At 59.4% G+C, this 54,872-nt stretch carries 54 protein-coding genes and 6 tRNA genes (2 of these 60 running past the window's edge); 26 read left to right on the top strand and 34 right to left on the bottom strand.

Annotation, left to right across the window (positions count from 1 at the left end):
- The 3 genes from dnaX to nfo form a co-directional block, all read left to right on the top strand.
- Positions 1-2,505, top strand: partial view of a DNA polymerase III subunit gamma/tau gene (gene dnaX, locus G5380_RS03525; protein ID WP_421210156.1) — the 3' portion only. Its footprint begins 87 nt before the window's first position; only the last 2,505 of its 2,592 coding nucleotides appear in the window; the start codon falls outside the window, past its left edge; the stop codon is at positions 2,503-2,505.
- 114 nt (positions 2,506-2,619) lie between these two features.
- The gene (locus G5380_RS03520) at positions 2,620-2,949 is read left to right on the top strand and encodes a YbaB/EbfC family nucleoid-associated protein (RefSeq protein ID WP_005333445.1); all 330 of its coding nucleotides are present in this window, start codon (positions 2,620-2,622) and stop codon (positions 2,947-2,949) included.
- Between the two features lie 317 nt (positions 2,950-3,266).
- Positions 3,267-4,109 carry a deoxyribonuclease IV gene (gene nfo, locus G5380_RS03515; protein ID WP_421352376.1) on the top strand — a complete coding sequence of 281 codons (843 nt, stop codon included), beginning with the start codon at positions 3,267-3,269 and terminating at the stop codon, positions 4,107-4,109.
- 95 nt (positions 4,110-4,204) lie between these two features.
- Here nfo and G5380_RS03510 read toward each other — a convergent pair whose 3' ends face one another.
- Positions 4,205-5,110, bottom strand: coding sequence for a LysR substrate-binding domain-containing protein (locus G5380_RS03510; RefSeq protein ID WP_040068074.1), 906 nt, complete (start codon positions 5,108-5,110; stop codon positions 4,205-4,207).
- A gap of 102 nt (positions 5,111-5,212) precedes the next feature.
- Between G5380_RS03510 and G5380_RS03505 the strand changes: the two genes are divergently transcribed.
- The 4 genes from G5380_RS03505 to G5380_RS03490 all read left to right on the top strand — a co-directional run bounded on the left by G5380_RS03505 (position 5,213) and on the right by G5380_RS03490 (position 9,652).
- Positions 5,213-6,205 carry a TDT family transporter gene (locus tag G5380_RS03505; protein ID WP_158112510.1) on the top strand — a complete coding sequence of 331 codons (993 nt, stop codon included), beginning with the start codon at positions 5,213-5,215 and terminating at the stop codon, positions 6,203-6,205.
- A gap of 255 nt (positions 6,206-6,460) precedes the next feature.
- Positions 6,461-7,450 (top strand): lauroyl-Kdo(2)-lipid IV(A) myristoyltransferase, encoded by a 990-nt coding sequence (lpxM, locus tag G5380_RS03500; protein WP_216953494.1) that lies wholly within the window; start codon positions 6,461-6,463, stop codon positions 7,448-7,450.
- 150 nt (positions 7,451-7,600) lie between these two features.
- A complete protein-coding gene (locus G5380_RS03495) occupies positions 7,601-8,596 on the top strand; it encodes a lauroyl-Kdo(2)-lipid IV(A) myristoyltransferase (protein ID WP_216978871.1) in 996 nt (331 codons plus the stop codon).
- A 195-nt stretch (positions 8,597-8,791) separates the two neighbouring features.
- Positions 8,792-9,652, top strand: a complete 861-nt coding sequence (locus G5380_RS03490; RefSeq protein ID WP_216978870.1) for a PA4780 family RIO1-like protein kinase — start codon at positions 8,792-8,794, stop codon at positions 9,650-9,652.
- A 241-nt stretch (positions 9,653-9,893) separates the two neighbouring features.
- On the opposite strand, the gene G5380_RS03485 is transcribed toward G5380_RS03490, so the two are convergent.
- From G5380_RS03485 to G5380_RS03475, 3 genes are all read right to left on the bottom strand, one after another.
- Positions 9,894-10,238 carry a hypothetical protein gene (locus tag G5380_RS03485; RefSeq protein WP_421352375.1) on the bottom strand — a complete coding sequence of 115 codons (345 nt, stop codon included), beginning with the start codon at positions 10,236-10,238 and terminating at the stop codon, positions 9,894-9,896.
- Positions 10,238-11,476 (bottom strand): GGDEF domain-containing protein, encoded by a 1,239-nt coding sequence (locus G5380_RS03480; RefSeq protein WP_219296629.1) that lies wholly within the window; start codon positions 11,474-11,476, stop codon positions 10,238-10,240. Before G5380_RS03480 ends, G5380_RS03485 begins: the two co-directional genes overlap by 1 nt.
- A gap of 208 nt (positions 11,477-11,684) precedes the next feature.
- A complete protein-coding gene (locus G5380_RS03475) occupies positions 11,685-12,176 on the bottom strand; it encodes a prolyl-tRNA synthetase associated domain-containing protein (RefSeq protein ID WP_421352374.1) in 492 nt (163 codons plus the stop codon).
- A gap of 166 nt (positions 12,177-12,342) precedes the next feature.
- Between G5380_RS03475 and G5380_RS03470 the strand changes: the two genes are divergently transcribed.
- Complete coding sequence (locus G5380_RS03470; protein ID WP_421352373.1) at positions 12,343-14,769, top strand: DNA polymerase II; 2,427 nt, start codon at positions 12,343-12,345, stop codon at positions 14,767-14,769.
- A 74-nt stretch (positions 14,770-14,843) separates the two neighbouring features.
- Complete coding sequence (locus G5380_RS03465; RefSeq protein WP_227342753.1) at positions 14,844-15,095, top strand: DinI family protein; 252 nt, start codon at positions 14,844-14,846, stop codon at positions 15,093-15,095.
- A 177-nt stretch (positions 15,096-15,272) separates the two neighbouring features.
- Here G5380_RS03465 and G5380_RS03460 read toward each other — a convergent pair whose 3' ends face one another.
- The 5 genes from G5380_RS03460 to dcuC all read right to left on the bottom strand — a co-directional run bounded on the left by G5380_RS03460 (position 15,273) and on the right by dcuC (position 21,731).
- A complete protein-coding gene (locus tag G5380_RS03460; protein WP_421352372.1) occupies positions 15,273-16,136 on the bottom strand; it encodes a DUF2927 domain-containing protein in 864 nt (287 codons plus the stop codon).
- Positions 16,137-16,162: 26 nt separating this feature from the next.
- Positions 16,163-16,666: a M48 family metallopeptidase gene (locus tag G5380_RS03455; RefSeq protein ID WP_227342756.1), complete on the bottom strand. Its 504-nt coding sequence runs from the start codon at positions 16,664-16,666 to the stop codon at positions 16,163-16,165.
- Positions 16,667-16,810: 144 nt separating this feature from the next.
- Complete coding sequence (locus G5380_RS03450) at positions 16,811-18,454, bottom strand: hypothetical protein (protein WP_421352371.1); 1,644 nt, start codon at positions 18,452-18,454, stop codon at positions 16,811-16,813.
- A gap of 186 nt (positions 18,455-18,640) precedes the next feature.
- Positions 18,641-20,287: a bifunctional metallophosphatase/5'-nucleotidase gene (locus tag G5380_RS03445; RefSeq protein WP_421210165.1), complete on the bottom strand. Its 1,647-nt coding sequence runs from the start codon at positions 20,285-20,287 to the stop codon at positions 18,641-18,643.
- Between the two features lie 91 nt (positions 20,288-20,378).
- Positions 20,379-21,731, bottom strand: a complete 1,353-nt coding sequence (gene dcuC / locus G5380_RS03440) for an anaerobic C4-dicarboxylate transporter DcuC (protein ID WP_421210166.1) — start codon at positions 21,729-21,731, stop codon at positions 20,379-20,381.
- Between the two features lie 195 nt (positions 21,732-21,926).
- Between dcuC and G5380_RS03435 the strand changes: the two genes are divergently transcribed.
- Both G5380_RS03435 and G5380_RS03430 read left to right on the top strand, forming a co-directional pair.
- Positions 21,927-22,391, top strand: a complete 465-nt coding sequence (locus tag G5380_RS03435) for a hypothetical protein (protein WP_421210168.1) — start codon at positions 21,927-21,929, stop codon at positions 22,389-22,391.
- 183 nt (positions 22,392-22,574) lie between these two features.
- The gene (locus G5380_RS03430) at positions 22,575-23,171 is read left to right on the top strand and encodes a DUF922 domain-containing protein (RefSeq protein ID WP_216953506.1); all 597 of its coding nucleotides are present in this window, start codon (positions 22,575-22,577) and stop codon (positions 23,169-23,171) included.
- A 109-nt stretch (positions 23,172-23,280) separates the two neighbouring features.
- Here the strand turns inward: G5380_RS03430 and mnmC are convergent, their stop codons facing one another.
- Positions 23,281-25,299 carry a bifunctional tRNA (5-methylaminomethyl-2-thiouridine)(34)-methyltransferase MnmD/FAD-dependent 5-carboxymethylaminomethyl-2-thiouridine(34) oxidoreductase MnmC gene (mnmC, locus tag G5380_RS03425; protein ID WP_421352370.1) on the bottom strand — a complete coding sequence of 673 codons (2,019 nt, stop codon included), beginning with the start codon at positions 25,297-25,299 and terminating at the stop codon, positions 23,281-23,283.
- 90 nt (positions 25,300-25,389) lie between these two features.
- Here mnmC and fabB point away from each other — a divergent pair, with 90 nt between their 5' ends.
- Positions 25,390-26,601: a beta-ketoacyl-ACP synthase I gene (fabB, locus tag G5380_RS03420; RefSeq protein WP_216978860.1), complete on the top strand. Its 1,212-nt coding sequence runs from the start codon at positions 25,390-25,392 to the stop codon at positions 26,599-26,601.
- A gap of 304 nt (positions 26,602-26,905) precedes the next feature.
- Here fabB and G5380_RS03415 read toward each other — a convergent pair whose 3' ends face one another.
- Both G5380_RS03415 and G5380_RS03410 read right to left on the bottom strand, forming a co-directional pair.
- Positions 26,906-28,591, bottom strand: a complete 1,686-nt coding sequence (locus G5380_RS03415) for an aspartate:alanine antiporter (RefSeq protein WP_005345980.1) — start codon at positions 28,589-28,591, stop codon at positions 26,906-26,908.
- Positions 28,592-29,363: 772 nt separating this feature from the next.
- A tRNA-Asn gene (locus G5380_RS03410) sits at positions 29,364-29,439 on the bottom strand.
- A 133-nt stretch (positions 29,440-29,572) separates the two neighbouring features.
- Between G5380_RS03410 and uvrB the strand changes: the two genes are divergently transcribed.
- The 3 genes from uvrB (at position 29,573) to G5380_RS03395 (ending at position 32,665) form a co-directional block, all read left to right on the top strand.
- The gene (uvrB, locus tag G5380_RS03405; protein ID WP_421210173.1) at positions 29,573-31,585 is read left to right on the top strand and encodes an excinuclease ABC subunit UvrB; all 2,013 of its coding nucleotides are present in this window, start codon (positions 29,573-29,575) and stop codon (positions 31,583-31,585) included.
- Entirely contained in the window at positions 31,582-31,839 is a 258-nt protein-coding gene (locus G5380_RS03400; RefSeq protein ID WP_005360976.1) for a YkvA family protein, read from the top strand. The genes uvrB and G5380_RS03400 overlap by 4 nt, the downstream gene beginning before the upstream one ends.
- 178 nt (positions 31,840-32,017) lie before the next feature.
- Positions 32,018-32,665, top strand: coding sequence for a DedA family protein (locus tag G5380_RS03395; RefSeq protein ID WP_040069761.1), 648 nt, complete (start codon positions 32,018-32,020; stop codon positions 32,663-32,665).
- Between the two features lie 79 nt (positions 32,666-32,744).
- Here the strand turns inward: G5380_RS03395 and dsbB are convergent, their stop codons facing one another.
- Together dsbB and nhaB are read right to left on the bottom strand one after the other, a co-directional pair.
- The gene (gene dsbB / locus G5380_RS03390) at positions 32,745-33,266 is read right to left on the bottom strand and encodes a disulfide bond formation protein DsbB (RefSeq protein ID WP_005336895.1); all 522 of its coding nucleotides are present in this window, start codon (positions 33,264-33,266) and stop codon (positions 32,745-32,747) included.
- 98 nt (positions 33,267-33,364) lie between these two features.
- Complete coding sequence (gene nhaB / locus G5380_RS03385) at positions 33,365-34,945, bottom strand: Na(+)/H(+) antiporter NhaB (RefSeq protein WP_421207301.1); 1,581 nt, start codon at positions 34,943-34,945, stop codon at positions 33,365-33,367.
- A 333-nt stretch (positions 34,946-35,278) separates the two neighbouring features.
- On the opposite strand from nhaB, the gene fadR reads away from it, so the two are divergent.
- From fadR to G5380_RS03355, 6 genes are all read left to right on the top strand, one after another.
- Positions 35,279-35,992: a fatty acid metabolism transcriptional regulator FadR gene (gene fadR / locus G5380_RS03380; protein ID WP_026034983.1), complete on the top strand. Its 714-nt coding sequence runs from the start codon at positions 35,279-35,281 to the stop codon at positions 35,990-35,992.
- Positions 35,993-36,257: 265 nt separating this feature from the next.
- Complete coding sequence (locus tag G5380_RS03375) at positions 36,258-36,398, top strand: TIGR02808 family protein (RefSeq protein ID WP_005345965.1); 141 nt, start codon at positions 36,258-36,260, stop codon at positions 36,396-36,398.
- 187 nt (positions 36,399-36,585) lie between these two features.
- Entirely contained in the window at positions 36,586-37,143 is a 558-nt protein-coding gene (locus G5380_RS03370; protein WP_005336887.1) for a YaeQ family protein, read from the top strand.
- Positions 37,144-37,155: 12 nt separating this feature from the next.
- Positions 37,156-38,040 (top strand): AEC family transporter, encoded by an 885-nt coding sequence (locus G5380_RS03365; protein ID WP_421352369.1) that lies wholly within the window; start codon positions 37,156-37,158, stop codon positions 38,038-38,040.
- 230 nt (positions 38,041-38,270) lie between these two features.
- Positions 38,271-38,735, top strand: coding sequence for a hypothetical protein (locus tag G5380_RS03360; protein ID WP_076491525.1), 465 nt, complete (start codon positions 38,271-38,273; stop codon positions 38,733-38,735).
- Between the two features lie 283 nt (positions 38,736-39,018).
- Positions 39,019-40,854: a sigma 54-interacting transcriptional regulator gene (locus G5380_RS03355; RefSeq protein WP_421204961.1), complete on the top strand. Its 1,836-nt coding sequence runs from the start codon at positions 39,019-39,021 to the stop codon at positions 40,852-40,854.
- 170 nt (positions 40,855-41,024) lie between these two features.
- Here G5380_RS03355 and G5380_RS03350 read toward each other — a convergent pair.
- The 7 genes from G5380_RS03350 to G5380_RS03320 form a co-directional block, all read right to left on the bottom strand.
- Positions 41,025-41,101, bottom strand: a tRNA-Val gene (locus tag G5380_RS03350).
- 38 nt (positions 41,102-41,139) lie between these two features.
- Positions 41,140-41,216: transfer RNA gene (locus G5380_RS03345), tRNA-Val, on the bottom strand.
- A 26-nt stretch (positions 41,217-41,242) separates the two neighbouring features.
- Positions 41,243-41,319: transfer RNA gene (locus tag G5380_RS03340), tRNA-Val, on the bottom strand.
- 18 nt (positions 41,320-41,337) lie between these two features.
- A tRNA-Val gene (locus G5380_RS03335) sits at positions 41,338-41,414 on the bottom strand.
- Positions 41,415-41,426: 12 nt separating this feature from the next.
- Positions 41,427-41,503 (bottom strand) — tRNA-Val (locus G5380_RS03330).
- Between the two features lie 159 nt (positions 41,504-41,662).
- Complete coding sequence (locus G5380_RS03325; protein ID WP_040069252.1) at positions 41,663-43,042, bottom strand: MATE family efflux transporter; 1,380 nt, start codon at positions 43,040-43,042, stop codon at positions 41,663-41,665.
- Positions 43,043-43,191: 149 nt separating this feature from the next.
- On the bottom strand, positions 43,192-43,398 hold the full coding sequence (locus G5380_RS03320; protein ID WP_005345813.1) for a YaeP family protein: 207 nt from the start codon (positions 43,396-43,398) through the stop codon (positions 43,192-43,194).
- Positions 43,399-43,530: 132 nt separating this feature from the next.
- On the opposite strand from G5380_RS03320, the gene G5380_RS03315 reads away from it, so the two are divergent.
- Complete coding sequence (locus G5380_RS03315; RefSeq protein WP_216978855.1) at positions 43,531-44,148, top strand: riboflavin synthase subunit alpha; 618 nt, start codon at positions 43,531-43,533, stop codon at positions 44,146-44,148.
- Between the two features lie 174 nt (positions 44,149-44,322).
- Here the strand turns inward: G5380_RS03315 and G5380_RS03310 are convergent, their stop codons facing one another.
- The 4 genes from G5380_RS03310 to G5380_RS03295 all read right to left on the bottom strand — a co-directional run bounded on the left by G5380_RS03310 (position 44,323) and on the right by G5380_RS03295 (position 47,738).
- Positions 44,323-44,526: a CPXCG motif-containing cysteine-rich protein gene (locus G5380_RS03310; RefSeq protein WP_005336871.1), complete on the bottom strand. Its 204-nt coding sequence runs from the start codon at positions 44,524-44,526 to the stop codon at positions 44,323-44,325.
- Positions 44,527-44,797: 271 nt separating this feature from the next.
- A complete protein-coding gene (gene hxpB / locus G5380_RS03305) occupies positions 44,798-45,457 on the bottom strand; it encodes a hexitol phosphatase HxpB (protein ID WP_139478532.1) in 660 nt (219 codons plus the stop codon).
- 126 nt (positions 45,458-45,583) lie between these two features.
- Complete coding sequence (gene purT / locus G5380_RS03300; RefSeq protein ID WP_216978854.1) at positions 45,584-46,762, bottom strand: formate-dependent phosphoribosylglycinamide formyltransferase; 1,179 nt, start codon at positions 46,760-46,762, stop codon at positions 45,584-45,586.
- 85 nt (positions 46,763-46,847) lie between these two features.
- Complete coding sequence (locus tag G5380_RS03295; protein ID WP_224967576.1) at positions 46,848-47,738, bottom strand: DMT family transporter; 891 nt, start codon at positions 47,736-47,738, stop codon at positions 46,848-46,850.
- A gap of 226 nt (positions 47,739-47,964) precedes the next feature.
- Here G5380_RS03295 and G5380_RS03290 point away from each other — a divergent pair, with 226 nt between their 5' ends.
- Positions 47,965-48,552: an FMN-dependent NADH-azoreductase gene (locus G5380_RS03290; RefSeq protein ID WP_005352326.1), complete on the top strand. Its 588-nt coding sequence runs from the start codon at positions 47,965-47,967 to the stop codon at positions 48,550-48,552.
- Between the two features lie 184 nt (positions 48,553-48,736).
- Here G5380_RS03290 and G5380_RS03285 read toward each other — a convergent pair whose 3' ends face one another.
- From G5380_RS03285 to G5380_RS03270, 4 genes are all read right to left on the bottom strand, one after another.
- Positions 48,737-48,916 carry a hypothetical protein gene (locus G5380_RS03285; protein ID WP_421172327.1) on the bottom strand — a complete coding sequence of 60 codons (180 nt, stop codon included), beginning with the start codon at positions 48,914-48,916 and terminating at the stop codon, positions 48,737-48,739.
- 163 nt (positions 48,917-49,079) lie between these two features.
- Positions 49,080-49,268, bottom strand: coding sequence for a DUF4250 domain-containing protein (locus G5380_RS03280; protein ID WP_019445848.1), 189 nt, complete (start codon positions 49,266-49,268; stop codon positions 49,080-49,082).
- A gap of 2 nt (positions 49,269-49,270) precedes the next feature.
- Entirely contained in the window at positions 49,271-49,735 is a 465-nt protein-coding gene (locus tag G5380_RS03275; protein ID WP_005336856.1) for a MarR family winged helix-turn-helix transcriptional regulator, read from the bottom strand.
- Positions 49,736-49,905: 170 nt separating this feature from the next.
- The gene (locus G5380_RS03270; RefSeq protein ID WP_421172328.1) at positions 49,906-51,120 is read right to left on the bottom strand and encodes a UPF0149 family protein; all 1,215 of its coding nucleotides are present in this window, start codon (positions 51,118-51,120) and stop codon (positions 49,906-49,908) included.
- A 231-nt stretch (positions 51,121-51,351) separates the two neighbouring features.
- Between G5380_RS03270 and G5380_RS03265 the strand changes: the two genes are divergently transcribed.
- Together G5380_RS03265 and G5380_RS03260 are read left to right on the top strand one after the other, a co-directional pair.
- Positions 51,352-52,212, top strand: coding sequence for a CvfB family protein (locus tag G5380_RS03265; protein ID WP_005336853.1), 861 nt, complete (start codon positions 51,352-51,354; stop codon positions 52,210-52,212).
- Position 52,213: 1 nt separating this feature from the next.
- Positions 52,214-52,525, top strand: coding sequence for a DUF1289 domain-containing protein (locus tag G5380_RS03260; RefSeq protein ID WP_108614012.1), 312 nt, complete (start codon positions 52,214-52,216; stop codon positions 52,523-52,525).
- Between the two features lie 55 nt (positions 52,526-52,580).
- On the opposite strand, the gene G5380_RS03255 is transcribed toward G5380_RS03260, so the two are convergent.
- Positions 52,581-52,904: an HI1450 family dsDNA-mimic protein gene (locus G5380_RS03255; RefSeq protein WP_005336851.1), complete on the bottom strand. Its 324-nt coding sequence runs from the start codon at positions 52,902-52,904 to the stop codon at positions 52,581-52,583.
- A 147-nt stretch (positions 52,905-53,051) separates the two neighbouring features.
- Between G5380_RS03255 and G5380_RS03250 the strand changes: the two genes are divergently transcribed.
- Positions 53,052-53,180: a hypothetical protein gene (locus G5380_RS03250; RefSeq protein WP_019445852.1), complete on the top strand. Its 129-nt coding sequence runs from the start codon at positions 53,052-53,054 to the stop codon at positions 53,178-53,180.
- A 3-nt stretch (positions 53,181-53,183) separates the two neighbouring features.
- Here G5380_RS03250 and mtgA read toward each other — a convergent pair whose 3' ends face one another.
- From mtgA to minD, 4 genes are all read right to left on the bottom strand, one after another.
- Positions 53,184-53,975 (bottom strand): monofunctional biosynthetic peptidoglycan transglycosylase, encoded by a 792-nt coding sequence (mtgA, locus tag G5380_RS03245; protein WP_043820288.1) that lies wholly within the window; start codon positions 53,973-53,975, stop codon positions 53,184-53,186.
- On the bottom strand, positions 53,960-54,286 hold the full coding sequence (locus G5380_RS03240; protein ID WP_005352317.1) for an HI1450 family dsDNA-mimic protein: 327 nt from the start codon (positions 54,284-54,286) through the stop codon (positions 53,960-53,962). Before G5380_RS03240 ends, mtgA begins: the two co-directional genes overlap by 16 nt.
- Before the next feature lie 197 nt (positions 54,287-54,483).
- Entirely contained in the window at positions 54,484-54,750 is a 267-nt protein-coding gene (minE, locus tag G5380_RS03235; protein ID WP_005336848.1) for a cell division topological specificity factor MinE, read from the bottom strand.
- Positions 54,751-54,752: 2 nt separating this feature from the next.
- Positions 54,753-54,872, bottom strand: the end of a protein-coding gene (minD, locus tag G5380_RS03230; RefSeq protein ID WP_005336847.1) for a septum site-determining protein MinD. Its footprint extends 693 nt past the window's final position; 120 of the gene's 813 nt are visible here — the last part of the coding sequence; the start codon falls outside the window, past its right edge — the gene reads right to left on this strand; it ends in the stop codon at positions 54,753-54,755.

The following is a 54,872-nucleotide window of genomic DNA, read 5'->3' as shown; positions in this document are numbered from 1 at the left end:
AACGCCCTGGATCAGGGACGGCTGCATCACGCCTATCTGCTGAGCGGTACCCGCGGGGTCGGCAAGACCACCATCGCCCGTATTCTGGCCAAGAGCCTCAACTGCGAGCAGGGGATCAGCAGCCACCCATGCGGCGTCTGTGATACCTGCCGCGAGATCGATCAGGGCAACTTTGTCGACCTGCTGGAGATTGACGCGGCGTCCCGCACCAAGGTGGAAGATACCCGCGAGCTGCTCGACAACGTGCAGTACCGTCCGGCCCGCGGCCGCTTCAAGGTCTACCTCATCGATGAAGTGCACATGTTGTCGCGCCACAGCTTCAACGCGCTGCTGAAAACCCTGGAAGAGCCGCCCCCCTATGTGAAGTTTCTGCTGGCCACCACGGATCCGCAGAAGTTGCCCATTACCATTCTCTCGCGCTGCCTGCAGTTTCATCTGAAGAGTCTGGATCAGACCCAGATCGCCAAGCAGCTCGAATGGGTGCTGGATCAGGAGGGGCAGCCCTTCGAACCACGCGCCCTGCTGGCCCTGGCCAAAGCCGCCGACGGCAGTATGCGAGATGCCCTGAGCCTGACCGATCAGGCGCTGGCCCACGGCAATGGTAGCGTGCGCCTCGAGAGTGTGCTGGCGATGCTGGGCACGCTCGATCACCGCCATCTGCACCAGCTGCTGGAAGCCATTTTGCGGCAAGATGCCCCCGCGACCATGGCCAAGATCACCGAGATCGCCACCCTGGGCCCCGATTTTGATCAGCTCCACGCCGAGCTGGAAGGCTTGCTCCATCGCATCGCCATGGCGCAGCTGCTGCCTGCCAGCGTGCAGGAGCAGGGGGCGGATGCCGATTCCCTGCTGCAACTGGCCAAGGCGATGAGCCCGGAAGAGGTGCAGCTCTGCTACCAGATCGTGCTGGGTGGCCGTAAAGATCTGCCCTGGGCCCCCGATGGCCGCACTGCGCTGGAGATGACCTGCCTGCGGATGCTCGCCTTCTCGCCAAGGCGCGATGCCCTGTATCCTGCCAGCCTCACCGCGTTGCCCCCGTCAATGACGAGCAGTGCGGCGAGCAGTGCCACGCCGGTAGCCTCCTTGCCGGGAAAGCGCCCGGCCGCTGAATCGGCCGCACTGGCACCGATCAGCGGCGCCGTGCCTGCACCGCTAGCCAGCCCTGTTGCTAACAGTGCCGTGCCCGCTGTTGATGTCTCCCTGCCTGCGATGGTGGATGACATCGGCAACCCCGCCGACAGCGAGGAGGAGGCAAAAGCCGCCGAGCTGTTCAGCCAGCAGGATGAACTGCTGCGTGAAGCCGCAGGCATGGGGTATCAACCCGAGCCCGCGTTGACCCATGCGCAACCCGATGTGTCTGCGCACTCAGCTGCACAGCCCGCAGATGCTGATGAACAAGCTTCTGCCGCAGCCTACGCGGACCATTCCCGTGGCGAGTCGCTGACTGCCCCCTTCGAGCCCGCGCTCGAACCGACAATTGCGCCGGTTACCGCTCCTGAAGCTGTTTCGGCGGTGTCGAGCATGCAAAGCCTGCTTGGCAAGCGAAACATGCTGCGCAGCCGCCAGCGTGGTCAGGATGCCCCGGCGGCGCCCGCGCCGCGCGCGGTGCCGGTTGCGCCAGCTCGCCCTGTTGCGCCCGCTGCTGCACCGGCCGTCACCCAACAACCTGCTCCGGTCAGCCAATCGGTCGGGCAGGGGATGGCGGCGATGGGTCACTATGATGATCTGCCGCCGGTGGATCTCTATGGCGACGGTTACGAGCCGCAGGGTGACAACGGGGAATACGAGGAGTACCTCAATCAGGGCTTTGCCGAGCAGACTCAGGTGATGAGCCACGCCCCTGTCACGGCACCGGCCCAGCCAACCGATCTGCCCCCCTGGGATCTCGACGGGCAGCCGAGCTATCGACCCGGCGAGCGCAGCGCTGCGGCGCCTGCGGTGACGCCTGCCCCAGCGACCCAGCCACCCGTTGCCACCACGGCGGTGGCTGCTACCCCTGTGACGCAGGATGAGCCCGTTCAGCCGGTGATGGAGACCATCGACTGGGATGAGCTCGAGAGCGACAGCGAGCCGCAAGAGGGAGAGGCGACTCGCCTTATCCCCTCCTCGCTGCTCAATGGTTGCGGCGACCCTTGGGCCGAGTTGATCGCTCACACTCAGGTGGGAGGGCGGCTGCGCCAGCTGGCCATCAACTCGGTGATGACGCGGGAAGGGGACAAGGTACTGCTAACCCTCAAGCCCGAGCAGCGCCATCTGGTGAGCGACAAGGCGCGCGCCGATCTGGCCGAGATCATCGGGCCAGCGCTGGGTCAACCGGTGCAGGTCGAGGTGACGCTCGGCGTGGTGCCTGACCAGGAGACCCCCCTCGAGATCGAACATCGCCTTTATCTCGGGGTGCGCGAGCAGGTGACCCGGGATCTGGAGCAGGATCCCAACGTACAGTTTTTAGTTCAGCGGTTTGGTGCCGTGCTCCATCACGAGAGCATCGAGCCCCTCAACCGCTAAATTCCGTGGCCGGGAGCTTGCTTCCGGTTGAAAAGCAGTTTGGCTGTCCCCATCTAGGACAGACAAGCCCACAGCCCGGCGCTGGATGCCGGATTTCAAGACGAGAGACGACATATGTTTGGTAAAGGTGGAATGGGGAACCTGATGAAACAGGCCCAACAGATGCAAGAGCGTATGCAGAAGGCGCAGGAGCAGCTGGCTCAGATGGAAGTGACCGGTGAAGCCGGTGCTGGCATGGTCAAGGTCACCATGACCGGTAGCCACAGCGTCCGTCGCATCGAGATCGACCCCTCCCTGATGGAAGATGACAAGGAGCTGCTGGAAGATCTGGTCGCCGCCGCTTGTAACGATGCCGTGCGTCGTGTGGAAGAGCAGAACAAGGCCAAGATGGGCGAGCTGACCGGTGGCATGCAACTGCCGCCAGGCTTCAAGATGCCGTTCTAAGGCGACTCTCCCCGCGCATTCTTGCTCCCTTGTCGCTGGCCATTCGGGCCACGGCAAGGGGGACGGCCGAGAGACCCAAAGACGCAGCGTTATTGCTCAGGCGATACGCTGCGTTTTTTATGGGCGCCATGCTGGCGTGGACGGGCTCTAACTATCCCTTCTGCGGAGAGGTTGCCACAGCGAAGGCCGATTGAGCCATGAAACGCAGCCGCCTTGCCAAGGTGGCGCTATTTGTCGATACCCGCTATCGGATATCCCGGTTTTGCGTGGCCGGGCGGGATCGGCATAATGGCGGCTTGCCGTATCGAGGAGATTGTATGAAATATATCGGAGCCCACGTCAGTGCGGCCGGCGGGGTGGAGAATACCATCGCCCGCGCCCAGGCCATCGGGGCCAACGCGTTTGCCCTCTTTACCAAGAATCAACGTCAGTGGCAGGCCGCCCCCTTGTCGGATGCCACCATCCGCGCCTTCAAGGCGGCCTGTGACAAGGCCGGTTTTCTGCCGGAGCAGATCCTGCCCCACGACAGTTACCTCATCAATCTGGGCCACCCGGATCCCGATGGTCTGGCCAAATCCCGCGATGCGTTTCTCGATGAGATGAAGCGCTGCGAGCAGCTGGGGCTTTGCTATCTGAACTTCCACCCCGGTAGCCATCTCAAGCAGATCCCAGAGGCTGCCAGCCTCAAGCTGGTGAGCGAGTCCATCAACTGGGCGCTGGAGCGAAATGAAGGGGTGACGGCGGTGATCGAGAATACCGCCGGGCAGGGGACCAACCTCGGCTGGTCGTTCGAGCACCTCGCCACCATCATCGAGGGGGTGGAGGACAAGAGCCGGGTCGGGATCTGTTTCGATACCTGCCACGCCTTTGCCGCTGGCTACGATTTGCGCACCGCCGAGAGCTGCGCTGCCGTCTTTGCCGAGTTCGACCGCACGGTGGGTTTTCATTATCTCAAGGGGATGCATATCAACGGCGCCAAGTGCACCTTCGGCAGCCGGGTCGATCGCCACCACAGCTTGCGGGAGGGCAATCTGGGGGAGGCTGTTTTCCACCACATCATGAATGATGATCGCTTCGATCGCATTCCGCTGATCCTCGAGACCATAGACGAGTCCATCTGGGGCGAGGAGATCAGCTGGTTGCGCAGTCTGGCGAAGTGATACTCAGAAGCGAATCAAAGAGAGGGAGCCGTGGCTCCCTCTCTGCTTTTTCCATCATTAGCGGGCGGGCCTGTCAGCGGCGCTCCGAGCGCGCGTTACTCTGCGCGGCTCACCTCGGCATCCTTCACCTGAGCCCGGCAGAAGTGGATAAAGTGGCGCAGGGAGGTGGAGTGGTACTTCTGCTTGTGCCAGATAAGGGAGAGCTGGCGCGGGAAGCGGCGGGAGAGGGGCAGGGCGATCAGCCGCCCATCTGCCAGGCGATCCGAGGCTGCCAGCCGGGAGATAAAGGAGATACCAAGCCCCTTCTCCACCGCCAGCATCACCGCCTCCAGGGTGTTGAGTTCAAGCCCTGGTTGCCAGCGGGGCAGCTCGGGCTGGATCTGCTGGATAAATTGCTCGCGGCTGCCCGATTGTGCTTCACGCAATACCCAGGTTTCGCCCCCCAGACGGGAGAGGGAGAGCTCCTTCTTGTTGGCAAGCGGGTGACCGGGTGGGGCCACCACCAGCATCTCGTCCTGCAGCCAGGGTTCGGCGAGCAGGTCGGGGTGGTGGTTCTCCCCCTCGATCAGTGCCATATCCAGCTCGAAGTTGGCCAACGCATGGCAGAGCAGGTGAGTGTTGTTGATGGTCACCTTGGGGGGGAGCCCCAGCTCCTGTTTGCTGCTGGCGAGCAGGGTGGGGAGCAGGTAGTTGCCGATGGTCTGGCTGGCACCAAGGCGCAGTTGGCCGCTCGGCTCGGCATCGGGGCTGAACAGGTTCTCGATATCTTGCATCCGTGTCAGCAGCTCTTCGGCGGCCGGTTGCAGCAGGCGCCCCTCGTTGTTGAGCTGCAATCTGGGGTGAATGCGGTCAAACAACGGGGTGGAGAGCTGGCGCTCCAGCTCCTGTAGCGACTGGGAGACGGCCCCCTTGCTCAGGCAGAGCTCGTTGGCGGCAAGGCCAAGGTTTCCATAACGGGCAATGGTGGCGAACACTTTCAGCTGCTGCAGGGTCAGTTTCATCGTGTTTGGTTTTCCTGAATGATTGATTTAATTCATTTAGATATCGTAAACGATAAGGGACCATTATCCTATCGCCATAGTCATCAATAGAAAGGTGTCATCATGATCGCAAGAACCCGTAAATCACTGGCTGCCGCCCCAACCCCCATGGCGGGTCTGGCGCTGGGCATCGCCAGCCTTGGTTGGTGTTGGGAAAATGCCGGTCACTTCGATGGCCGGATGCAACTGCTGGGTGCTGCCATTGCGGCCGTGCTGCTAGTGATCCTGACCTTCAAGTTTCTGCTTCACCCCCGCCTGCTGTTGCTGGATCTCGCTCACCCCGTGGTGGGCAGTGTGGTACCGACCTATGCCATGGGCACCATGGTGGTCTCCAAAGCGCTCGGTATGATTGCGCCGCAAGCGGGCGAGGCCCTCTGGCTGTTTGCCGTGGCGGTTCATCTGCTGTTCCTGGCCACCTTTATCTGGCATCGCGCCAAAGAGTTTGAAATCCACCACATGGTGCCGAGCTGGTTCGTGCCGCCGGTGGGGATCATCGTGGCTGACGTCGCCTTCCCGGGTGGTCAGTTTGCCCCGCTGGCCAACGGTCTGCTCTGGTTCGGGATCATCTGCTACGGCTTGATGCTGCCGCTGATGCTCTACCGCCTGATCTTCAGCCATGAAGTGCCGGATGCCGCCAAACCGACCATTGCCATTCTGGCTGCCCCTGCCAGCCTCTCTCTGGCCGGTTACCTGACTGTCAGTCAGGAGCCGTCACTGCTGCTGGTGGCCGTGCTGTTGGGGATCGCCATCCTGATGACCGGCATCATCTATCTGGCCTTCATCAAACTGCTGCGTCTGCCCTTCTCGCCGGGTTATGCCGCCTTCACCTTCCCGCTGGTGATCGGTGCCACCGCTCTGTTCAAAGTGGCTCATCTGGTTGAAGGGTTTGCGCAAGGGAGTCACTACGTCGAGCAGATCAGACTGCTGGCTCACTTCGAGCTGGGGGTGGCTACCGTGATCGTCGGGTATGTGGCACTGCGTTACCTGATGTTTTTTCTGCCGCAGCGTAATACCGAAATGAATAACGGCATGGCTCGCCAAGGGGCTCACCGATAAACCTTGATGATGTGACATCGGGAAATGGATAAGCAGTGCGCTCCGAGAGCGACGGGATAAACGACCAGTCATACGATGGATGGACAAAGAGCCTCCACCCTGGTTGTGTAACGAGCAAAATGCCCCGCAGTGCGGGGCATTTTTTTATGGTTTTTTGATGTGGCGCCAGTGGCGGGCTATTTGACATGGATTTAACTGGTATTACCTGTCAGGACGACTACAATGCAGCACCACTTTTTCGCTCGACCCCGATACATGTCGTCCCAAGATCCCGTATTTGACTCCTCTTTTGAAGCCCGTTTTCTGCATCCCCGCTACTGGTTCAGCTGGCTGGCGCTCGGTGTGCTGATGCTGCTGGCCTTTGTGCCGGTGCGATTGCGCGACCGTTTGGCCGAAGCCTTGGCACCGCTGGTGTTTCGTATCTCGAAAAAACAGATCTATATCGCCAGAACCAATCTGGAGATCTGCTTCCCGGACAAGAGCCCGGAAGAGCGGGATGCCATTGCACTGACCTCGATCCGGGTCGGCCTCAAGAGTCTGTTGGGATTTGGCGAGTTCACCATGCGCAGTCAGCGTTATCTGATGAGCCGGATGCAGGTGATCGGTTGGGAGCATATCGAGGCGGAGCGGGCTGCCGGTCGTCCGGTGATCCTGGTGGTGCCCCATACCTGGCCGGTGGATGCCGCCGGTTACTGCTTCACCCAGCGCGGGGTGCCCATGTGCACCATGATGAAACGGGCACGCAATCCGGTGTTTGACTGGCACCTCAACCGTGCACGGGCCAAAAACGGTTGCCGCGTTTACGAGCGCAGCGCCGGGATCAAGGCGGTGATCAGAACCATCAAGAGTGGTCGCAGCTTCTTCTACCTGCCGGATCAGGATCACGGTCGCGAGAAGAGCATCTTTGCTCCCTTCTTCGGCCACCCCAAGGCGACCCTGCCAGCCTTGCCCCGTCTGGTTCAGGTCAGCGGCGCCAAGGCGGTGCCGCTGCTCGCCTGCTATGACGAAGCGAACCACTGTTACCGGCTTGAGATAGATGCCCCGTTTGACAACTATCCCACCGAGGATGTGATGGCCGATACCTGTCGGATGAACGATATGGTGCAACAGCAGCTGACGCGCCATCCGGGCCAGTACATGTGGTTCCTCAAGATCTTCGATACCCGTGAAGATCAGGAGGGGCCGGATGGCCTCTACGAGGCGGGGATCCAGCGGATCCGCAAGGGATTGTCGCCCCACGGCTGACCCTGAATTAAGATTGATTGAAATGGCCCCAGGTGGGCCATTTTTTATGATAACTAGTCTGATCTGTGCCTTGCAGGTCGATAGCAAGCCTCCTCAGGGTAGAAAAAAATGTCAGGATAATTACAATAACCGCTTGTTTTTGATGACTTGATGGTCGCCATGTCTGCGTTAGATCCGGTATTTGATACCTCATTTCATAGCCGCCTGCTGCATCCCAAATGGTGGGGCAGCTGGTTCGCACTGGGCCTGCTCTCCCTGCTGGCATTTACTCCTGCGAGGTTGCGGGATCGCTTTGCCGATCTGGTCTCACCGACCCTGCTGCGTTTTTCGAAAAAGCAGGCCTATATTGCCGATACCAACCTCAAGATCTGCTTTCCAACGCTGGATGCCGCCGCACGTCAGGCGCTGCTGCTCAAATCGATCCGGGTCGGGCTCAAGACCTTTATGGGCTTTGGCGAGCTCAGTTGGCGCAGCAAGGCGCGCCTGACCCGCCGCGTCAAGGTGAGCGGCTGGGAGCATGTGCAAGCGGAGCAAGCTGCGGGCCGTCCGGTGATCCTGGTGGTGCCTCATACCTGGGCGGTCGACATGATTGGCCGCTACTTCTCCATGATGGGCATCGAGATGTGCACCATGATGAAGAGCCCGAAAGATCAGGTTTTTGACTGGTACATCAACCGCGAGCGGGCCAAAGGGGGCAAGGTCTATGAGCGCAGTGTCGGTATCAAGCCGGCGATCAAGTCGATCCGCGCTGGCGCCAGTTTTTTTTATCTGCCGGATCAGGATCACGGCCGTGAGGCGAGCGTGTTTGTTCCCTTCTTCGGTCGTCCCAAAGCAACCCTGCCAGCGTTGCCCAAGCTGGTGAAACTGACTGGTGCCAGAGCCGTGCCCATCTTCGCCAGCTATGACGAGGATGAGGGATGCTATCTGCTGGAGATCGAGCCGCCGTTTGACCCTTATCCCACCGCCGATCTGCTGGCAGACGTCAACGCCATGAACCGGGTGGTGGAGATGCAGGTGGCGCGCCATCCCGAGCAGTACATGTGGTTTCTCAAGATCTTTGAAACCCTGGAGCATCAGGAGGGGGATGACGGACTCTATGAAGCGGGGATCCAGCGTATTCGTCAGGGCTTGCCGCCCGAACCTTGAAAATTGGCCCGCATGCGGGCCAATTTTGTTGGCAGAGGAGCCTTTCGTATTTGGTCTGTTGCGGGTGGTTTTTAAGGCGAACGGGTGGACAAAAACAGCGCAAACAGAGGATAACAGGGTGTCTTATGACAGGGAGAGGCAAGTGAGCGTGCGCGGAGCTATCTTCGAGAGCGGAAATAGGGTAAAAGGGCGGCCATGAAAATTCCAAATCGAATCCAACCCCTGGTGGATGACGGCCTGGTCGATGACGTCATCAGCCGGCTGATGAGCGGCAAAGAGGCCGACGTCTATGTGGTGCGCTGCGGCGACGAGATCCGCTGCGCCAAAGTCTATAAAGAAGCGTCCAAGCGCAGCTTCAAGCAGGCCGTGGTCTATCAGGAAGGCCGCAAGGTGCGCGGCAGTCGCGATGCTCGCGCCATGGAGAAGGGCTCCAAGTACGGCCGCAAACAGCATGAAGAGGTGTGGCAGAACACCGAGGTCGACGCCCTGTTCAAGCTGGCGGCGGCCGGTGTGCGGGTGCCGCAGCCCTATGTCTGCCTCGATGGCGTCCTCTTGATGGAACTTATCACCGATGAGGATGGCAATGTCGCGCCGCGCCTCAACGATGTGGCGCTTACCCCCGAGCAGGCGGTCATCGACCATGCCAAGGTGATCCGTTACGTGGTGAGGATGCTCTGCGCCGGTCTTATCCACGGCGATCTCTCCGAGTTCAATGTGCTGGTGGATGAACAGGGCCCCGTCATTATCGACCTGCCCCAGGTGGTGGATGCCGCCGCCAACAACCAGGCCAAGGCGATGCTGGAGCGGGACGTCAACAACATGCGCAACTACTACGGCATGTATGCCCCCGAGCTGCTCAAGACCCGCTACGCCCGGGAGATGTGGGCCCTGTATGAAGATGGCAAACTGACCCCCGACAGCGAGTTGACCGGCTTGTTCGAGGAGAGCCGCGAGCAGGTGGATCTCGATTCTGTATTGCACGAGATCGAGAGCGCCCAGGAGGAGGCACTGGCTCGTCAGGCCAGGATGAAGGCCGAAGAGGAAGACAGCTACTGATCTTGTTGGTGGCCGTGGTCAATGGAAAAAGAGCGCCTAGTGGTGCTCTTTTTTATTGTCTGCCGCACAGCCCTGGCCTCTTGGCCGGGGCCAGCCGGTAAAACCGGACCCAGCAGAGATCGCCGGTATGATAGCGGCGATCCAGCCATTGTCCATCTGCAGCTTCAATGACCTTGAGCGAGGCGGGATTTGTCTTGTCACAGCTGATGAGCACAGGTTCGCTGAGCACATGGCGCTGCACTCAACCGAGCAGGATGCGGGCGGCACCTTCACCCCGGCGGGTGGGATGGTCTCGTAATCGATATAGCCAAGCCACTGGTGGGTGGCTTGGCTTGTCGCCGTGGCGCAGGCGCAAGGTGGCGAGGAGCGCTTCCCCTTCGAGGGCAAAATAGGTGGTGGTCGGTAGGTAGCCCGGCGGCAGATGCAGGCCATTGGCATGGGCGAGCAACTCCTGCAGCCACTGAGTCGAGCCGAATTGCGCCACCTGATAGAGCGGCAACCCGGCGGCGCCACATTCGGCCTCGTAGCGGCGGTAGGTGGGGGCGTCGGTCAGCCGAGCGGCCCGGCACTCGATGAGGGGTTGCATCAGGTCTGGGTGGCCAGAGGCCACAGCGGCCAGGGTTCGCTGTGGTGTGGCTCCTGGATGCAGGCGCGCTGGCGGCCAGCCTGTTTGGCGGCATAGAGTGCCCGATCCGCGCGCGAATAGGCCTGCTCAAAGCTCTCGCCCTGCTGCAGCGAAGTGAGCCCTATGCTGAGGCTGATGGGGCCACCGGCCAGCGACCGAGTGGCGTCTGCGACCCGCTGCTGCAGGGTCTGGCAGCAGGCCGGCAGCGTTTGCGAAGTCTCCATCACCAGCAGCGCCAGCTCGTCGCCGCCAAGGCGCCCGGCTAGCCCCGCCGTCGGCAGGCTCTCCCGGATCACCCGTCCCACCGCCCGCAGCATGGCGTCGCCAGCGGGATGACCGTGGCGGTCATTGATCTGCTTGAAGTTGTCCAGATCGATCAGCAGCAGCTGGCCGGGGCTAGCCATCTCGCGGGCACGCAGGGCCACCTGGTGTTCGAAATAGTGTCTGCTGTCCAGTCCGGTCAGGGCATCCAGGTTGGCGCGCCGCTCCAGCTCGCGCTGGGTGGCGAGCAGCGCCTGCTGCTGACGGGTGTGCACCAGGCTCAGCAAAATGAAGCTGCGGGCAATGGTAAAGAGCAGGCTGAGCAGGATCACCGGGCCGAGCAGGGGATCGGTCAGGCTGGAGGCAGCCGACTCAGGCCACCACTGATGCTTGGCCATCCTGATCAGTTGCAGGGCCAGTTGCAGCGCAAGCAGCAAGATGGCAAAGCGCAGCACCCGGTAGGCGGGGGCCAACCGCTGATAGCGCCAGAGCTGCCACAGCAGCAGGCACATTTGCAGCGAGATGGCCCCGGATAGCACCACGATCCGGCTGTGTATGTCATCCTGCGGTAGCTGTGTGGCGGTGACAGCGAATAGCAGGAAGCCGGCGAGGGCAAGGAGCGGGCAGAGCCAGCCGAAACGGTCGGCCTCGCGCCGGAAGAAGTGGCGCAGCCCCCGCTCATAGAGTAGCGGGGTGGCGATGATCAGCAGATTGGTAAGCAGGATATTGGCAAGGGAGATCTCTCCCGTAAGGGGTCGCAGCAGCAGGCAGCCAAAGGCGGCGGCGATGGCCAGTTCGCTGGCCGACCAGTAGAGCAGGGAGCGCAGCTGTCGCTGGGTATGCCACAGGTAGGCGAAAATGGCCGCGACCCCGATGTGCGACAGGCTGACGAACAGCACCAGACTCAGCAACTGGGCCGAGGAAAACAGACTCTGCATCAAGGGTTTGGGCTCTTCCTGACGGGAACGGCGCAGCGACCTCAGGGCCGGGTGACTGTGCCGGATCACAGCATGAATTGCGCCGTTGAGCAATGGTTCAAGTGATCCGGGCACGATCGCGGCAACAACCGCCACAAGAGGGCTGCTGACTCGATTAATCAGGGGCGGGGCATGACGCCGGAGCGTTTATGCTTCCCACACTCTTGGGTCAGTCAATAATGACCGGCAGCCGCATGACGTTGGCCTCCCGACCGAGGTGGGCCAGCAGGCGGCGCACATCGTCGAGGCGGATGATCAGAGTAGCGGTGTTGACCAGCGGATGGCACTGCGCCTGTTCGGCCTGCCAGATGGCCTCGTCCACCACCAGCTCTACCGCTTTTTCCCTGTCGCGCACCATGGCGAGCAGGGTCACCGAGCCCGGGGTAAGGCCGAGCACAGCATCGAGCCGCTCGGGGGAGCCAAAGCTCAGCCGCTTGACGCCGAGCATGACCGCCAGCTCCTTGAGATCGACCCGGCGCTCCTCCGGACTCACCACCAGAAACAGCCGCTCGCTTTTCGGATCGCGCAAAAAGAGGTTCTTGGTCTTGGCTGCGGGCAGGTCGGGCAGCAACTTGCTCGCCTCCTCACAGGTAAACACTGGGGGATGGTCAAAGTGCTGGTAGGGGATAGCCAGCTGATCCAGCAGGGAATAGATTGCCACAGAAACTCCTTTTGTCGGCGAAGAGTGGTCAGAACGGGATGGGCGGGAATAACGACCGGATCGAGCTTACCAGTTTGACTCCCGCCTCGCAGCCAGCGTGACGATTGCGAGCAGGCACTGTATGAACGTACAATAGTCCCATTCTCGGACAGCCCCTTTACGCTTCATGACTGCAACCCAGCCCACCGTACCCGCCACTCCGCCGCTCGACGGTTTTATCCTGACCCGCCACGGTCGGGACGTGCGCGGCCGCAACGGGCTGCCTGCAACCACCGAAATCGTGATGTGGCTCTGGAGCGCGCAGGGGCCGGTACGGGTGGTGGTGCCGGGGCAGGAGCCGGTGTTCTTCCTGCCGCAGAGCCATATGGCAGAAGCCGCCGAGCTGTTCAAGGGGGCCGGGGTGAGCGGGCGGTTTCGCCGCCTGCCAATGCACACCTTCGACGGTCGCCCTGTGGTGGGCTGCTATTTCGCCACCCTGAGCGCCTTTCACCGCGCCATCGAGCTGCTGCTTATTCGCGGGCTGGAGCACTTTGAGGCGGATATCCGGCTGCCGGAGCGGTTTCTGATGGAGCGTTTCATCACAGCTGGTGTGCGTTTCGATGGCCGGGCGGTGAAGAAGGGAGGCAAGCAGGGCTACTGGGAGGTCAACGAGGCGCGCTGCGCGCCGCAGGCGGTGACGCCAACCCTCTCCTGGGTGTCCCTCGACGTGGAGTGCGCCATGGACGGTGCCCTCTTCTCGGTCGGCCTTTACAGCGAACAGGATGCGCGGGTCATCATGATCGGCACCTCGGAGGCGGATGCCGAGAGCTGGGGCACCCAGGTCCAGTGGGTAGAGGACGAGAGCGCCCTGCTGAGTGCGCTGGAGAGCTGGTTCAGCCAGCATGACCCCGATCTGGTGATTGGCTGGAACGTGGTCAATTTTGACTTTCGCCTGCTGCTACGCCGCGCCGAGCTTAACAAGCGGCGGCTGCGGCTCGGGCGGGGTCGTGAGCTCTGCTTCTGGCGCTCGTCACGGGGTGATCCCCAGACCGGTAACGTCATTATCCCCGGACGCATGGTGCTCGATGGCATCGATACCCTCAAAAGCGCCACCTGGCAGTTTGCCAGCTACAGCCTGGATGCGGTGGCGAGCGAACTGCTTGGCCGTGGCAAGGATATCGAGGACGTGGCCAATCGGGGGGAGAAGATCACCGAGCTGTTCCACTCCGACAAGGAGGCACTGGCCCGCTACAACCTGGAAGATTGCAAACTGGTGTGGGAGATCTTCGATTACTGCCACCTCATCCCCTTTGCCATCGAGCGCGCCTCCCTCACTGGCCTTGAGCTGGACAGGGTGGGGGGCTCGGTGGCGGCTTTTACCAACCTCTATCTGCCACGGCTGCATCGTGGCGGTTACGTGGCCCCCAATTTGCCAGCCGACGGTGGGCTAGCGAGCCCCGGCGGCTATGTGATGGACTCCAAACCCGGTCTCTATCGCCATGTGCTGGTGCTCGATTTCAAGAGCCTCTACCCCAGCATCATCCGCACCTTCTGCATCGATCCCATGGGACTTATCGAGGGGTTGCAACACCCCGACCACGCTATTCCGGGCTTTCGCGGCGCCATGTTCTCCCGCGAGCGGCACTTCTTGCCGGATCTCATCGCTACCTTGTGGGCGGCACGGGACAGAGCCAAGGCGGCCAGCAACAAGGCGCTCTCCCAGGCCATCAAGATCATCATGAACTCCTTCTACGGCGTGCTGGGGTCGGGGGGCTGCCGTTTCTATGATCCGCGCCTAGCCTCATCTATCACCTTGCGTGGTCACAGCATCATGCAGCAGACCCGCGAGTGGATTGAGGCGAAGGGGTTCGAGGTGATCTATGGTGACACCGACTCCACTTTTGTCCATCTGGGGCGCGAGACCAGCCCGGATGAGGCGGACGAGATTGGCCAGCGACTGGCGCAAATGATCAACGACAACTGGGCTGCACTGATCAGGCGCGAGTTCGATCTGCCGAGTTATCTCGAGATCCAGTACGAGACCCACTATCGCCGCTTTCTGATGCCCACCATCCGCGGGCTGGAGAAGGGCAGCAAGAAGCGCTATGCGGGGCTGGTTGGCAAAGCCAGTGAGGAGAGTGAACAGCTGGTATTCAAGGGGCTTGAATCGGTGCGCACCGACTGGACCATGCTGGCCAAGCAGTTCCAGACCCGCCTCTATGAGCTGGTGTTTCACGATGAAGATCCCAGCGGCTATGTGCGCACCATGGTGGATGAGACTCGCGCCGGTCGTCACGACGATCTGCTTATCTACCGCAAACGGCTGCGCCAGAAGCTCGAGGAGTATCAGAAGAATGTGCCGCCCCATGTGCGGGCAGCGCGGCTGGCCGATGAGGAGAACCTGCGCCGCGGTCTGCCCCAGCGCTATCAGCATCGGGGCTCCATCGCTTATCTGATGACCCTCAATGGCCCAGAACCGCTGGAATACAGGCGCAGTGCCATCGATTACGAACACTATATCGACAAGCAGTTGCGGCCCATTGCCGACGCCATCCTGCCCTTTATCGGCGAGTCGTTCGACCGGATCTGCGGCCAGCAGCTGGATCTTTTCTGATTGGTGCAAGTTGGCACTTTACTTCCCATGAATACTGGATAAAAATACAGTTATAAATCATGGAGAAGTTTCCTATGCGTCTTGAAATCATCATCGACAGAAAACATCAGATCCCGACCTCGACCATGGAGGCGCTGCGTCAGGAGCTGCTCAAGCAGCTTGGCGAAAAATTCCCCGACATCCATGTGCGGGTCGCGCCGGGCAGCGCCATGGCCCTGACCGTCAGCCGTGCCAGCAAGGAAGACAAAGAGCTGGCCGAAGCCATGGTGCAGGAGGTGTGGGAGAACGCCGAGAGCTGGATGCAGGAAGAGAACGTCGCCTCCTGATCCCGCACGGTCAGTGGATAACTCGGGCGTTGGATAAATGGGTTGCTGATAAACGGGCATGCCCGCGAATGATCCGCTGATCCCCGGACAACAAAAAACGCAGCCAGGTGGCTGCGTTTTTTGTGGGTGGTGAGAGGCTCGCGATGGTTTTTCTGGCTCTGGGTTGAGCCAGGCCCGTTACAACCCCGCCCAGCTTTTCAGGCTCTGCTGCTGCACCCGGCGATTGGCTTCGCGGATCTCCCCTTTGGCGCGCAGGTCGGCCAGCGCAATGGGCAGTGCGGCGCGGATCTCGTCACTGCTCATTCCGGCTTTGAGGGCCGGGTGATAGGCCATCTTGAGCAGCACATAGTCCAGCCCGGTCAAAAAGCTGTCGATGCTGTTGTCATTGAAGATGGAGGGAAACACCTTGTCCGAATCGTTGGGCAGCCCCATCACCTGGGTGAACTCCTCCACCACGCAGTCGAGAAAACGCCCCTTGGCTCTGCTGTAGTCTACCGGAATGATGATGGTGGCACGGCTGATCTCGTGTTTCGCATTGGTTGCGAAGTTGGCAAGGCAGAGCCCTTCCTTGAGTGCCATCTTGACTGATGGATCCCCCCCCATGGTGCGGTTGGCCCAGCTCTTCATCTTGCTGTAGTCGGTCATGATCAGGGTGAGGTTGGGCTTTGCGGTCACCATGCTGATGGAGTGGCCGGTGATGCGGGCCAGATGGGCTGCCTGTACCTTCACCACGTCGGCCTGCAGCGGCTTGTCACCCGATTCGTTGATAAGTTGCAGCCGGATCGGCTGCTGCCAGCGGGCAAAACGGGTCTGCCTGGCTTCGCCATATTCCCGCTCCATGGCGATGGCAATAAAGCTCTCGGTGAGATAGCTGTCGCTCTGCCAGCGCTCATCGGCCCGGGCGCTGTGGCCCGCGAGCAGAAGCAGCAGGGCCAGCAGCCCACGTGACGCGCTGCGGGGATAGTCAGCGCGGCCCAAGCTGGCCATTACCAAAGTGGCAATAAGGCGGGTGGCACCAAAGGGGGTGGCGGCAAATGACATGTTTCCTCCCTGAAACGGTTGTCTACCTAGCGGTTGGCCTTGTCGATATCGCGCCAGGTGAGCCAGAGCCTGAGATCAAACTCCAGTTGATGATAGTCGGGCTCCATGTGCTGGCAGAGCTGGTAGAAGCTCTTGTTGTGATCCTTCACTTTGATATGGGCCAGCTCGTGCACCACGATCATTTTCAGGAATGGGGGCGGTGCCTCCTTGAACAGGGCGGCGATGCGGATCTCGTTCTTGGCCTTGAGCTTGCTGCCCTGCACTCGGCTGACGTAGGTGTGCAGACCGAGGGCATCCTTGATCACGTTGATCTTGCCATCGAACACCACCTTTGACAGGGGCGCCGAGCTCTTGAGGTAGCGGTTCTTCAGCTCCATGGTGTAGGCGAGCAGCGCCTTGTCGCTCTGGATCTGGTGGCTCTCCGGATAGCGTTTGGCCAGCATCTCCCCAAGCTTGCCCGCCGCAATCAGCTGTTGTACCTGTGCCTTGAGGGGGTCGGGATAGCCGCCCAGATAAGTCAGTTCCGCCATGGTGTCACTCGTTACATCAAAAAGAGCGTCATTGTAGTTATCTCGGGCGGGCTTGCCTACTGCGGGCCGCTGCTGCAAGGGGCTTTGGCGCAAGAAAAAGGGCGGCCATTGCAACAATGGCCGCCCTGCGGGGCGTATTGACGATCAGCGTCGGCGATAGAGACCCGGATCCACCTCTTCATAGTGGCTGGTCAGGTATTGATAGAAGGCAAGATGGGAAGGGGAGCTGGGTTTTTTCAGCTCTTCGCTCACCCGATCCGGCTTGGCGATGATGAACTTCGGATTCTGGCGCTGGATATCGGCCAGCACCCGCTCGCGCACGTCATAGGGCGGATTGACGTTGGCAAAGAAGAGGTAGGCGGACGCCGGCTGGCGATCGGTCCAGAGATAATATTGCGGCTGGATGCCATCGACCCAGATCTTGTCGCTCGGGCTGGTTTCGGCCTTGATGCGATCAACCCGTACCTGCGCGGCCGGATTGAAGGGGCGACCCTTGAGGGTACCTTCCCAGACGTTGTTGATCATCAGCAGCAGCATGGCTAGCGTTGCCAGCCAGGGGGTGGCACTGCGCACATCCCAGGCGCGCCAGAGGGGGATGAGGATCAGCACCGGCAGCGCCCACAGCAGGCTGGTGCCGAGCACCTCGTTGACCCGCTCGAGGGACCACTCCTTGGTGCTCCAGCCAAAGGCGAGTTGCTGGGCCAGCAGCCAGCTGGCGGTGAGCACCACCAGCGAGATGCAGAGCAGGCCGATGGTATCTGCCTGCTGTTCGCTGCGATCCAGCAATACTGCCAGCGGTAGCACCGCCAGTTGCAGATAGAGCACGTCGTAGTGATCGAACACATGGCCGGAGACCGAGTTGGCGATCAGGGTGAACAGCACCCCAAACAGGGTCGCCAGCAAGGCGGGCAGATACCACTCCTGACGGCGGCTCAGCATCAGAATGATGAAGGCGGGCAGCAGCATGATAAGGCCGGTGCGTAGCAGGCCGACGGCGCCCACCATGGGAGAGAAGCCATTGCCGTAGCTCCCTTCGAAAAAGATGTCGAAGGCGTAGTATTTGAAGGCCGCCAGTAGATCATGCTGCTGGAAGTAGGCGTAAAGCGGGCCGCCAATCAGCGCCAGTCCCAGCAGGCTGGAGATGAGCAGCAAGATGGCGTCACGCCACTTCTCATGCAGACACCAGTGGCAGAACAGTACCAGATACCAGGCGCCCCAGAAGGCGCCGTTGTTGGTGCGCATCCAGGCGACGATTGCGAAGGTGAGGGCCGCAACCAGCGCCGGCCACCAGCGAAATCCCTTGTCCAGGAGCAGGGTAATGAAGGCCCACTGGGCGATGAGGGCGAGGTGGAAGGTCCAGTCCTCGGTCATGTTGCCGTAGTAGTAACGGGTGCCGTAGAGAGCCAGCACCGCCAGCATGGCGCCAAGGCGCGCCTTGAACGAGAGTCCGAGTTGGGCAAAGGCCTGCCAGCTGGCCAGCAATCCGAGCCAGCAGAGCACCCACTCCAGCGCCCAGATCCCGACAAAACCCCCCATTCCATAGCCCAGCGCGTCGAGGGCGAAGATCATCGGCCCCTTGATGTCGATCATGTCGCGATAGAGCACCCCACCTTCGCTCCACATCTTGCCCATCACCGCGAACAGCGAGGCATCAAAGCCCGGCGCCATGGCGTGGAAGAGCGGGTTGCGCAGACAGAAGAGCAGCGCCAGCAAGGCGGTCAGCAGCACAATGGCTGGCTTGATACCCGGGTTGACGCGAGGGGGAGTGAAACGGATGGAGTGATTCATGAAGTCGCCTGTTCCTGCAGCTGGTCTTGAAAGCGGGCCTATCTTGCCGAGCTAGTGAGTGCGATGCAATGGGGCGGGCCCGTGTGGGGCAAATATTCTCGAAAAAGCCCGGTTCTTGCAGGGAACCGGGCGCTGGCTGCGGCAATTTTGGCCGTCAGGGGATGTGGCAAGCCATCCCCCTCTGCATCAGCTGAGGTACTCAAGCAGGGGCGGCTGCGCTTCCAGTGTCGGCAGGTGACGGGCCCAGCGGATAAAGGCGTCGGCCAAGGTGATGCCGAGCTCCTGATTGTGCTGGGTCAGGGTACGCGCCAGTGCGGTGTAGCCCTCCTTGCCGGAGGCGGTATAGGCGCTCGACACTCCGCGATAGACCTGTTCGGCATTGACCGCTTGCCACTGGCCGGGGGCGGCTTCCCACTCCAGTCGGGTGATGCGCTGGCCCTTGGGCCGATCGGCCTGATAGGTGAATCGCACCCCCGCGGTGTAGGGGAAGCTGCCGTTGCCATTGCCGACCACGCCGTTGTTGGTGGCGTTGTCGATGGCATTCTCTAGTGCCTCCGCCAACTCGTGACCGTGCACCCGATAGAGGGTGAGGGGAATGGCAAACGGCAGCAGGCGACCGGCGATATCCGCTTCGCTCAGGGGGCCCGGCTCCAGCGAGCAGCGCACGCCGCCAGCATTGTGCAGGGCAAAGTCCACCTCGCCTACCTGTTCACGGGCGGCGGTCAGCATGGCGCGGGCCACCAGCGGGGCGAGCTGGCTGCCGTGGGGCTGGGTGGCATCCGGCAGCCGCTGATGGGGAAGTGGCGCCGCCAGTCGGGTGACGATGCGCTGGCTCATGGTTTCAATCTCCGGCCGGTAGCGTTTGGCCAGATGTTGTTCAAGCTGTGGGTCCGGCTCACAGAAGGTGAGCCCGACAGGTGGCGTGGAGGCGTACGGCCAGGGCTGCCAGGGGAGCCACTCCAGCTGACCCTGACTCTGCACGACGCGGCCCGCCTCATCGAAGGTGAGCTCGCAGACACCGAGGCAGAGGGCGCTGTGGCCAGCATGCAAAATAGCCACCCCGTTGTTCATCAGCGGATAACTGCCTTCGCTTGGCAGACCCAGCTGCGCGAGATCGCCGAGCAGGCTGTGGGTGTGGCCGCCGATGATGAGACTGAGCTCGGGGAAGCGTTCGGCCAGCAGCTTGTCCTGATCCAGCCCGAGGTGGCTCAGCAGCACGATATGCTGGATCCCTTCGCGCTTGATCTCCTGCAACACCCTGGTGAGGGTGTCGGCGACCGCGTGGAAACGGGTGTGGGGATCCGGGTTGGCGATGGCAGCCATCTGGGCGAGGGTGATGCCGAGCAGTGCAAAGGGAACCCCGTCGATCACCCGGCGATGCCAGGGCTGATGGGCGTCGTAGAGGTGGGGAATATCCCACAGCCCCAGCGGCGTGTCGGCTGGCTCCTGACTGTTGTCCAGATTGGCGGCCAGCACCGGAAAATCGAGCTGGCGCAAGAACTCCACCAGCGGGCCGTTGCCCAGATCGAACTCGTGGTTGCCAAGTACCATGGCATCGGGGGCCAGCATGGCGAGCAGGTCGGCGTTGGCGCGCCCTTTGAAGCGGTTGAAATAGAGCGAACCCTGAAAGGAGTCGCCACCGTGCAGAAATAGAAAACGCTGGCCGGCTGCTGCGGCTTTGGCACGCAGTTGGGTCAGTCGGGTCAGGATCCGGGCATAACCGCCGCACTGGGTGCGCCACTGGCCTTCACCGACAGGGGAGAAGCTCATGGGCGCGCCATCGAAGTGGGAGTGGCAATCACTGAAATGGGCAAGTTGAACCGTAATACTCATCTCGGTCCTCCTTAGGGGGAAAATGAGCACCGAGTCTACTGCAAAGGAGGGGGAGGATACCAGCCCGGCAGGGTGCCGGGCTGGTCAGCGATCAGGCGGGTACCATGATCTGGGTGGCGACGATCACCACCAGCAGGCCGACGGCGACCGGCATACTGGTGCGCTTGACCACCTCGAACGGCGAGAGCTTGCCCATCCCCGCACAGGCGACCACCACCCCGGAGACCGGAGAAATGGTGCGACCTAGGTTGGAGGCTTGCAGCATTGGGATCACCAGATAGGCCGGGTTGATGCCAAGGCTGCTGGCCAGGTTGGGGATCAACTCCACGAAGGCGTAGAAGGGAGCATTGCCCGAGCCGGTGGTGAAGGCGGCCAGGGTGGTGATCACCACCAGTGACAGCATCATGATCAGACCACCCGAACCGAGATCCTGCGCGTGAGCCAGCAGGGTGTCGATAAAGCCGACGGTCATCAGACCCTGGGCGAAGACACCGGCACCGACCAGCAGCATGACCACACCGGCAAAGGCGTCAGCCATGTTGCGCCAGCAGACCTGGAGACCGTCCAGCAGCTCCTTGCCATTGCGGATACGCACCAGCTCCAGCAGGCTGGCCAGCACCATGCACATGACGATGATGGTGACGATATCCAGCTGCGGACCCCATTTGCCGTCAAACACCAGCACCCCGATGATGGGGGTAAAGGGCAGGATGGCGTAGAAAGCGGGGGCGGTAGTCACCAGATCACCCGGGGCGACCGGCTCGTTGTGCTCACCGGATTTCTGGTCAAGGTAGCGCTGCCAGAAGAAGTGGGTCACCGCCATACAGGCGATCGCCACCAGCGAGATGGGCAGGGTCAGCTTGAAGGCAAAGTCCAGCAGCGGCATGTTGGCGGCCTGAGCGGCCATCACCACGTCCCCTGAGGTTGGTGCCAGAATAATGGCGGCTGGCGAGGCGCACACGGCCGCCGCCGCGCCACGGGAGATCCCCATGTTGACCATCAGCGGGAACAGGGTGGCCATCAGCAGCACGCCGAGGCCGGTAGCGGAGCTCACCGCCAGCGACATGGCACAGGCCACCAGATAGGCAGCCACCAGCAAGATATAGGGGGACTTGATGATGCCGAGCGGTTTGCTGGCCAGCTTGACCAGAATGGTGTTGGCGCCGATGTGGCTCATGTAGCCGGCGAAGCCACAGAGCACCATGATCAGCATCCCCAGTCCACCGCCACGATCATTGAGCAGGAAGCGGACGTATTCGAAGATATCGGTTGCGAGATAACCGGTGCTGACCACCTTGCTCGGCAATACCGGCTTGCCCATCATGGCGGTGATGATCAGCAGCAGCAAGCCGCCGCTCAGCAGCACCCCGGTTGCGGAGTATCCTTTGAAAATGGCACGGCCCACCACCAGGGTGACCAGGGTGCCAACAATGAGTTCCAGCATATGTTGCCTTCTGATTGGATGAGAGTGGAAGGAGTCTATTCCGATAGGGGTAGAGTGGCGACTGGAAACAGGATGTTGTGTGAGCTAAATCAACGTTTAACCCCATGAACAGAATTAAAGAAAGGTAAAGGTACTTTACCCAGCGGGTTTGGCTACCTACCCTTGCCAGCCTTGGTTGTCTTTTGAGGCTTTTATATGGTGATTGGTGATTTTTCAGGCATTAAACGCTCTCTTTTCCTGCTCGCGATGCTATTTTCACCTACTTGCGTGTTTGCGGTAACCAATGACGGTTTTCATCAAACCGGTCCTCATCAGGCGGTCGCCATGCGGCGTCTCATGGCTCCTCACTCTTACGGCGTACTGGTGGTTGCCGAGGGGAACAGACCCCGTTTTGCCGCGCTGGCATCCAAAACCACGGAAGCAAACTGCCTGGCCCGTCATGCCATCCGGGTAGATGGGGTCGCGTTGCTGGTCACCCCGAGATTTTATGCCAAAGAGGGAAAACGGGGACTTTGCGAGCTGTGGCTCAATGAGGGGGCAGATCAGGACTTTTTTGCCAACCGTCTTAAAAATGATCATTTCATTCAGATAGATGGTCATGACATCAATGTGAAAAACTATCACCTCGACTGGCAGCGCATCAGTCGTACTGCTCAATAAAAATACAGTTTCATCCTTGTGCCATACTTTGCTCACGCAACCTGTGAGCTTGCTCTGATTTCTGGGCTCATCATTGTATTGCGCCGCCTCTTGGTCACACATAGGCTATACCCGTCATCTGTGTGGCGGTGGGTTTCACCAAGGTTGGTACTCCGCCCGTGCAATCAAGGAAGGTAGTCTGGCATGGTCAGCAAGGTTTATGGAGTAGTGGGGAGCGTGCTATTGCTGTTGCCCCTGATGAGTCAGGCTCAGCCGAGCCGGCCGCAAGTGGTGCCAGAGTCCCGCATCAATGTCCGTTTTTATGAGGTAAGTGCTGCCCAGCCAGATCAACTGGCACGCGCCATTGCTCAGAGTGCCCCCAAGGTGAATGGCAAGCCTGTGCTCGGCAAGGCGAGTTATCAGGTGGACTGGCAGCTGGAAACCGACCAGTTGCCGGGGCGTTGCCAGCTCAAACGGGTAACGGTAACGACTCATGCCACTGTATTGTTGCCCCGCTGGCGTCAGAGTTCGGAGGGGAGTGACCCTGCTCGCCAGCGCTGGGGTCGGCTGCTCTCCAGCATGTTTGACTATGAATCCCGTTTCAAAGAGATGGTGCTGCAAGGCGGAAATCAGGTGGGCGGGGCGATTGCGGCACTACCAGGCCATGCAGATTGCCAGGCGTTGCGCTATGCCGCCTGGGCTGCGGGCAGTGGCGAATTGAACAAGGTGAAGGCACGGGTAGACGATTTCCAGCGTCAGACGGGTTATGGCGAACAGCTCGGGGTGCATTGGCCCAAGTGAACTCTGTCTGGAGGTGCGAAGCCCTGCCAAACCCGGTCAATATGGCACGATTCAACATCTGAAATGGCCGCCCCACCGGGCGGCCATTTCATTGCAGACAGCGCCATGTTTAGACCAGCGCCTTGCCTTTGAGCAGTTTGCGCACCCAGTAACGGGCAGGGTGGAGCGCTTCCAGTAGATCGGCGGCCAGTGGCAGGGGCTCACCGCAGATCTCGCTGGCGAGCAGCTCGCCACAGAGCGGCGCCGAGCAGAGACCCCGCGAACCGAGCGCCCCCAGCACATAGAGGCCGGGGTGAAGGGGGAGCGGCTGGGCGTTGTGCTGTTCATGCTGCAGCTGCACATAATGATCCGCCAGACCTTGCAATCTGGCCACTGGCCCCACCACCGGCAGGTGATCCCGGCTGGCACAACGCACCCCCACGCGCGCCTCGTTGCCGCTCACATCCACCTCGGCGGGCCAGGTTTGCTCCGGCAGGCAGGCTTGCAACCGCACCTGATTCTGGATTTGCTCCTCGGCACGAAACTCAAGGCTGCTCTGGTTACGGCCATAGCTGGCACCAATACAGTGTTGATCGTTGTGCATTGGCGTGAGGTAGCCATCGTAGCAGAGCACGGTATTAAGCCGGCTCAGGCTGGTTGAGGTCGGCACATGGCTTACCTGACCGCGTACCGGATAGAGCGGCAGCTCGGCAAAGGGGAGCAGTGATGGCAACTGGTGACCGGCGGCGACCACCAGATTGGGGGCCTGCCAGTGGCGGCCATCCTGGCTTTTTATTTGCCAGCCATCGGCCAGTTCAGTAATAGCGACCACCTCGGTATTGAACGCCACCTCAAGCAGCCCGCTGGCTTGCGCTTCTTTGATAGCTGCGTGGGTGAGATCGGCCGGACAGAGCCAGCCTCCCAGCGGGTAACTGACGCCGCTGTGGCCACAGGGCAGGCCAACCACCTGCTCTACCTCTGCTGTAGAGAGGGGATACATCAGCTCGGGGGGGAAGGGGCCCTGGCTCATTTTCGCCAGCTTGGCTGCCGATTTGTCGTCATAACCGAGCTGGGTTACCCCGCACAGTGCAAAAGCGATGGGATGTTGCGCGGCCAACGCCAGTAGCCGTAGGCGGGCATAGCCAAAAGCGAGCGAATAGAAGCGTGACAGGGCATCGTGCTCGCCGTTGAGCAGCGGATAGAGCGCGCCCTGGCGGTTGCCGGAGGCGCCGGTGGCCGGTTCGCCATCTGCACACAACAACGTCACCTTGCGGCCCCGCTCCACCAGAGAGAGCGCCGTCATGGCCGAGGCAATGCCGCCGCCGATGATCACTACCTCGCCAGCGCGTCCGGCAGGACGGGCATACCAGGGGGCTATGGTCTGCTGCGGCTGCTTGTCGGTGCGATCCCCCACCAGCATCTCCCGCTTGCTACCGTGGCCCTTCACCTTCTTCATGGCAAAACCGGCGGCAATCAGGCCGCGACGGACAAAACCGGCACAGGTAAAGGTGGCGATGGAGCAATCGGGACGGGCGAGGCGAGCGAGACTATCAAACAGCTCCTGTGTCCACATCTCCGGGTTCTTGGCCGGGGAGAAACCATCCAGATACCAGGCATCCACCAGCCCCTCTGCCCGGTGAGGCACTTGCGGCAGCATATCCTTGATGTCGCCAAACCAGAGATCGAGGCGAATGCGGCCACCCGTAAAATGCAGGCGGTGGCAACCGGAAACCGGCAGTGGCCACTGGGCGACAAGATCCTGGCTCAAGTGGCCAAGTTCAGGCCAGGCGGCCAGCGCCTTGCGCAGATCGTCCCGGGTCAGGGGGTATTTCTCGAAACTGATGAAGTGCAGACGGGAGCCGTTACCGGATTGGGGCGCCTGTTCCAGGAAGGCTTGCATTGTCGCCAGAAAGTTAAGACCTGTGCCGAAACCTGTTTCACCTATCACGAAACTGTCACTATCGTGGTGCGAAAATCGCGCAGGTAGCCGGTTTTGCTGCAAAAAGACGTAGCGGGTTTCACCTAGACCGTTATCATTGGAAAAGTACACATCCCCGAAGTCACTGGAGACAGGAGTTCCCGCTTCATTCCAGTCCAATCGGGCATGATGTAAGGATGTTTGACTCACGTTTTCCTCGGCTCGCGTCACAAAATCGCGGGCATTCTACGTGAAAGCAGACCAGTTTGGCAGCCGAAAGCGGGTAGACTTGGCGCCAGTTTTTCCAGACGAGATGAATTAATGAGAAGAGCAGTGATCACCGGTATCGGCGTCATCTCCAGTATCGGCAACAACAAGGAAGAAGTGCTGGCCTCCCTGAAAGCAGGTAAATCCGGCATCACCTATTCCGAGCAGTTCGAGCAGCACAATCTGCGCAGCCGTGTCTGGGGTAACATCAAACTCGATCCGTCTGAACTGATCGACCGTAAAGTCATGCGTTTCATGGGCGACGCTGCGGCCTACGCCTATCTCTCCATGCAGCAGGCCATTGAAGATGCCGGTCTGGCGGAAGATCAGGTCTCCAACGAGCGTACCGGCCTGGTGGTCGGTTCAGGTGGTGCCTCCGGCAAGAACACTTCGGAATCTGTGGACATCGCCCGCGAGAAAGGGGTCAAGCGTGTGGGCCCTTACATGGTGCCGCGCACTATGTCCTCCACAACCTCTGCTTGCCTGGCGACCCCGTTCCAGATCAAGGGTGTCAATTACTCCATCAGTTCAGCTTGCGCCACCTCTGCTCACTGCATCGGTCACGCGCTTGAGCTGATCCAGCTTGGCAAACAGGATGTGGTCTTCGCCGGTGGCGGTGAAGAGCTGGACTGGTCCTCTACCATCCAGTTTGACGCTATGGGGGCCCTCTCCACCAAGTACAACGACATGCCGGAAAAAGCCTCCCGTACCTATGATGCGAATCGCGATGGTTTCGTTATCTCCGGTGGCGGCGGCATCCTAGTGATCGAAGAGCTGGAACATGCGCTGGCCCGTGGTGCTCACATCTATGCCGAGCTGACCGGTTACGGTGCTACCTCCGATGGCTATGACATGGTCGCGCCGAGCGGCGAAGGCGCGGTGCGTTGCATGAAGATGGCAATGCAGGGGGTTGGCAAGGTTGATTACATCAACACCCACGGTACCTCCACCCCGGTTGGCGATACCAAGGAGCTGGAAGCCATCCAGACTCTGTTTGGTGCCAACGGTCCCAAGATCTCTGCCACCAAGGCGATGACCGGCCATGCGCTCGGCGCTGCCGGCGTGCACGAGGCTGTCTACTCACTGCTGATGATGGAGCACGGCTTTATCGCTCCCAGCATCAACATCGAGACTCTGGACGAGAAGGCCGAAGGTCTGCCCATCGTGCGCGAGTACGAAGAGGCCGAGCTCAACACCGTCATGTCCAACAGCTTCGGCTTTGGCGGTACCAACGCCTCCCTGGTGTTCAGCAAGTTCAAAGCATGATTATCCGGTTGATATGAAAAAAGCGCCTCAGGGCGCTTTTTTTGTTTCCGTGATCTGCCATCACTCATTGCAGAGCAGAGCAGAGCAGAGCAGAGCAGAGCAGAGCAGAGCAGAGCAGAGCAGAGCAGAGCAGAGCAGAGCAGAGCGTCAACCATTGTAGGATAGGGGGCAGAGTTCAGCGCTGATGGTTGGTGTCAGGTGAGATCACACCAATAAGCCTGCTTCGCATCTTGGGAGAAAGGCAGATAGCAAGAAGGGAGCCTGAGGCTCCCTTCTTTGTTAGCGGTAATTTGATGGTTACTGGTTAGAACCAGAAGCCGATAATAAAGGAGCCTGCCAGCGTCAGCATCACGTTGGCCACCGCATAGGTACCTGCGTAGCCAAGCGCCGGAATGGAGCTGTTGGCGGCCTCGTTGACCACATCCATGGCGGGGGCGCAGGTACGGGCACCAGTGATGGCGCCGAGCAGCAGCGCCGGGTTCATTTTCAATACCCAGACCCCGAACAGATAACCGACAAGCACCGGCAGGGTAGTGACCAACATGCCGGAGAAGAGCACTACGGCACCCACTTCGCTCAGGTGATCCAGAATGCCGCCACCCGCCTTGAGGCCGGTGCTCACCATAAAGACCGCAAGACCGAGATCCTTGGCCAGTCGCAGGGCTCCGGGCGGTACGTAACCCACGGTGGGGTGGTTGGCCCGCAGATACCCCATCAGAATACCAGCCAACAGCAGACCGACGGCGTTGCCGAGGCCAAATTCAATCTGGCCGAACACAAGCGAGACGGAGCCGATCAGCAAGCCGAGCACGAAGAAGGTGGTGAAAGCCACTAGATCTGTGGTCTGGCTGTGGATACTGATAAAGCCGATCTTGTTGGCCAGCAGTTTGACCCGCTGTTTCTCGCCGCTGATCTGCAGCACATCGCCTTTTTGCAACATGATGTTGCGATCGAACGGCATCTCGATTTGGGAGCGTACCACCCGGTTGAGGAAGCACCCTTTCTCGGTGAGGTTGAGCTCCACCAGATGGCGGCCGACCACGGCGTCGTTTTTCACCACTATCTCTTCGGTGACGATCTGCAGGTCGAGCAGGTTGCGATCAAATACCTCTTTACCGTTGCGGTAGTTGACGTCCAGTTTCTCGTGGCTCTCGGGATAGCCCACCAGGGCGATCTCGTCCCCTTCCTGAATGACGGCATCGCCATCGGGACTGGCGAGAATGCCGTTGCGGCGGATCCGCTCAACATAGCAGCCGGTATGGGGGTAGATGCCGGTCTCCCGCAGGGTACGGCCACCGATCCAAGCTGCCAGTTCGGGGCCAACCCGATAGGCGCGGATGATGGGTAGATAGGTCTTGCGACTGTCGCTGTCGGAGAGACCCCGCTCACGGGCGATCTTTTGCGCTTCGGTATTGAGATCGAGTCGTGCCAGTGACGGGAGATAGCGCACCACCAGCATCAGACCCACCAGACCCACCAGATAGGTCAGGGCGTAGCCGATGCCCATGTTGTCGAGTACCGCCTGCATATCGGTTTGATGGGGCAGGTTGAGCAGACCACTGCGCAGGGCATCCTGTGCACCCACCAGCGCCGGGGTCGATGTGAGGGAACCCGCCAGGATCCCCGCCGCCATGCCCGGCCCCAGATTGAAGAACTTGGCCAGCCCCACTGTCAGCAGCAGAGCTGTCAGCAAGATCACCAGAGTCAGGGTGATGTAGTGGATGCCATCGCGCAGGAAGACGCTGAAGAAGTGGGGGCCAGCCTCAATCCCCACACAGAAGATGAACAGCATAAAGCCGACGTTTTCTGTGGTGGCAGTAAACTCGAAGCCCATCTGGCCAAACAGCAGGGCGGTAAACAGCACACCTATGGTGTTGCCAATCTGGAAGTTGCCAATCCGCACTTTGCCAAGCAGCAGGCCGAAGGCCAATACCACGAAGAGCAGCAGGGAGTCGCTTTGATGCAGCAGTGTCACAAAATCTATAGTCATGCCCGGAAAAACCGAGGAAAAAAGTGGGGCCGATATTGTGCCGTATCTATCACTAATAAAGAAGCATAAGGGGGATTAATCGGACGTTATCGGACGCTATTTAATGAGCAGGCGGCGGGATAAGGGGAGCATCGGAAAAAAGCAGGTGATTTTTGCTCTCCTTCCCGTTGTCAATTAGTGAAACATGCTGGTTGCAGCCGGGCTTGCACTCTCATGGGTGAGATTTTAGATTCTGCTGTCTAGCGCTTCGCCACAGATCGGTTTCAGCAGATTCAACCTGGGGCTCTCTTGGTCGTAAAAGAGTCAAATGACGAGATACTAGCGTCATTCCCATATGGGGAAAGGGCTGGCAAAAAGATATCTCCGGAAAGTGCCAATAGAGCCTGTTAATCAACAGTTACAGAGGGTGGGACAAAACAGAATAAAATCAGGTTAGCCTGTAAAATGGTCTCCTGTTGCAGGGGATAACAGGCAATCCCGCGTCCTGACAGGGCTTGCTGCACTTACCCACAGAATCTGTGGATAACCCTGTTTATGAAACTTGTTCATCGCCCTGAAAGCCGCGCCAGTACTGGGATGCAAGGGCTGTTCAAAAAATACCGGAAGAAAAATGTTTGTATAAAAATCAAATAGTTAGATGCGGCAGGAGAAAACTCTGTCGAGCCGGAACGGGTCACAAAAGGGAGCGTCAGCAGCAAGAAGTATCTTGTGCATTAAAATTGGCAGGAGAGGGCACTAAAGTGGATAACTTGCACCGAGATGGTGAGGAATTTGGCTCCCCCGACTGGACTTGAACCAGTGACATACGGATTAACAGTCCGCCGTTCTACCGACTGAACTACGGGGGAACATCAGGCAAGGAGGAGCATCATACAGAAGGTGTCCGAGGTGGTCAAGCCATTCGCGGGATGATGGCGCAGGTGTACCGCTGCCAGCCCCTCGGTTACACTGCTCCTCTGCTGTTTTGTGTCGGGAGTGTTCATGAGCAAATTGTTCAAGTTAGCCAGCCAGTTTCAACCCGCCGGGGATCAGCCCACGGCGATTGCCCAACTGCTGGATGGCATCGAGTCGGGGCTGGCTCATCAGACCCTGCTAGGGGTGACCGGTTCGGGTAAGACCTTCACCATGGCCAACGTCATCGCCACCCTGAACCGCCCGACCATGATCCTGGCTCCCAACAAGACCCTGGCCGCCCAGCTCTATGGCGAGATGAAGGAGTTCTTCCCCGACAACGCGGTGGAGTATTTCGTCTCCTACTACGACTACTACCAGCCCGAAGCCTATGTGCCGACCACCGACACCTTTATAGAGAAGGATGCCTCGATCAACGATCACATCGAGCAGATGCGATTGTCGGCCACCAAGGCGCTGCTGGAGCGGCGCGACGTGGTGATCGTCGCCTCGGTGTCGGCCATCTATGGTCTGGGGGATCCCCAAGCTTATCTGAGCATGATGCTGCATCTCAAAGTGGGGGATGTGATCAACCAGCGGGATATCCTGCGCCGTCTCGCCGAGCTGCAGTACACCCGTAACGACATGGCGTTCCAGCGCGGCACCTTCCGGGTGCGCGGTGAAGTCATCGATATTTACCCTGCCGAATCTGACAAGCTGGCGCTGCGGGTAGAGCTGTTTGATGAAGAGGTGGAGCGCCTCTCCCAGTTCGATCCCCTGACCGGCGCTATCGAGCAGACGGTAGTGCGCTACACCATCTACCCCAAGACCCACTACGCCACCCCGCGCGAGACCATTCTCGGCGCCATCGAGCATATCAAGGAGGAGCTGCGCAGTCGCCGCGAGCAACTGTTGTCTCTCAACAAGTTGGTGGAGGAGCAGCGCATCAGCCAGCGCACCCAGTTCGACATGGAGATGATGCAGGAGCTGGGTTACTGCTCCGGCATAGAGAACTACAGCCGCTACCTCTCCGGCCGTGCGCCGGGGGAGCCGCCGCCCACCCTGTTTGACTACCTGCCGGGGGATGGCCTGCTCATCATCGATGAGTCCCACGTTACGGTGCCGCAGATCGGCGCCATGTTCAAAGGGGACCGCTCCCGCAAGGAGACCCTGGTGGAGTACGGCTTCCGGCTCCCCTCGGCGCTGGACAACCGGCCGCTCAAGTTCGACGAATTTGAAGCGCTGATGCCGCAGACGGTGTTTGTCTCGGCCACCCCGGGCCCCTACGAGCTGGAGAAGTCCGGCGGCGATGTGGTGCAGCAGGTGGTGCGCCCAACCGGCCTGCTCGATCCGGAGATCGAGGTCCGTCCTGTGACTACTCAGGTGGATGATCTGCTCTCCGAGATCCGCAAGCGGGTGGCGGTGGAGGAGCGGGTACTGGTCACGACCCTGACCAAGCGGATGGCGGAAGACTTGACCGAGTATCTGGCGGAGCACGACGTCAAGGTGCGCTATCTCCACTCCGATATTGATACGGTCGAGCGGGTGGAGATCATCCGCGATCTGCGCCTTGGCAAGTTCGATGTGCTGGTGGGCATCAACCTGCTGCGGGAAGGTCTCGACATGCCGGAGGTGTCGCTGGTGGCGATTCTGGATGCGGATAAAGAGGGCTTCCTGCGCTCGACCCGCTCGCTGATCCAGACCATAGGCCGGGCGGCGCGTAACCTCAACGGCAAGGTCATTCTCTACGGCGATACCATCACCAACTCGATGAAGGTCGCCATTGAGGAGACCGAGCGGCGTCGCGCCGTGCAGCATGCCCATAACCTCAAGCATGGGATCACCCCCAAAGGGCTCAACAAATCCATTGGCGATGTGATGGACATGGGCGGCAGCCGCACGGCAGGCAAACCAGGCAAGGGGATGCGCAAGGCAGCCGAGCAGCAAGGGGAATACCATGTCCTCTCAGCCAGCGAGATTGCCAAAGAGATCAAGCGGATGGAGGAGCAGATGTTCCAGCATGCCCGGGATCTGGAGTTCGAACAGGCGGCGGCACTGCGGGATCAGATTCAGCATTTGCGCAGCGAGTTGATCGAATCATGAGCCGTAAACGCTGGCTGATTTGGCAACGACTTCGTCGTCTCTATCAGGGCTTTCGCCATCCCGGTACCCCATGGTGGGCGAGGGGACTGGTGATCCTTATCCTGCTCTATGGCATCAGTCCGGTGGATCTTATCCCCGACGTGGTGCCCTTGCTGGGTTGGTTCGATGATGTGACCCTGCTGCTGGTGTTGCTATGGGGCTGGGAGCGTTGTCTTCCCCCCGCAGTGCGCAGCGATCTGGAACAGGCCTCCTAGTTCACCTTTTCAACACCACGCTCGACATCACTCTGTGCGCTCCCACCCTCGAAGGAAGCGGAAAAACGGTTTCATTTGAAGGTGGGCTCTGCAGGATGAAAAAGAGGCTGGCCGGTGATTGTCGCCCGAATGGCATTGGCGTAGACTCCACGCCGTTCACTTTATGGGTATGGAAAAAATGGATCTGATCCTCTTTGCAATCGACTTTATTCTGCACGTTGACGTGCATTTGAAAGAGCTGTTCGAGAACTATGGCGTCTGGGTTTACGCCATCCTGTTTCTGATCATCTTCTGTGAAACCGGGTTGGTAGTGACGCCGTTCCTGCCGGGTGACTCCCTGCTGTTTGCCGCCGGTGCGCTTACCGTGGGCAGCGTGCTGGACGTCCATACCCTGGCGGCCGTGCTGATCATCGCTGCCGTGCTGGGCAACGTGGTCAACTACACCATTGGTCACTTCTTCGGCGAGCAGTTGTTCCGCAACCCGGACTCCAAAATCTTCCGCCGCGACTATCTGGAGAAGACCCACGCTTTCTATGCCAAGCATGGTGGCAAGACCATCATCATCACCCGCTTCCTGCCTATTGTGCGTACGTTTGCGCCGTTTGTGGCAGGGATGGGGGCCATGACCTATCCGCGCTTTTTGGCGTTCAACCTGGTTGGAGGCCTGCTGTGGGTGCTGTCGTTCGTCTATGCGGGCCACTTCTTTGGCAATCTGCCGGTGGTGCGTCACAACTTTACCCTGCTGATCTTCGGCATCATCGGTATTTCCCTGTTGCCCATGGTAATTGGCGCGGTCAAGGCCAAGATGAGCACTGCCAGGGCGTAACCAGAAATACGGTCAGCCAGAACGAGAAAGGGGGGAGCCATAATGGCTCCCCCCTTTTATCTCCACACGGCCATGATGATCAGTTGCAGCAACGCCCTTTCACCAGATTGCCGATGGCCACTACGGTGAAGACCAACAGGTAAGCGGCGAAGATGACGACCAGCCACTGGGGCATGGAGTAACCGAAGAACTGCCAGGTGATCTGGGCACAATCCCCTTCCGGCATAAAGAGCCAGGGGAGCCACTGATCGAGCGGAGCCCAGCTCGGGAAGTCGGCAAACGGGCTGCAGACGTTGAACGGGGAGGGGTTAACCTGATAGTCCACATGCTTGAGGGCCAGCTGGAAGCCGCGGAAGGCACTGTAGCCCCAAAGCAACATGGCACTCCAGCGAACATACCATTTATCCGGCGCCACCATGCCGAGCAGACCGGCGGCCAGCACACCCAGGGTCGCCAACCGTTCGTAAACGCACATCACGCACGGGGAGAGGCCCAGCACATGCTGGAAGAAGAGGGCGCACAACTCGAGGAACAGGGCTGATGCTGCCAACAGGCCCCAAGCCAGCCGATGGGCGGCAATACGGCGGAGAAACTCGATCATCTCATTGATCTCTCAGAAAAAACAGTGGCTGAATTAGAGCAGAGCGGGGCAGAAAAGAAAAGGGCCCTGAAAGGGCCCTCGGAAACCATCTCAATGGATTAATGCAGCGCCGGCTGTACCGCTGGCAGCGCACTCTCCATCACCAGCCATCCGTGCTGATAGAACCATTCGGTGGCAGGACCAAGCAGCAATTCGACAGAGAAAAAGCCGATCAGCCCCAGCACCAGGGTGTAGGGCAGCGCCATCCAGACCATGCGGCCATAGGAGAGACGCAGCAGCGGCGCCAATGCCGAAGTGAGCATAAACAGGAAAGCGGCCTGACCATTGGGAGTGGCGACCGACGGCAGGTTGGTACCTGTGTTGATGGCTACCGCCAGCAGATCGAACTGGGCGCGGTCGATGGCACCATTAAGCATGGCCGTCTTCACCTCATTGATGTAGACAGTGCCGACAAAGACGTTGTCACTGACCATGGAGAGCACCCCGTTGGCCAGATAGAAGAGGGCCAGCTGGTTCTCCGGTTTGGCAGCCAGTACCAGCTGGATCACCGGCTTGAACAGCTGCTGATCGATGATGACGGCGACCACGCTGAAGAAGACTGCCAGCAGGGCGGTGAAGGGGAGTGCCTCCTGGAAGGCTTTACCCAGCGAGTGCTCCTCGGTGATCCCGGTCAGGGAGGTGGCCAGCACGATAACCGAGAGGCCAATCAGGCCAACGGCTGCCAGGTGCATGGCCAGGCCGACGATCAGCCAGACCGCAATCAACGCCTGAACGATCAGCTTGGCCTTGTCTTGCGGGCTGCGTTTTGCCTCTTCGTAGCGATTGTACTCCTCCATGATGGCACGCACCGTGTCCGGCAGGCGGGCACCATAGCCAAACCAGCGGAACTGCTCTACCAGCACGCAGGTCAGCAGACCGCAGATAAAGACGGGGACGGTGACGGGTGACATACGAATGGCAAATTCGGCGAAGTTCCAGCTGGCTTGCTCGCCGATGATGAGGTTTTGCGGCTCGCCCACCAGGGTGCAGACACCACCCAGCGCGGTACCGATGGCGGCATGCATCATCAGGCTGCGCAGGAAGGCGCGAAAATCATCGAGATCCTGGCGATTGCGCTCAGCCACTTCCTTATCGTCGGTATGGTCATGGCTGTGACCAAACTCCTTGCCGGAAGAGACCTTGTGATAGATGGCATAGAAACCGGTGGCAACGCTGATCACCACGGCAATGACCGTCAGTGCATCGAGAAAAGCTGACAGGAAGGCGGAGACCAGACAGAAGGAGAGGGAGAGCAGGATCTTGGAGCGAACGCCGATCAGCAGCTTGGTGAAGACATAAAGCAGCAACTGCTTCATGAAATAGATGCCTGCCACCATGAACACCAGCAGCAGCAGCACTTCGATATTGGCGACCAGCTCGTGCTTGACCTGATCGGCGGAGGTCATGCCGATCAACACGGCTTCGATCGCGAGCAGGCCACCCGGTTGCAGGGGGTAGCACTTGAGGGCCATGGCCAGGGTGAAGATAAACTCAACGACCAGTAACCAGCCCGCAATGAAAGGATCAAGGTAGAAAGCGACCGGATTGATCGCCAGAAATAGCAAGATGGCGCTTTTATACCACTGTGGTGCATTGCCCAAGAAGTTCTTGGCGAATGCCTGCCCTAGGCTTATTGGCATGATAATGGGTCTCAACTTTGTTGTTAGGATCTGCTTCTATGCAGTCAAGGATGATTCGACCTGTGCCTCCGGATGTTGGCCTTTATCTGTCTGATTCCTCGTGATTTTAATCAAAAAGCGTGACGATTATAAATGATAGCCGATGGATCTCTGCCCATGTGTCTGTTTTATAACCACCTTGTCGGGGTTGGCTGGCTCCCCTGCGGCGATTAGATACATATTCCCAACACTATATTTGCCATATGTGAGCAGAGGACTGACCTTCTGCTTGCCAGCCATCATCGCTTTGATATCATTCGTCAGCCTTTTTACGCATTACAACAGAGTCAATTCATGGTTATAAAAGCGCAGAGCCCAGCTGGGTTTGCCGAGGAATACATCATCGAGTCCATCTGGAACAATCGCTTTCCTCCCGGATCTATTCTGCCCGCCGAGCGTGAATTATCCGAGTTGATCGGGGTGACCCGGACTACCTTGCGCGAAGTGCTGCAGCGACTGGCCCGTGATGGCTGGTTGACCATACAGCATGGCAAGCCGACCAAGGTGAACAATTTCTGGGAAACCTCCGGCCTCAATATTCTGGAGACGTTGGCTCGTCTGGATCAGGACAAGGTACCTGATCTGATAGCTCAGCTGCTCTCCGCCCGTACCCACATCTGCACCATCTTTATCCGCGGGGCGATCCGTCACAATCCGGAACAGGCCGCCGAGATCCTGCGTGGCGCCGATGGGGTCGAGAACAACGCCCAGGCTTATGCCGAGTTCGATTATCGCCTGCACCACCAGCTGGCGTTTGCTTCCGGCAATCCGATCTATGCTTTGATCCTGAACGGTTTCAAAGGGTTGTACAGCCGGGTCGGCAGCTACTACTTCTCCGACAAGCAGGCCCGCGAGACCGCAGATGCCTACTACAAGACCCTGCTCAATCTGGCGGAGACCAAGAACCACGAAGCCGTGTTCATGACGGTGCGTCAGTACGGTATCGAGTCCGGCAAGCTCTGGACCCGCCTGCGTCAGGACATGCCAAGCGATCTGTGCGACAACTGATCCCTTGTCTGTGCTTTCCAAGAAACGCGCCATCCGGCGCGTTTTTTTATTCTGCCGTGTTTGTGTCTATCCTAGATTGGTGATGGTAATTGCTTGAACTGCATGGATATTTGGCCAAAAAGCTTGATCCAGCGCAAATGAACCCTGCATTTATCACTTTGGTGGCATAGGGCCCAACCGCTGATTGAGGTCAAATGGAGGCATGAAGAGCGGAGCCAATATCCGCCAGAAGGAACACACCTTTCACCGGATGAAGGACACAACAATGAGTCTTCTTGAACACACCATCTGGACAGTACTGGGATACGGGGCCATGCCCTTTATCTTTCTGAGCGGATTCGTGGCGGTGGCAGTGACCTGTTGCATGCTGCTGAACGCGTTCGGGGTACAGTCCGCCGAGAAGTGAGTCGCTTCTCATGCCGCCAAATGCCAGTCTTCGGACTGGCATTTGTTTTTTGTGTCTTTTAAAGCACTTATCCCGGCAGTGAAGGGGAAATCTTTGGTCAGTATGGTCGAACCTGCCGCCGATTTTGATTACACTGGCGCCCGTATTTCCCACTCACCCTTCTCTTATCAGGTGTTCAAGGTTTTCTATGGCTCTCAAGGCAACTGTATTCAAGGCCCAGATCAGTTTGTCTGATATGGATCGCAATCTGTATCAGGACTTCTCCCTCACGCTGGCACGCCACCCCTCCGAAACCGATGAGCGGATGATGATCCGGCTGGCGGCTTTTGCTTGGCACGCCGCCGAGCGACTGGAATTCACCAAGGGATTGAGCGCCGATGATGAACCCGAGCTCTGGTGCAAGAACTACTCGGACGAAATAGAGCTCTGGATCGAGTTGGGCCAACCCGATGAAAAACGGCTGAAAAAAGCCTGCAACCGCGCCCGTCAGGTGGTGCTCTATCTCTACGGCGGTCGTGGCACCAGCGTCTGGTGGAAGCAGAACCAGGGCAAGCTGAGCCAGCATGACAACCTCAGCATCATCGAACTCTCCGACAGCCAGACTTTACCGCTGACCGCTATGGTCGAGCGCACCATGCAGCTCACCTGCACTATCTCCGATGGTCAGCTCTGGGTCAGTAACGGCGCACTGGAAGTGACGCTAGATCCGGTGGTGCTGATGGGCAAACCGGCCCGCGAATTGTAACGGACGCCGCCCATGTTCAGCGCCCTGCTCAATATCGTCATCCCGGTGTTCGGTGTGGTCGGTCTCGGCGCACTCTACGGGCGATTGCGACCGGGGGCCGCTCTCGGTTACGTCAATCGGGCCAATATTGAGCTGTTTACCCCGGCGCTGGTCTTCTCCGCGCTGGTCAAGTACCCGCTGGCGCTGGCGGAGCATCTGCCGCTGATTGCAGCGGGGGCGCTGGTTATCCTGTTACCCGGTCTGCTGCTCGCACTGATCAAACTCAAAGGGATTGAGCGGGCAGCGCTGATCTTGCCCGCCATGTTCCGAAATACCGGCAATCTCGGTATCCCCTTGATGGTGCTGGCGTTTGGCGAGCAGCAACTGGGGGCCATCGTGATCCTCTTTGTGCTCTCCAATCTGCTGCACTTTTCGGTCGGCATGTTTATCCTCTCGGCCAATACCTCCCGCTGGCTGTGGCTGCGCAGCCCTGTTCTGTGGGCCGCGCTGGCCGGTTTGCTGGTGGCCAACCTGCACATTACGCTGCCGGAATATGTGGTTACCACGGCCTCGCTGCTTGGCCAGGTCTCGGTGCCCCTGATGCTCTTTGCGTTGGGTATTCGCCTGATGGAGGGGGAGCTCGATCACCTGGGCCTCGCGCTCAAGTGCAACCTGCTCTATCTGCTGGCGGGGGGATTGTCGCTGCTGCTGGCGATCTGGCTGTTGCCGCTCAAGACGGAGTGGATCCCGCTGTTGATGTTGTCGGTTTCCTTGCCCCCTGCGGTCTTGAATTACATGCTCTGCGAGCAGTATCACTGTCAGCCGGACAAGGTGGCCAGTATCGTGCTCGGCGGCAATGCCCTCTCTGTGCTGGTGATCCCGCTGGCGGTCTGGTTGGCACTTCATCTGCCCGGCTAAGCCAGATTGAATCGCTGCGGCGGTGCGACTCACTGGTCTATTGCTTGATCGAACCGAGTCGCAGTAGTTAGCATCTCATCCATGCGATTTCTGTCCAACATTGCCTCCGTGATACATCTGTCGTCCCCTTATCCGGCCCCCGGCCCCCGGCCCCCGGCCCTAACGGCGACAGCTATAGTTGAAACAGAGCTGACTGACACTGTTTAACCAATGCCAGTGAGGGAAACCGGATGAGCACAAGTGAGCAATCTGATCCTGTGGGGCAGGCAAAATCGCGCTATGACCCGGCATTGCCTACCGGTTATGACTGGCGCAGACACCGCCGTTTTATTCTCAGTGGGGGTGGTTACAAGGCAGAATGCAGCCGTCGTAACTGGTTTCTGGAGTTGCTCAACCCGGTGCCCTATGTGGTGGTGCGCGACATAGCCATCGGCGGCATCGGTATTCTGGGGGCCATACGGTTGAAGGAGGGGGATGAGCTGGTGATTGCCATTCCCTCTGGCGAGAAACTGCGCGGTCTGGTCGTGAGATCCCAGCCAGACCCACTCTTTCCCAAACTCTATCGCACCGGTATTCGTCTGCATCGATATCCGACGGCCGAGCTGTTTGCCCGCTGGCAAAGTTACATTCAGCCGCAAGATAAAGCGGATTTCGACCATGAGTGCCAAGTCTTGAAACAGGTACGTGGCGCGTGAGCCAAATGCCATTTCAGTGGTTGTTTTCCCCATAGTCAGCATGATTTGTCGATGGACTTTGCGGATCAGCAGGCTTGGCTGTTCCGAGTGGTTTATCTTGCTGCATGTGTTTTCATCTTTATGTTTTTATTGAATTTTATCTGTACCTCTGAAGTCGTGGAGGATACGGATCATTTTCCCTTTTCGTGATCCCCCCCGAAGTAGTTCCCCCTGATATCCCTTAGTATCTGGCCAGCATGACTCCCTTTAGGGGGAAGATAACAAGAACAAAAAGGAATGATGGATGAGATCCGTGAGCAACCAGTGTCTGTTGATGCAGATCCAGCCGACCATCTTGCGCTTTGCCAAGATGCTGGCGAGTGTGCTGCAGCTTGAGGTCGAGATTGTGGATGCCGATATGGTTCGGGTGGCTGGCACCGGGCCCTATGGCAAGTTCTTCGGACGTCAGCTGGAGGGGGATTCCCGCCTGCTGCGCTATGTGATTGATAATCAGCGGGAGAAGATCGTTACCCACACCAGCGATGATCCCGTGTGTGACGGCTGTACCTGCAAGGAGAGCTGCCGTGAGCGCGCCTTCCTCGGGGTGCCCATCATGGTGGACGAGCGCTGCATAGGGGTGATCAGTCTGGTGGCCTTCAGCGACGAGCAGCAGGCGCGCCTCAACAACAATCTGCAGGATGTGTGCGACTATGTGCGCCACATTTCCACTATCTTTGTGGCCAAGTTGCTCGATTCACGCGGGCTGTCGGACGGGGTCAACAAGGTGTTCCTCAATCTGATGACCAATATGGATCAGGGTTGCCTGCTGCTCGATGACAAGAGTCAACTGCTCTACGCCAACGAGGCGGCACTCCATCATCTGGGTTGCCAGCAGGAACAGCTGCAGGGGCGCGAAGTGGGGATCCGCCCGCTCACCTTCTCCCAGCAGGGGCTGAGTGGTCATCTTCAGCACATCATCACTTTTGAAGGTCGTCAGGAGCTGATCATCGGCCAGCTACATCATGTGCAGGGCCAGCAGCTCTTTCTGATGGCGTTTCACCAGTCCCACTCCGGTCAGGTTCAGGAGCCGGATCCGGATGTGCGGATCGATCAGCTGATCGGCGAGAGCAAGCCGATGCGCACCCTCAAACGACTGCTGCACCGCATCGCCCAGAGTCCTTCCAGCGTGCTGATTTGTGGCGAGAGCGGTACCGGTAAAGAGGTGGTGGCCCGCGCTGTCCATCGCCTGAGTCCGCGGCAGGACAAGCCTTTTATTGCCATCAACTGTGCCGCCATTCCCGAACAACTGCTGGAGAGCGAGCTGTTTGGCTATGTGAAGGGCTCCTTTACCGGTGCCTCCAGCGGTGGCAAGCAGGGCCTGATCCAGGCAGCCCATCAGGGCACCCTGTTCCTTGACGAGATTGGCGACATGCCGCTCACCATGCAGGCCAAGCTGCTGCGGGTGCTGGAGCTGCGGGAGGTGACCCCCATCGGGGCCAGCCGACCGGTGCCGGTGGATATTCGCATCATCGCCGCCACCCACCAGCATCTCGATCAATACATAGCCGAGGGGAAGTTTCGCGAGGATCTCTACTACCGCATCAACGTCATCCCCCTCAACCTGCCGCCACTGCGGGAGCGGGAAGGGGACGTGGAGCTGCTGACCCACTACTTCCTTAACCTGCACACCAGCCGCATTGGCATTGTCTATCCCGGTCTGGCGCCCGAGGTGATGGCGCTGCTCAAGGGGTATCGCTGGCCTGGAAACGTGCGCGAGCTCAGCAACCTCATCGAATATCTGGTCAACGTCAGCCAGGCGGGCGAGGTGATTGACGCCAGCCTGCTGCCCCCCAACATCATCCGCAATCAGGAGCCCCATCGCGTCACCGCCCAGTCGATCCCGGTGACCAATCTGGATGCGGCGTTCAATGTGCCTGCCACCGCTCCGCTCGCCGCAATGCCGGAGAAACTGCCTGAACCCGCTCCGGGTGAGAGCGGCCTTGAGAGCATGGAGAAACAGATGATTGAAGAGACCCTGCAGCGGCTCGGCAACAAGAAACTGGCCGCACAGGCGCTGGGGATTGGGATTGCCACCCTCTATCGCAAGATAAAGAAGTACGAGATTGCCGTGCAGAGCTGAGGCGCTGGCGGCATCTATCCGGCCCGTGTCGTTCATCGGATGACACGGTTTTTTTATGGGAACAAGGCTTTGCGCCATTGCCGAACAGTGCTGAACGGATTGGCGGGGCAGGGGAGTGGCTGCATTGCAGAATGCAAAAAGCCCGCTCGATGAGCGGGCTTTTTATAATCTGGTGCGTCCTAGTGGATTCGAACCACCGACCCCCACCATGTCAAGGTGATGCTCTAACCAGCTGAGCTAAGGACGCAGGGTGCGCAATGCGACTTTTATTTCTTTATGCAGAAGTGGTGGGTTTAATTGGATTCGAACCAACGACCCCTACCATGTCAAGGTAGTGCTCTAACCAACTGAGCTATAAACCCACATCTGCATTTCTTTCAATGCTGAATGGTGCGTCCTAGTGGATTCGAACCACCGACCCCCACCATGTCAAGGTGATGCTCTAACCAGCTGAGCTAAGGACGCATAATCAGTATTCTGTAATGGTGCGTCCTAGTGGATTCGAACCACCGACCCCCACCATGTCAAGGTGGTGCTCTAACCAGCTGAGCTAAGGACGCATCACAGAAAAGTGGTGGGTTTAATTGGATTCGAACCAACGACCCCTACCATGTCAAGGTAGTGCTCTAACCAACTGAGCTATAAACCCACTTTCTCTTACTTCACTACGCCAGCGCTGCTGACGTGGTCGGCATACTACCCATGCCCCCCAAGGCTGTCAACAGGCCATATGCACAAAGGAGACTGTTTGCCCAGTTCTTGCGCAGCCTGTTGATTTTGCAGGCGAGTTGTCGCTTGCCAAGCCCTGTTACTGAGATCGCGACAGGGTAGTGCAGGCCTCCGGAGTGGCAAAACGGCCGTAGATGTAGCGCAATCTTGCCCCCAGCATCAGGGCCGCACTGGTGAGGCCGACGATAAAGCCGATCCAGAAACCCTGCGGCCCCATCCGTGGCACCAGCCAGTCGGTCAGACCCAGGATCATGCCGGTGGGCAGCCCCAGTCCCCAGTAGGCGACGATGGTGACGTAGAAAATCGCCTGGGTATCCTTGTAACCGCGCAGTGCGGCGGCCGCGACCACCTGTACCGAGTCGGAGATCTGATAGATGGCGGCGAAGAACAGCAAAATGGCCGCCAGAACGATCACCTGCTGATCATCGGTATAGATGGAGGCGATCTGCTCGCGCAGTAACACCGTCATGGCGGCAGTGGCAGCGGCAATGGCCATCCCCAGCATCAAGCCGGTGCGAGCCGCCACCCGAGCATGATGGGGCTGCCCTTCGCCGATGCTGTGACCGACCCGGATGGTGACACCCACCCCGATGGAGAGGGGCAGCATAAAGACCAGGCTGGAGAAGTTCAGCGCAATCTGGTGGCTCGCCACCGTCTCGGCGCCGAAGGGGGCCAGCATCAGGGCCACCACGGTAAACAGGGTCACCTCGCAGAAGATCGCCATGGCGATGGGGAACCCTAAGCGGAACAAGCGCCAGATCCGGCTGCCGTTGGGGCGAGCCAGCTGGGAGAAGAGCCGGATCTCGGTGAAGTGACGGGAGAGCTTCACATAGAGGATCATCGCCAGCAGCATGGCCCACAGCACGATTGCCGTGGCCACGCCACAACCCACCCCGCCAAGCTTGGGCATGCCGAAGTGACCGTGGATGAAGATGTAGTTGGCGGGAATATTGACCGCCAGCCCGACAAAGCCGATCACCATGGTGGGCATGGTGTGGGAGAGCCCCTCACTGAAGTTGCGCAGCACCTGGAACATCACGAAGGCGGGCAGGCCCCACAGGATGGCGTGCAGGTAACCAGTGGTCTTGGCGGCCATCACAGGCTCCACATCCATGAACTGCAACGCCAGCGGGCTGTAATAGAGCGCAATCATCGCCAGCGGGGTGACGATCAGTGCCAGCCAGAAACCCTGATGAACGGCCGGGCGAATGGCTTCGCGTTTACGGGCGCCATTGAGCTGGGAGACGATGGGGGTGAGCGCCATGATGATCCCCTGCACCAGCAGGATCACCGGTAGCCAGAAGCTGGACGCCACCGACACGGCGGCCAGATCGACCGCACTCACCTGACCCGCCATCACGGTATCGACGAAGTTCATGGCGACCTGAGCCACCTGGGCGACCAGAATGGGGCTGGCTAGACGGACGAGCTGCTTCGCCTCGGACCAATAACGTTGCACTGACACCTCCGAGTGGATCAGATAAGAGTAAAAAAGAGCGGAAATCGGGAAGAGCCTTTGCACTTTCGGACGAAAGTGCAAAGGGTGGGGGAGGCATTCTAGCCTGAAATTCAGCCAGGACGAAATAGTTGCCACCCCAAGGGGCAGGATCAGGCGTCTTCGTGATCGCTGATCAGCAGGTTGGCAGCGGCATAGGCAGCCTGCTCGCGCAGCTCGGCGGGTACCCGCTCATCAGCGGCGACCGCGTTGAGGGCGCGGATAGTAGCGGCGATGGCGTTTGGCACATAGCCCTGCTCGCCGGAGCCAATCTGGTTATAGGCGATACGGATCGCTTCACAACATTGATATACCTGCATTTCTTTTTCCTTGTTTACCCGGATGTGAACGGCGTCACTATAGCGATCGGGCGCAAGCTTGTCAGCCTGTACCCTTGTCTCACCCTCTGCCCGAGGTTAACCTGCCCTTTTTGCAGTAGCAGGAGACGAGAGATGTTCACTGGCATAGTGCAGGGGACCGCCGAACTGGTGGCCATCGAAGAGCAACCCAACTTCCGTACCCATGTGATCCGCATGCCCAGCCGGGAGTGGGGGGAAGGGTTGGCCCTCGGTGCCTCGGTCGCTCACAACGGCTGCTGTTTGACCGTCACCCGGGTCGAGGGGGAGCTGGTCAGCTTCGATTTGATGCAGGAGACCCTGCGCCTGACCAACCTCGGCAAGCTGCAGGTGGGGGACAAGGTCAATGTGGAGCGGGCTGCCCGCTTTGGCGACGAGATCGGCGGTCATGCCATGTCTGGCCATATCATCGGCATGGCAGAGGTTACCTCGGTGATCGACACACCCAACAACCGTCAGGTGTGGTATCGCCTTGCTCCCGAGCTGATGAAATATGTGCTGACCAAGGGGTACATCGGCATTGACGGCATCAGTCTGACCATCGGCGAGGTGCGTGAGCGGGAGTTCTGCGTCCACCTGATCCCCGAGACCTTGGCCCGCACCAACCTGGGTTGGGCCAAGGCTGGCTGGCAGACCAATATCGAGATCGATCCTCAGACCCAGGCCATCGTCGATACCGTGGAGCGGGTGCTGGCGGCACGCGGGGGTAACTGAAAGGAACCGGCTCGGTTTCAATCGTCTCATAAGCAAGGGCCTGCAGTGTGCAGGCCCTTGTTATTTACATGGTGAAAATATCCACTCAACTTTTTATGGCTCGCAGTCACAACATCTGCTCAGCTCTTTGCGACTTGCATGCAAAACAGCTGCTCGGCCTTTTGTGACTCGTAATCAAAACAGTTGCTCGTCGTCTGCATCCACAAACAACTGCAAACAGTCGCGTGCTTCGTCGCGGTGAAGCCGCAGATGGATCGGATTGCAACAGGCCATGCAATCTTCGTAAAACTCCTGATCACCCTGGCTGGCATCCAGCTCGACCCGGGTATGGTGGCCGCAGTGGGGGCAGACGATGCGCTTGCTGGTGTACTCGATCATGATAACCTCCTCGGGCCCTGAGGCCGCCTATCTACCCTGATTCTAGTCGGGCTGCAGGGGGTTAACCGCGAGCAAACGCACGTTTATGACAGAGATCAAGCCTGAGGGATGGCAAGGTGAAACCGGCTGGACTGGTCGTGTGCGATAAGCACAATCCGGTTGTGATTGACGGGTGAAAAGAGGGGAATTGCCAACGGTTGTTTGGCAATAACAGGGGGCTGGAGCCCCCTGCGGATATGAGAACGCGAGCGCAGCAAGGCGCCGATAGGCGCTATTTGACCCAGCTGGCCAACATGTCGGCATTGAGTTCGGCCAGCGAGCCGAGCTGGTAGTTGGCGATGGCCAAGCGTGGGTCGCCCACTAAAGCGGGATCCGGCACGATCAGCGCTGTCATGGAGGCCGCCTTGGCCGCCAGCAAACCGGTAAAGCTGTCTTCGATGGCCAAGCAGTGCACCGGTTCCACCCCCAGTTTCTCGGCGGCGTGGATATAGACATCCGGGTGCGGTTTGCCGAAACGCTCGATTTCCGCAGAGTGAACCGCCATAAAGCGATCGCGAATGCCGAGTTTGCCGAGTACAGCTTCTACCATGGCAAAGGGTGAGGAGGTCGCCAGACCCACTTTCAGGCCGCGGGCCTCGATAAGGTCGAGCGCCTCCTGCACACCGGCTTTGGCCTGACCTTCGGAGAGGATCAGGGCGTTGACCCGATCCAGAATGCGCTGTACCACCTCTTCCTGAGTCGGGCCGCTCCACGGGCGCAGGCGATACCAGTGGGCAACCAGCTGATCTATGCGCACGCCGATGGTCGACTCACAATCCTCGACGGTGTGGGGGTGACCCAGTTCGGAGAAAACGGCGATTTGGGCCCGTTGCCAAAAGGGTTCCGAGTCGATCAGAACACCATCCATATCGAAGATCACGGCAGCTAACATCTTGTACTCCTGACAAATTTGAAGAGGGGATTATAAGCCTGACGGGGAAATGCAAAAGGGGCATTGCCATGCCCCTTGCGCTCGATCACATCGGCAAACGTTTGTTTTGCTGTGGCAAAAAAGCCCTTAGAACAGTACTTCGACCTTGGCGGCCACAGCTTTGGCTTTTTCCACCGCATCCTGGCAATCCGCTGCGCGGGTCAGCGCCACGCCAAGACGGCGGCGACCGGCGATCTCCGGCTTGCCAAACAGCCGCAGCTGGGCGCCCGGCACCAGCGCCAATGCCTCACCAATTCCCTGATAGCGGATGTCCTGGCTGTGCCCTTCGCGCAACACCACGGCGGAGGCACTCGGCCCGTACTGGGTGATGGTGCCGACCGGCAGTCCCAGAATGGCGCGCACGTGCAGGGCGAACTCGGAGAGATCCTGCGAGATCAGGGTCACCATGCCGGTATCGTGGGGGCGGGGGGAGACTTCGCTGAACCACACCTCATCCCCCTTGATGAAGAGTTCGACCCCGAACAGGCCGTAACCGCCGAGGGCCTCGACCACCTTGGCCGCTACCTCTTTGGATCGGACCAGCGCCAGCTCGCTCATCACCTGTGGCTGCCAGGATTCGCGGTAGTCGCCATCTTCCTGCCGGTGGCCGATAGGGTCGCAGAAGTGAATGCCATCGACGGCGCGTACCGTGAGCAGGGTGATCTCGTACTCAAAGGGAACGAAGCCCTCGACGATCACCTTGCCACGACCGGCGCGGCCACCCTCCTGGGCGTAGGTCCAGCTCTCATCCAGCTTGGCGAGATCGCGCAGTACACTCTGCCCCTTGCCGGACGAACTCATCACAGGTTTCACCACGCAGGGCAGGCCGATAGCCTCGACGGCGGCGACAAACTCCTCTTTGCTTTGGGCAAAACGATAGGGTGAGGTGGGCAGACCCAGGGTCTCGGCGGCGAGGCGGCGGATCCCTTCCCGGTTCATGGTGAGTTGGGTAGCGCAGGCGTTGGGCACTACCTTGACCCCTTCTTGCTCAAGGGCAGCCAGGGTATCAGTGGCAATCGCTTCAATCTCGGGGATGATGAGGTCGGGTTTAACCTCGGCAACCAGGGCACGCAGGGCGTTGCCATCGAGCATGTCCAGCACGTGGGCTGCGTGGGCCACCTGCATGGCGGGGGCGTTGGCATAGCGGTCGGCGGCGATCACTTCGATCCCGAACCGTTGCAACTCGATGGCGACCTCTTTGCCAAGTTCGCCGGAGCCCAGCAGCAGGGCACGGGTGGCGCCGGGGCGGGTTGCGGTTCCAAACATACGATCTCTCCTGATGTCGATGGTCATTGTTGATGATCGCTATCGCACGAATAGCGGACAAAAAAAGAGGCACGCATGGCGTACCTCAGGAAACGGGTTTGTGAGCGCGCTGCTCCAGATGGGTCAGCAAGGTAATGGCGCCAATGATGATGGCGGCGCCAAGCCACAGACGGCCGGGGGGCGCCCAGCCAAATACCAGCCAGCCCGCCAGCACGTTCATCGGCAGCTTGGCAAAATCGAAAGGCTGCACGAAGGAGGCCTCTGCCACGCTGTAAGCGCGAGCGATGGACATTTGGGCCAGTGCCGTCAGCACGCCGGAGGCGGCTACCAGCAGCCACTGGCTCTCGCTTGGCCACTGCCACTCCGGCAGGGCCAGCATGATGTTGAACGGGGTACTAAAGATAAGCAGATAGACCACAATGGTGTGGGATGATTCGTTGGCCGCCTGATAGCGCACCATCAGGGAGTAGCCGGCCCAGAACAGCGCCGCCGCCACCGGCAGCAGGGAGGCCCAGTTGAACTCGTCAGTCCAGGGGGCGAGGATCAGCATGGCGCCGGCAAAGCCCGCCAGGGTGGCCAGAATGCGGGTGCGGCTCACCTGCTCCTTGAGCAGCAGGGCGGAGCCCAGGGTGGCAAACAGCGGTGAGGTCATCAGCAGGGCGATCCCCTGCCAGATGGGGACGGGGTACGCCAGTGCCCAGAGCCAGAGCTGGATGCCGATCACTGCCAGCAATACCCGCAACAGGTGCAACCGGAACTGATTGGTCATCAGGGATTGGCGCAAGCCATGACGAACCAGCCAGGGCAGTAGGCAGATCAGGGCGATCAGGTATTGATGGAAGGCGACCTGAGTCGATGGGAGGCCAAGCTTGAAGCTGACATACTGGCTCAGGCTGTTGACGGCGGCGAAGCAGAGTCCTGCCACCATCATCCAGACTGCACCGGCCAAAGGAGAGTGCCTGCGCGAGGGTATCATGGGATCCGGGTCGCTGGAAAAAAGTGCGGCGGATCATAACGGCAATCGTTTGTTCTGCCAAGGGTGGAAGCGCGGCCGCAGGGTTGGCTGGCGAGGAAGTGGCCTTGCATCAAAAAATTTGAACAAGTTGAGCATCTATTTTCGCTATCAGCAAATAAGCACAATGTTTAGAGTGACCTCCATCGACAGCAAGGCTGTTCAACCGACAACCAAATGGAGTTTCACCATGGCCAATATCCTCGTACTCAAATCCAGCATCCTGGGTCAATATTCCCAATCCAACGCCCTGATCGACGGCTTCCTGGCTGATCATCAGGATGATGCCGTCACCGTGCGTGATCTGGCGGCCCTCAACCTGCCGGTGCTGGATGGCGAGCTGGCCTCCGGCCTGCGTGGTGGTGATAACCTCAATGAGCGTCAACTGGCGGTGATCGCCCAGTCCGACGAGCTGATCGCCGAACTGAAAGCGAGCGACTTGGTGGTGATTGCGGCCCCCATGTACAACTTCAACATCCCGACCCAGCTGAAAAACTGGATCGATCTGGTGGCTCGTGCTGGCGTCACCTTCCGCTACACCGAGACCGGTCCGGTGGGTATGGTTGAAAATACCCGTGCGCTGGTGATCAGCCCCCGCGGCGGCATGCACGTCGGCAGCGCCACCGATCTGGTCACTCCCTACATGCGTACCGTGCTCGGTTTCATCGGTATCAAAGAGGTGGATTTCATCTACGCCGAAGGGATGGGGATGGGCCCGGATGCCCAGAGCAAGGGGATGGAAGCGGCCAAAGCGCAGCTTGAGGCTCTGGCTATCTAAGGGCTCTCTTTTATAAGGGCTCTCTATCCCGTCAGGGGTTATCTCTTCAAGGGGTTGCCCTGCGAGATACAAGAACGCAGCCATCAGGCTGCGTTTGTTTTTTGGTTAGATATGATTGCGACAGACGTTGCTGCTACAGAGAGTATCGCGGCAAGTGGTCGGTATAGACGCTCTGGCGGAGTCACTACTCCATCATAAAGCGGCGACAACCACGTACCAGCAGCAATGCCACCATGACCAGCAGGCCAAGCAAGAGGGTGGTTAGCCACTGTTCGGTACTTTGCGGCAAGTAGGGTGTGAAGAGGCTGATCATCAACAGGGTACAGAGCGTGATCAACAGGCTCTGTCGGGTCATCAATATCATGGGGTCATCCTTGGTTTGCTCACCTGAAACGATTTTAATGCCCTCTTGTGACAGGGTGATGTATCCGTGCATCACCCTGTTGGGCCTCTTCAGACCATATCAGGTTTTTACCGCAGAGCCAGCGCCATCACTGGCGCTGTGATCCCGATCCCGCTAGCTCTCTTTATCTGAACTGTTTCTGCGCTGGCTGGTAGTGAAAATCGCCGCTGGCGAGCCGCGCTTCCAGTGCCGCCTGATCGATCTCCTGCGCTTTGCAGAGATCATCCAGATCGTCATAGCGATCTCGCAGCTGCATATTGACGACGCTCAGCAGCATGTTGATGTCCATGGTGGCGAACTTTTTCAAATCCATGATTATTTCTCCCGATCCAGTGATTGCAACTGCTCAATGGCGGCGCTGACGCTGTGCAGATGCTGGCGGATCGCCTCGCGGGATTCGCTAGGCAGATAGTCGGTCAGGGTATGTTGCCAGCTGCCCGCTTCACTCTTGAGCTGCAGGAAGAGGGCGAGCCCGGCATTGGTGAGGGAGACCAGGCTGATGCGTTTGTCCTGCTCGCTGCTCTCGGTAAAGATGATCCCTTTTTCGACCAGACGGCGGATCTCGCGGGAGATGCGCACCTTGTCCATGCCGCTCGCCTCGACCAGCTCTTTCTGGCTGATGGGGTAGTTGGGGCCGAGCACCATCATCAGGCGCCATTGCGGCACGGTCAGCTGGTAACGCTGTTCATAAAACTGTTCGAAGGTATCCCGTAGCATCTCGGCGGCATGTACCAACTGATAGGGCGGGTAGTGAGCGAGTAACGCTATGATTTTTGACATATTACACCCTGCTGTGACGGCTGCATCAGATGCAGTTTCTTTTGATACTTTGACATTGATGATACGAAACTCAAGCTGATTTGTCTGACCCGGTTGCGATGAAATGTGCGGTGGCGCACGCCCTCAAGGAAAAACCGGGTCTGACCGACGGGATTTTAAGCCAACGTTGTTCAGCCTTTACGCAACCAGATGAGGGCGTTCTGCTTGAGCCAAGCCTCGCGAGTGTGGATAGCGTAGAGCGCGGCCTCGTCGCGGCTGCCCGCTTGCCAGCTTTGTGGCTCCTGTTTGGGCAGCTTGCGCTGACCCAGCAGGCAGGCCGGAATGTGCGGGTTGGCCTCGATGGCGACCAGCAGATGGGGCTTGGCTGCCTCGGCACCCTCGGTAGCAAAGACCATCAGCGCCTTGTTATAGAGCAACCAGCTGGAGGCTTCATCGAAGCGCACCAGCAGGGCGGCCAACGCCTGCCAATCCCCTTGCAGTGCATAGAGGGTGGAGAGGTTGTAGCGGCAACCCAGCTCATCGGCCATGCAGATTGTCAGCAGCGCCAGATACTCCGCTTTGGCCTCGTCCAGCTTGCCAAGGCGCAAAAGGCAGTCGGCACGGCCGGCTCTGGCGGCCAGCAGAGGACGCAGCTCGGGGGCACTCCAGCCGTGGCCGGCGATTTGCTGCCAGAAGGCTTCATCAAAGAGTGGAGTGGCATCGGCGATGATCTTCTCGAACCAGCCTAGGCGGGCCTGATGATCGCGGCAGCTGTCGGCCAGCTCGAACCAGGTCTGCCACTGTTGGGCCTGCTCGCTATTGAGGGCCACATCAGCGCTGGGGGCGGCCTGATACTGGTCGAGGTTGAGCAACTGGTTGAGGGCGGTTTTCATGTTCTGGCGCTGGCGTTTGCAGAACTCGACAAAGGGGAGTTCGCTGGCGGCGGCGCTATAGAGCATCTGGGCCATCTGCTTGTCGCGAAACAGGCTCAGCTCGGCGGCCAGACTGAAGCGGTACTGGGTGGTCGGGTCGTTCAAATCCTTCGGCTTGGGCCAGGTGGCAAAACCCATGCTGAAGCCATAACACCATTGACCGAGTGGGTGGCTCTGTTCGAACACCTGCTCGGGGTTATCGCTGGGCAGGCGGCATTGACTCGGCAGGGCCAGCTGGGCGTCGTCGGCCTGGGATTCCAGCTCGGCGATCAGGTGGTTGAGGGCTTCTGCGCTTTTTTCATCCAACTCGGCATCCTGTTCCAGCAGACCAGCCAACGGGCGTTGCCAGTCAGGGCTTTCCGGCCCTACCAGACGAGCACAGAGAAAACCGTGCAGGGCCGGGTAGGTCATGTCCTGATCGCTGTGGCTCTGGATCCATTGATTAAGATGGCGGGTACGAGTGGATGGGTTCATCGACAGTTCCTCTGGATTTGAACAGCCGCGGAGTCTACCTAAAAGTGGGGTTATTTGCAGCAAATGGCCGCCTGTTTGGCGATTTAATCACCATTGGCGGATAAGGTAAGGGCGAAAGAGCGGCCAGTGGTGGCTTGGGGACTAGGCCGGATCACCGCTCTTGAGGTAACATGCGCGCCCATAGGGGCCATGTTCAGTTGGCCCATCCGGGTAATGAAAAAAGAGAGCACCATGATACAGATTGGCAAGATGAACACCCTCACCGTTGTTGAACTCGAAGACCGTGGCGCCTGGCTTGCGGCCGATGAGTACGGTGAACTGCTGCTGCCCAAGCGTCAACTGCCGGAAGGGGTGAAAGAGGGGGATAGCGTGCAGGTCTTCCTCTATCTGGATGCCGATTGCGAGCCGGTGATCACCACCGACAAGCCATTTGCCATGGTGGACGAATTTGCCGGTCTGAAAGTGGTCAATGCCAACAAGATTGGTGCTTTCCTCGACTGGGGCATGAAAAAGGATCTGTTTGTGCCCAGCCGTGAGCAGAACAAGCCGATGCAGGTGGGCCACGTCTATCTGGTGCGTCTGCAACTGGATAATGAAGGGCGCATGGTCGGCACCAGCCGCATCGAGCGTTTCCTGACCCCGGCCGGCAGCAACTTCAAGGTCGGTGACGAAGTGACCGCGCTGCCGGGGGAGCACTCGCCCCTTGGCATCAAGGTGATCGTCAACGGTCAGTATCCCGGCATGCTGTTCAAGAACGAGGTGTTTGGCCGGGTGATGACCGGTCGGCCGCAAACCGCTTGGGTCAAGCAGGTTCGCGAAGATGGCAAGCTGGATCTGACCCTGCAAAAGCCGGGTCTGGCGCGGGTTGATGATGCCGGTGAGCGCATTCTGAGCCGGATGAAAAAGCAGGGCGGCAGTCTGGCGGTGGGTGACAAGAGTGAACCCGAACTCATCTACAAGCTGTTCAGCATGAGCAAGGGCACCTTCAAGAAGGCGATCGGCGGCCTCTACAAGCAGGGCAAGATTGTCATCGAAGACAATGCCATCACTCTGGTGGCCACAGAGACCGACTCGGCAGTGGATAGCGAATAAGATGCCGAGCCCCTGTGTTGGCCTCTGCAAGGCGAAAGACGGGCTTTGCCTTGGTTGTGGCCGCACCCTGAGCGAGATCGGCCACTGGTCGGCGATGGATAGCAAGGCCCAGCTGGCGGTGATGGCCGAATTGGATGGCTCGAAAAGCACCCACCGCTGCCCGGGTTGTGGCGAACCGGCCTATTGCGCCGTTTCTGCCGGTCAGACCATTGCGCAGTGCTGGTGCAGCCAGTTGCCGGTACTGCCGATGCAGGAGGCCAGCGCTTGCTGGTGCCGCCGCTGTCTGGCCAAGGCCATCGCGGCGCAGGATTAGCAGAAAACTGAATTAAGTGAAAATAGAAACAAGAAAGGCGCCGATGGCGCCTTTTTTATGCCTGCTGCTGGCGATGCCAGCGCACATGCACTTGATCTTCGGTCAGCAGACGGGGCAGCAGGAAGGTGGCGAAGATCACCTCAAACTCATCCTGATGATCCAGCAAACCGACCCACACTTCGACCCAGCGCTCCATATCGACCGGTTCACCCAGCTCGGTCGACCAGTCGGCATTGGGCAGGGTCGCCTCCACGGCGCCACGCTGCTCAAACTCCAGGGTGATGTCGACTATTTGTTCGGGGGCCAGCATATCGGCGGCCTGCTCAAGAAACTGATCATAGGCCCATTCGACCAGCTGATCCGGGGTACGCTGTTCCATGAAATCACTCCAGATACATCGAGGTTCGTTACTGTAACAATTATTGGCTGTGGCGGCCAGACCAGTGCGCCGGGCGTGGCTGGCCTGTCCAAGTTGCCGTTGGGGGAGTATGGTTAAGGCGCGGATCAGCTGGCAGGGAGTAAGGGGATGAAGCAGCGGGGACGGCGGCAACAGATCAAGCGACGGCGCGAGGCCTGGTGGTGGCACTATCTGCCGCTTCACCGCGAAACGGTGGGCGGCCATCTGGGCCCACCGGAGAAACCCGATGAGCCCTGAGGATCAGTCGGCCTGATGCACCCGATTGAGGGTGATCTGGCCCAGTTGACCCATTTGACGGCGGATCCAGACCGAGCGCTTCTGCACATAGGGTGACGGGGGCTTGACCCGATAGCGCCACGGATTGGGCAGGGCGGCGGCCAGCAGGGATGACTCGTAGCGGGTCAAGCGGCTGGCCGGTTTGCCAAAGTAGGTGCGGGCGGCGGCTTCGGCGCCATAGATGCCGGGGCCGAACTCCACGATATTGAGATAGACCTCGAGAATGCGGGCCTTGTCCCAACCCAGCTCCATCAGCAGGGTAAACCAGGCCTCCAGCCCCTTGCGCAGGAAGCTGCGATCACTCCACATAAAGAGGTTCTTGGCGGTCTGCTGGCTGAGGGTACTGGCGCCGCGCACCCGTTCGCTGTGCTGGTTGTGCTTGAGGGCCGCGTTGATGGCATCCATGTCAAAGCCGTTGTGCTCGGCAAAGCGCTGATCCTCGGCGGCGATGACCGCCAGCTGCAGCTCCTTGGAGATGGACGCCAGATCTACCCATTCATGGCGCACCTGGGTGATCTTGGCGGGCGGAAACAGAGCCCGCTCGATACGCCAGCTCCACATCGGCGGATCGATAAAACGCAGCAAGGCGACCGAGCCGACCGAGCAGAGCAGCCCGGCCAGCGCGATCTTGCCTGCCCACCTCAACACCCGACGCCCAAGCGATGCAGATGGACGCTCAGGGGCCACAGAGTCAGGGACAGACTCCCACTGATAGTGGCTGGGATCATCGGGATCCGGAATTATTGGGGCAGCCATTCGATGTGGCAGAACTTCTCGTCAACACGGCGGGAGAGCAGCATGCGGGCAAACAGATGCTCATACTCTTGTTCTTCATTGCCAAGGCCAACCCAGATCTCGGCATAGTCGGTGTCGCTCACGGCAAAACCCACGTCCGCTTCCCAGTCATCGGCAGGGTCGGTTTCGGCCAGCAGGCCGCGATCGTTGAACTCCTGATTGAAGCGGGCGATCTCCTGCTCCGGCAGGTTGTCAGAGGCCAGCTCCATAAAGAGTTCGAGGGCGGTATCGAGCAGCTCCTCGACGCTGTGCATTTCGTCATTCATAGACATAAGCGGTCTGTTCCAGAAAAGAGAAAAAGGTGCCGGCGCAGATCACTGCCTGCGGGGCGGCGCTATTCTAGCGGTCGGCAGACCCCTTGGCGAGATGAGGCGAGCCGCTGTGGCCTGTTTTTGTGCCAATAAAAAACCGGATCCAGTGACAGGATCCGGTCTTCATTGGGGGAAGGGGTCACGCATAGGGCGTCAGCTCATCCCTTCTTGTCATCGGCGAAGGTGATGTTGAGCTCCAGTACCGACAGCTCATCACTCTTCTGATCCAGTTGGACGGTTATCTTCTCCGGATCAATGTTGACGTATTTGCGGATCACATCGAGGATGTCCTGTTTGAGCTGGGGCAGGTAATCCGGCCCCCCTCTGGATGAACGCTCGTGAGCAACAATGATCTGCAACCGCTCTTTGGCCAGTTGTGCGGTGTTCTGTTTCTTGTTGGAACGAAAATAATCCAATAATGACATGTTTAACTCCCGAACAGTCGGCTAAAGAAGCCCTTCTTCTCTTCTTCCAGAAAACGAAATTCCTTGGCATCGCCCAGCAGGCGGGACACCGCATCTTCGTAGGCCTGACCGGCATCGGACTC

It is taken from the genome of Aeromonas sp. 604443, assembly GCF_049170315.1.
Classification (GTDB): domain Bacteria; phylum Pseudomonadota; class Gammaproteobacteria; order Enterobacterales; family Aeromonadaceae; genus Aeromonas; species Aeromonas veronii_A.
Note: the sequence above shows the minus strand (reverse complement) of the source record. Positions and strands in the feature narration are given on the sequence as shown.

What these genes read in the sequence shown, in the direction of transcription:
- G5380_RS03520 (WP_005333445.1), top strand. Translation starts at nt 2,620, where the DNA reads ATGTTTGGTAAAGGTGGAATGGGGAACCTGATGAAACAGGCCCAACAG.
- nfo (WP_421352376.1), top strand. Translation starts at nt 3,267, where the DNA reads ATGAAATATATCGGAGCCCACGTCAGTGCGGCCGGCGGGGTGGAGAAT.
- G5380_RS03510 (WP_040068074.1), bottom strand. Translation starts at nt 5,110, where the DNA reads ATGAAACTGACCCTGCAGCAGCTGAAAGTGTTCGCCACCATTGCCCGT.
- G5380_RS03505 (WP_158112510.1), top strand. Translation starts at nt 5,213, where the DNA reads ATGATCGCAAGAACCCGTAAATCACTGGCTGCCGCCCCAACCCCCATG.
- lpxM (WP_216953494.1), top strand. Translation starts at nt 6,461, where the DNA reads ATGTCGTCCCAAGATCCCGTATTTGACTCCTCTTTTGAAGCCCGTTTT.
- G5380_RS03495 (WP_216978871.1), top strand. Translation starts at nt 7,601, where the DNA reads ATGGTCGCCATGTCTGCGTTAGATCCGGTATTTGATACCTCATTTCAT.
- G5380_RS03490 (WP_216978870.1), top strand. Translation starts at nt 8,792, where the DNA reads ATGAAAATTCCAAATCGAATCCAACCCCTGGTGGATGACGGCCTGGTC.
- G5380_RS03485 (WP_421352375.1), bottom strand. Translation starts at nt 10,238, where the DNA reads ATGCAACCCCTCATCGAGTGCCGGGCCGCTCGGCTGACCGACGCCCCC.
- G5380_RS03480 (WP_219296629.1), bottom strand. Translation starts at nt 11,476, where the DNA reads ATGCAGAGTCTGTTTTCCTCGGCCCAGTTGCTGAGTCTGGTGCTGTTC.
- G5380_RS03470 (WP_421352373.1), top strand. Translation starts at nt 12,343, where the DNA reads ATGACTGCAACCCAGCCCACCGTACCCGCCACTCCGCCGCTCGACGGT.
- G5380_RS03465 (WP_227342753.1), top strand. Translation starts at nt 14,844, where the DNA reads ATGCGTCTTGAAATCATCATCGACAGAAAACATCAGATCCCGACCTCG.
- G5380_RS03460 (WP_421352372.1), bottom strand. Translation starts at nt 16,136, where the DNA reads ATGTCATTTGCCGCCACCCCCTTTGGTGCCACCCGCCTTATTGCCACT.
- G5380_RS03455 (WP_227342756.1), bottom strand. Translation starts at nt 16,666, where the DNA reads ATGGCGGAACTGACTTATCTGGGCGGCTATCCCGACCCCCTCAAGGCA.
- G5380_RS03450 (WP_421352371.1), bottom strand. Translation starts at nt 18,454, where the DNA reads ATGAATCACTCCATCCGTTTCACTCCCCCTCGCGTCAACCCGGGTATC.
- G5380_RS03445 (WP_421210165.1), bottom strand. Translation starts at nt 20,287, where the DNA reads ATGAGTATTACGGTTCAACTTGCCCATTTCAGTGATTGCCACTCCCAC.
- dcuC (WP_421210166.1), bottom strand. Translation starts at nt 21,731, where the DNA reads ATGCTGGAACTCATTGTTGGCACCCTGGTCACCCTGGTGGTGGGCCGT.
- G5380_RS03435 (WP_421210168.1), top strand. Translation starts at nt 21,927, where the DNA reads ATGGTGATTGGTGATTTTTCAGGCATTAAACGCTCTCTTTTCCTGCTC.
- G5380_RS03430 (WP_216953506.1), top strand. Translation starts at nt 22,575, where the DNA reads ATGGTCAGCAAGGTTTATGGAGTAGTGGGGAGCGTGCTATTGCTGTTG.
- fabB (WP_216978860.1), top strand. Translation starts at nt 25,390, where the DNA reads ATGAGAAGAGCAGTGATCACCGGTATCGGCGTCATCTCCAGTATCGGC.
- G5380_RS03415 (WP_005345980.1), bottom strand. Translation starts at nt 28,591, where the DNA reads ATGACTATAGATTTTGTGACACTGCTGCATCAAAGCGACTCCCTGCTG.
- uvrB (WP_421210173.1), top strand. Translation starts at nt 29,573, where the DNA reads ATGAGCAAATTGTTCAAGTTAGCCAGCCAGTTTCAACCCGCCGGGGAT.
- G5380_RS03400 (WP_005360976.1), top strand. Translation starts at nt 31,582, where the DNA reads ATGAGCCGTAAACGCTGGCTGATTTGGCAACGACTTCGTCGTCTCTAT.
- G5380_RS03395 (WP_040069761.1), top strand. Translation starts at nt 32,018, where the DNA reads ATGGATCTGATCCTCTTTGCAATCGACTTTATTCTGCACGTTGACGTG.
- dsbB (WP_005336895.1), bottom strand. Translation starts at nt 33,266, where the DNA reads ATGATCGAGTTTCTCCGCCGTATTGCCGCCCATCGGCTGGCTTGGGGC.
- nhaB (WP_421207301.1), bottom strand. Translation starts at nt 34,945, where the DNA reads ATGCCAATAAGCCTAGGGCAGGCATTCGCCAAGAACTTCTTGGGCAAT.
- fadR (WP_026034983.1), top strand. Translation starts at nt 35,279, where the DNA reads ATGGTTATAAAAGCGCAGAGCCCAGCTGGGTTTGCCGAGGAATACATC.
- G5380_RS03375 (WP_005345965.1), top strand. Translation starts at nt 36,258, where the DNA reads ATGAGTCTTCTTGAACACACCATCTGGACAGTACTGGGATACGGGGCC.
- G5380_RS03370 (WP_005336887.1), top strand. Translation starts at nt 36,586, where the DNA reads ATGGCTCTCAAGGCAACTGTATTCAAGGCCCAGATCAGTTTGTCTGAT.
- G5380_RS03365 (WP_421352369.1), top strand. Translation starts at nt 37,156, where the DNA reads ATGTTCAGCGCCCTGCTCAATATCGTCATCCCGGTGTTCGGTGTGGTC.
- G5380_RS03360 (WP_076491525.1), top strand. Translation starts at nt 38,271, where the DNA reads ATGAGCACAAGTGAGCAATCTGATCCTGTGGGGCAGGCAAAATCGCGC.
- G5380_RS03355 (WP_421204961.1), top strand. Translation starts at nt 39,019, where the DNA reads ATGAGATCCGTGAGCAACCAGTGTCTGTTGATGCAGATCCAGCCGACC.
- G5380_RS03320 (WP_005345813.1), bottom strand. Translation starts at nt 43,398, where the DNA reads ATGCAGGTATATCAATGTTGTGAAGCGATCCGTATCGCCTATAACCAG.
- G5380_RS03315 (WP_216978855.1), top strand. Translation starts at nt 43,531, where the DNA reads ATGTTCACTGGCATAGTGCAGGGGACCGCCGAACTGGTGGCCATCGAA.
- G5380_RS03310 (WP_005336871.1), bottom strand. Translation starts at nt 44,526, where the DNA reads ATGATCGAGTACACCAGCAAGCGCATCGTCTGCCCCCACTGCGGCCAC.
- hxpB (WP_139478532.1), bottom strand. Translation starts at nt 45,457, where the DNA reads ATGTTAGCTGCCGTGATCTTCGATATGGATGGTGTTCTGATCGACTCG.
- purT (WP_216978854.1), bottom strand. Translation starts at nt 46,762, where the DNA reads ATGTTTGGAACCGCAACCCGCCCCGGCGCCACCCGTGCCCTGCTGCTG.
- G5380_RS03295 (WP_224967576.1), bottom strand. Translation starts at nt 47,738, where the DNA reads ATGATACCCTCGCGCAGGCACTCTCCTTTGGCCGGTGCAGTCTGGATG.
- G5380_RS03290 (WP_005352326.1), top strand. Translation starts at nt 47,965, where the DNA reads ATGGCCAATATCCTCGTACTCAAATCCAGCATCCTGGGTCAATATTCC.
- G5380_RS03285 (WP_421172327.1), bottom strand. Translation starts at nt 48,916, where the DNA reads ATGATATTGATGACCCGACAGAGCCTGTTGATCACGCTCTGTACCCTG.
- G5380_RS03280 (WP_019445848.1), bottom strand. Translation starts at nt 49,268, where the DNA reads ATGGATTTGAAAAAGTTCGCCACCATGGACATCAACATGCTGCTGAGC.
- G5380_RS03275 (WP_005336856.1), bottom strand. Translation starts at nt 49,735, where the DNA reads ATGTCAAAAATCATAGCGTTACTCGCTCACTACCCGCCCTATCAGTTG.
- G5380_RS03270 (WP_421172328.1), bottom strand. Translation starts at nt 51,120, where the DNA reads ATGAACCCATCCACTCGTACCCGCCATCTTAATCAATGGATCCAGAGC.
- G5380_RS03265 (WP_005336853.1), top strand. Translation starts at nt 51,352, where the DNA reads ATGATACAGATTGGCAAGATGAACACCCTCACCGTTGTTGAACTCGAA.
- G5380_RS03260 (WP_108614012.1), top strand. Translation starts at nt 52,214, where the DNA reads ATGCCGAGCCCCTGTGTTGGCCTCTGCAAGGCGAAAGACGGGCTTTGC.
- G5380_RS03255 (WP_005336851.1), bottom strand. Translation starts at nt 52,904, where the DNA reads ATGGAACAGCGTACCCCGGATCAGCTGGTCGAATGGGCCTATGATCAG.
- G5380_RS03250 (WP_019445852.1), top strand. Translation starts at nt 53,052, where the DNA reads ATGAAGCAGCGGGGACGGCGGCAACAGATCAAGCGACGGCGCGAGGCC.
- mtgA (WP_043820288.1), bottom strand. Translation starts at nt 53,975, where the DNA reads ATGGCTGCCCCAATAATTCCGGATCCCGATGATCCCAGCCACTATCAG.
- G5380_RS03240 (WP_005352317.1), bottom strand. Translation starts at nt 54,286, where the DNA reads ATGTCTATGAATGACGAAATGCACAGCGTCGAGGAGCTGCTCGATACC.
- minE (WP_005336848.1), bottom strand. Translation starts at nt 54,750, where the DNA reads ATGTCATTATTGGATTATTTTCGTTCCAACAAGAAACAGAACACCGCA.